The organism is Deltaproteobacteria bacterium HGW-Deltaproteobacteria-2 (assembly GCA_002840505.1).
In the GTDB taxonomy this organism is placed as follows: Bacteria; Desulfobacterota; Syntrophia; order Syntrophales; family Smithellaceae; genus Smithella.
The window spans coordinates 360,969-418,639 of record PHBC01000002.1 but is presented as its reverse complement, the minus strand read 5'-3'; the positions used below and the strand labels follow the sequence as shown (position 1 = coordinate 418,639).

The following is a 57,671-nucleotide window of genomic DNA, read 5'->3' as shown; positions in this document are numbered from 1 at the left end:
GAAATTACCTGATAATGATGAAAGTTTTATAAAAAACTTTGAAAGATATAATACTTTTGAAGAGTTTAAAAATGATGTTCGTGCTTCTTTAGAAGAAAAGAATCAGCAAATGGCTAATGTTAATTTGCATAATACTATTACGGAAAAATTGATCAAGGAGAACGATTTTGAAGTACCTCCTTCGCTTGTGGAAAGACAAATTTATTATATGATGGCCGATAATCAGAGAAGAATGATTTCAGCCGGCATAGATGAAGAACAAGCGATGGAATTTAGCCTGAAAATGCATGATAAATTTAAGGATGATGCCGAAAAAGCAGTCAAATCTTTCCTGCTTTTAAAAAAGATTGCCGAGAAGGAATCATTAATAGTCGAAGAAAACGATATAGAAAAATATCTTAATGATTTAGCTGTCCAGCATAAACGGGATTATGAATCAATAAAGAAAATGTACGATGATGAAGAAAGAAAAGATAATCTCAAAATCGAATTGATGCAAAAAAAGGCATTTGACTTTATCGAGCAGAATGCCAATATTAAGACCGTTGAGAAAAAAGATGCGGGTATGGAGGTTTAATAGTGAATTTAGTCCCTATGGTGGTTGAACAAGACGGACGGGGTGAGCGGGCATATGATATTTACTCCCGTTTATTGAAAGATCGCATTATTTTTCTGGGCACAGCGATTGATGACAATGTAGCTAATTTAATTGTCGCTCAAATGTTGTATCTGGAGGCCGACAATCCGGACAAGGAAATCTTCTTCTACTTAAATTCTCCCGGTGGATCTGTAAGTTCGGGTATGGCTATTTTTGACACAATGCAGTACATTAAATCACCGATTTCAACCGTTTGCATGGGGCAATCAGCAAGTATGGCTGCAATACTTTTAGCGGCCGGAGAAAAGAAAAAACGATTGGCTCTGCCTCATTCGAGAATTTTAATCCATCAGCCATTGGGAGGCTTTCAGGGACAAGCAACGGATATTGATATTCAGGCAAAAGAAATATTGAGGTTAAAAGACGAGTTAAACAAAATTTTGGCCGAATTAACGGGACAGCCGCTTTCCAGGATTATGAACGATACGGAAAGAGATTATTTTATGACGAGTGAACAGGCTAAAGAATACGGTTTAATCGATGAAATTATAATTCGAAAACCTGAATCTTCAGCCAACTCAAACAAAAAGGAGAATTAAGTGATAAAAAAAAGCAAAAATAATCGAACGGGACAAGGCATGCTTTTTTGTTCTTTTTGTGGGAAGATGCAAAGTGAAGTAAGGAAATTAGTTGCCGGTCCGACAGCCTATATTTGCGATGAGTGCATTGAACTTTGCCGGTATATTGTTGAGGAAGAGGAAGATAACCTTGTAGAAAAAGATTCCAAAAAAGGTTTACCGAATCCGAAAGAAATCAAGAAATTCCTTGATCAATATGTTATCGGTCAGGAGAAAACTAAAAAAATATTGTCGGTTGCCGTCTATAATCATTATAAAAGATTATTCTCCCATGTTGATCCCGACGGAATAGAAATTCAGAAAAGCAATGTGCTTTTAATCGGGCCCACCGGCTCCGGTAAAACTTTGCTGGCCAAAACTCTGGCAAAATTTCTCAATGTTCCTTTTACAATTGCCGACGCTACAACTTTAACGGAAGCCGGATATGTCGGAGAAGATGTAGAAAATATTATTTTAAGTTTGCTGCAAAATGCAGATTATGATGTTACCAGAGCATCGAAAGGCATCGTTTATATTGATGAGATAGATAAAATTGCCAAGAAGTCAGGGAATCCTTCAATCACCAGAGATGTCTCCGGCGAAGGAGTGCAGCAGGCTCTGTTGAAAATTATGGAAGGAACAATGGCCAACATTCCACCAAAAGGAGGCCGTAAACATCCTCAACAGGAATTTATTCAGGTAGATACAACTAATATTTTATTCATATGTGGCGGCGCTTTTAATGACCTGGAAAACATCATTTCCAAGCGACTGGGTGCTAATACAATGGGTTTCGGCGCTGAAATCAAAAGTAAGAAAGAAAAGAGAGTTGGTGAATTACTCGCTGAAGTAAGGTCGGAAGATTTATTAAAGTTTGGATTAATACCGGAATTCATCGGTCGTTTGCCCGTTATAGCAACTTTGGATGAATTGGAGGAAGCCACTTTAATCCGAATCTTAGTGGAACCGAAAGATGCTATTATCAAACAATACAAAAAATTATTTGCTTTGGAAAATGTAGCTTTAAAATTTACAGACGGAGCACTAAGAGCTGTTGCCAAGTTATCAATGGAAAGAAAATCCGGCGCGCGGGGCTTACGCTCCATCCTGGAAAATACAATGCTGGAAATCATGTATGATATACCGTCGCAGAGTGATATTAAAGAATGTGTCATTAGTGAAGAAGTCGTATTAAAAGAAGAAAAACCAATTTTAATTTATGAAACTAAGTCTGAATCTGCTTAAGAAATATACAGGAAAAAACATGTTTGACGAAAAGAAAATCAGTGATCAGGATAAAACAATTGTAATTCCGCTCTTGCCTCTAAGAGATGTTGTGATGTTCCCACATATGATTGTGCCGTTGTTTGTGGGGCGCGAAAAATCCATTGCCGCGCTGGAATCGGCAATGAAATATGAAAAAAGTATTTTTATGGTTGCCCAGAAAAATGCCAAGGAAGACGATCCGACACAGGAACATATTTATAATATCGGCACAATTGGCATTATCATTCAACTTTTGCGTTTGCCTGATGGTACCGTAAAGGTGCTTGTTGAGGGGAAAACCCGTGGAGTCATCAAAGAATATTTGCCTAATAATGATTTTTTCTTAGTTAAGGTAAATGAAATAGAGGAAATTGATGATCAAAATGATGTAAAAAAACAGGCTTTAATGCGAAGTGTTAAGGAATCTTTCGAGCTTTATCTGAAGCTTAGTAAAAAAATCCATGTCGAAATGATCGGAACAATAGCTGTTATTGAAGATGCCTCGAAACTTTCTGATGTTGTTATTACCCATCTCAACGTGAAGCTGGAAGATAAACAAAGAATTATCGAGATATTTGACGTTGGTGAACGTCTGGAAACAATTTATTCGCTGATGCTTTCTGAAATCGAAATCCTGCAGGTCGAAGAAAAAATCAAGCGGCGTGTCAAGAAGCAGATGGAAAAGACGCAAAAGGATTACTATCTGAATGAACAGATGCGGGCTATTCAGAAGGAAATGGGAGAAAAGGATGATTTTTCCAATGAGATAGCAGATTTGGAAAAACGCTTAAAGCAGAAGAAAATGTCGGAAGAGGCCGCGAAAAAAGTCCGGCATGAAATTAAAAAATTACAAATGATGACTCCCATGTCTGCGGAAGCTACGGTAGTCAGAAATTATATTGACTGGGTATTGGATATGCCCTGGACGGAAAAAACTGAAAACAAATACACGCTGAAAGAATCAGAAACAATTCTTGAAGAAGATCATTATGGATTAAAGAGTGTCAAGGAACGTATTATTGAATACCTTGCCGTACAATCGCTGGTAAAGAAAAATAAAGGTTCAATTCTGTGTCTGGTTGGTCCTCCCGGCGTGGGAAAAACATCTATCGCCAAGTCAGTGGCCAGAGCCACGAATAGAAAATTTGTGCGTATGTCTCTGGGTGGCGTTCATGATGAAGCGGAGATTCGTGGCCATCGTCGAACCTATATCGGAGCTATGCCGGGTAAGATTATTCAGATGCTAAAAAAAGCCGGCTCCAACAATCCTGTTTTTTGTCTGGATGAAGTAGATAAGCTTAGTTCTGATTTTAGAGGTGATCCATCTTCTGCACTGCTGGAAGTTCTTGATCCTGAGCAAAACTTTGCCTTTAATGATAATTATCTTGATCTCGATTATGATTTATCGGAGATCATGTTTATTACGACAGCAAACGTTTTACAAACAATACCCGCTCCGTTGCAGGACAGAATGGAAGTAATCAGGATTGCCGGTTACACTGAACCGGAGAAAGTGCAAATCGCGAAAAAGTTTTTGATCGCGAAGCAAATAGAAGCTAATGGTCTGACAAATGACAATGTAGAATTTACTAAAGGGGCCTACCTCAAAATTATTCGTCAATATACGCGGGAAGCCGGTGTGCGTAATTTGGATCGTGAAATTGCTTCCATTTGCCGTAAAGTTGCCAAAGAGATAGTTAATAATAATGATAATAAGAAAAAAATGATTATCACATCCAAGTCCCTTTCCAAATATTTAGGAGTTTCCAAATATCATCATGGTGAGATAGAAGGAAAAGATAAAATTGGTCTTACAACAGGGCTTGCGTGGACGGAAGTTGGCGGAGAACTTTTGGCTATTGAAGCTTCCGTTATGGAAGGAACCGGCAAGATGACGATGACCGGAAAATTAGGTGATGTCATGCAGGAATCCGTTCAGGCGGCCTTAAGCTATATTCGTGCTCGAGCCGAACAATTTGGCCTGGCAAAGAATTTTTATGAAAAAATTGATATTCATGTGCATGTACCGGAAGGAGCGATTCCCAAAGATGGTCCATCCGCGGGCATTGCGATGGCTACTTCCATTGCCTCAGCGCTAATGAAGAAAAAAGTGCGTGCCGATCTAGCTATGACCGGTGAAATTACATTAAGAGGAAGAGTTCTACCGATTGGAGGTCTCAAGGAAAAACTCCTTGCCGCTCACCGGGGTAATATAAAAATGGTGATTATTCCTAAAGATAATGAAAAAGATCTGGCGGAAGTTCCGAAAAATGTGCAAAAAGCGCTAAAGATTATTTTTGTTGAGCATATCGATGAAGTGCTGAAAATAGCCTTTCTGCAGGATGAAGAAAATATCAGCGCAACACTTACAGCAGGTGTGCCGGTGAGTTCGCAAGCTGTGAATTAAAATGTTTTTTCGTGCTTTTATAGCTTGACAAGAAATTTCATTGTTGCTAGAAGCCTCTCAGCGTTTTTGATGGTTTAGGGGCGGGTAGCTCAGCCGGGAGAGCGCCACGCTTACACCGTGGATGTCACAGGTTCGATCCCTGTCCCGCCTACCATTTAATGCAAGTTTGAAAAAATGAAGATAAAAGTTAAATGAATTTTTCGGGGTCATAGTTAAGTTGGTTATAACGCCGGCCTGTCACGCCGGAGGGCAGGGGTTCAAGTCCCCTTGGCCCCGCCAGAAAATCTAAGGGAGTCTGCTTAACAGAGGCTCCCTTTTTGTTTGACTATATAATAGACTTTGTATATGTAGAAAAAATGCTTTGTTTAAACGTTTCAATAAGATATAATATTACGTGAAAATAAAATAAAAAATATATTCAAGGTGTAATTTCCCCCCGAAAAAACTATTTATTATAAAAAGCCAAAGCAAAAGGAGAACATTATGAAAAAAATTTTCATGTTAACAGTTGTCATGGTGCTGATGGCTATCGTCACCACAGCACAGGCGGAGGTCAAGGCTGGTTCCTTTTCAGTTACCCCCTTTATCGGAGGTTATGTCTTTGAAGGCAACGAGAACCTTAAAGAATCTTATACAGTCGGTTTGCGCGCAGGTTATAATTTTACAAAATATTTTGGCGTAGAAGGATTTTTCAATTATATTCCGACTGAAATTAAAAATGTTCCCGATGAACCCTGGCAAAACGTATATGGTTACGGTGTTGAAGGCATCTTGCATTTGATGCCGGAGGGCCGTATTGTGCCGTTTCTGGCAATAGGCATCGGAGGAATTCATTACGGTTATCCTGAAGAATATAGAAGAAATAAAATTGCTGTTGATTACGGTGCAGGTCTGAAAATTTTCATAACGGACGATATTGCTCTGCGAGCCGATGTTCGTCATGTAATTCCTTTTAATGAAAGATATAACGATTTACTTGTCACTTTCGGAATTTGTTTCTCTTTCGGAGGAGAAAGTAAGCAGATGGAGTCTGCCAGAGTTGAGGAACCTGCTGTTGAGAAGGAGGCAGTTGCTACTGCCCCCGAACCTGTTGCTGCCGTACCTGAACCAGAACCCGTACCTGTTGTAGCGCCGGCACCTGAACCCGCGCCTGCGCCTGTTGCTGCTGAACCGGCACCGGCTGTTCCAGAGGCTTTAGCTAAGGTCAGCAATGAACAAAAAGAAACAAAACCTGCTTCCGAAGAAGATGTCCAAAATTTAATAAACAAATGGTTGGCGAGTTGGCAATCGGGCGATATGCAAACCTACCGCAGTTGCTATGCTTCAGATTTTTATTCAAAGGGAATGGACCTGAATGCCTGGATAACTTATAAAACCAATGTGCGCCAAAAAAGTAAAAACATAAGTATCCGCATTGAAGATTTGAAAATATCAGCAGATGAAAAAACTTCTCTTGCTACGGCAATCTTTACTCAATATTACAGCTCCTCGATACTCAAAGATACAGTTAAAAAGGCATTGAGTTTAAGAAAAATAGACGAAGGATGGAAAATATACAGGGAGACCATTGTTCCTCTGAAATAGACATCTTACGTTTATAAAAGAGATCCTCTATGGAAATCTGTCAGACGGGCTGCAATCCCGTCTGACAGATAAAATAATCGTTAATGATAATACACCGACGAGAATTTGCTGCAAAAGAGGAAACTAAGAATTGCAATATAGCGTTAATAAGTGATTGCATGAATGGAAACAGATTCTGATTCTGCTGAAATATCAAAATACTTTATCTATTTTTTATCTGTATTCATCATTGTTTTATTAATAGTTATTTATGTGCAGGGGCATGCAAATGTAAAGAAGGGCGAGTTTGCAGATACTGATTGTTACATGCGGCTAAATCGCGTTGTTCAATTATATGAAAGTGGTAAATGGTATGATTCCAACTATGCCAGAAGCAATGCCCCGTATGGAGTGAATCTACACTGGACAAGGCCTCTTGATGTTTTGCTTTTAACTGGCGCATTGATTGCAAAACCTTTTGTAGGTTTCAAGACCGGCCTTTTTTGGTGGGGGGTTATTATCAGTCCTTTCTTGCTGGCCGCCTCAGTGCTTTTTCTTCCCTGGGCTTTTCGTCCGATACTTGAGGCTTCTGCATCAAATATTGTCAGTATTTTATTGCTATTCCAGGTGGGCACATTAGGCCAATATTATGTCGGGCGACCCGACCATCACTCTCTGCTGGGTTTCTTATTCATTATATTAGTAGGTATCATTCTAAGAATCATTCAAGGCTCATTTAATAAAACTATGTGCTATCTTGCCGCTATTATCGGGGCCATATCAGTGTGGATCCATATCGAATCAATGATGTTTATCTTTCTGAGTTTCTTGGTGTTCGGTATTTTTTGGATATTCAAAGATGAAGACTTTATTAATAAGAATATACATTACAGTGCAGCCCTTGTTGTATTTACAGCAGTTGCACTTGTTTTGGAACGTCCCTGGTATGATCTGACAAGCATTGAGTATGACAAGATATCCATAGCTCATTTGTTCATAATCGGTCTTATAAGTCTATTCTGGGTTATTGTATTTTATTTTAGACATAACACTGTATTTGCCGAACGAGGACGAACTTGGCGTTTTTCAATCGCTTCGTTTGCCGCAATAATCGTCGTTCTATGTGTATGGCTTTTCTTTCCTGGTTTTTATCGGGGAGGTTATGCTGATATTGATCCCAGGATCGTTCCGATATGGCTTGATAATATAAATGAGGTTTTGTCGCCACTGCGTGGGGAATTTCTAATGCCTCTAATCTCACTATTAGGTTCCGCAATTGTTGGCACATCATATATTGTTTTCATTCTTTGGAAAAAGCCAAACGCAGAAATAAAGGGGTGGATCTTTGTGTTAGCAGGAATTCTGCTATTCGCAACAGCCGGAATATTTTCACGAAGGCTTTTGCCCTATGGAAATATAATTACACTGGCACCATTGGCCGCTCTGTTGAGCGTAGTGTTGCGATGGGAGAGTGCTTATTTTAAACATTTTTCAACTATCATAATATCCTTCGTCAGACCTTTCACAATTATGGCTTTTGGCGCCGGCTTCCTGCTCATTGGTTATGGATTTCAAAACATAATTGGTGCGGCACCTGTAACAAATAAAACAGATATGATAGCACCGCTTTCACAAATGTGTAATGAACTTAACAAACTCAGCGCAAAACAAAAACATCCGTCACGAATACTTGCATTTATTGATTATGGCCCTGAAATTCTGTATCGCACCAACTATGAAGTAATTGCAACTCCATATCATCGCAATGCGCAGGGTATCCTTGATGCTTACTGGATAATGACTGCAACATCTGATGAGAAAGCACATACCTTAGTTCATCAAAGGGGTATCGATATGATTCTGGTAAGCAATAAATCAACCGAAGAACAATACTATGCCACGGCCCCTAAACAATCCACTTTATATGAGCGGCTCAGAAAAGATAGTATTATGAATTGGGTTAAAGAAATACCATTGCCCCAGCCGCTATCTTCTTCCTATAGATTGTTTCGGGTCGTTGGATAAAAACAGTCTTGCGGTCAATATTTAATTGACATACAAAAGAGCGTTTCTTATAGTTCAGCTACAAAATAAAGTTAAAATAAAACTACATCAGCAAATAGGATGTTTATCAAATGGAAAGGCCTTTAAGCCTGAAACAAAGTGCTGTAGTTGTATCCATCCTTGCATCCCTGTGGCTGCTCAAGCATCCTTATAACGGCATCTGGCATGATGGTGTCATATACACTTTCATGGCCCTGAAGGATTTATACCCTGATGTCTTTGCGAGCGACCTTTTTATTAAGTTCGGCTCACAGGGCAGTTACACAATCTTTCCCCAAATCTATGCCATATTAATTAAGTCTTTTGGAATATATAAAAGCGCACTTGTGCTTACGGTTTTTAGTCAACTGCTGTGGATATTCGCGGCTGTGTCACTATTCAGGACATTTGTTAAAGAGAAGGAACTATGTATATCCCTTGCCATACTCTTTTTTATGAGGGCATATTACGGGGGATTTAATTGTTTTCAATACGCTGAGCCATTCGTGAGCCCGAGGATATTTTCAGAGGCTCTTTGCATCCTTGGGGTAGCCTCCATTATTAAGGGTAGGCATATTACTTCTGCTGTCTTATTCTTCATCTCTTTTTTGATTCATCCCCTGATGACTCTGGGCGCCGGTTTTATTGTCTATGTCTACCTTCTCCTGACTTATCCCCGAGTTTTATTTTCAGCGCCAATCCTTGTTGCCGCCATCTTTTTTCTAGGCATTTTTAAAACAGAACCATTTGCTGGGATATTCCGTGTCATACCGCCTGAATGGCATCAAATTATTTCAGTAAGGTCTAGCTTTATGTTTTTAACCCAATGGCCTTTAAATTCCTGGGCAGAGCTCTTTTTTAGCATTTCCATAACAGCCGCCGCCTGTCTGTTTTCCAAAGGAGTTATGCGCCGTCTCTTTTTTTGCGCTATTATAGGCGCCTGTTGCGGGATGTTAGTCAATATCATTGGGGGTGAGCTTTTAAGGCTTGAACTGATCATGCAGATACAGGCCTGGCGAAGCCTCTGGTTTCTTCAATTTATCTCGGCACTAGGCGCAACTGTGCTTATTATCAATTTTCTGAAGCTTGGGGAAAACAGATTATTGCTCTGTTCCTTTTTTGTCTTGACTTGGTACACCCTATCCTTAGGTGTGATTAGTTTTGGAATCACGCTTATATTCCTCTATCTTTGTGTGCAGGCATCACGAGATGATCTGCCTCCTGTTAAGATTCTGCGACCTGTTGCCTTTTTGATTATCGTTATAGTTATAATTATCAATATTATCCTCCCTGACGTCATAAACATGATCAGGATATTCATAAAAAACGATTTCCATATTACGTTATCATCACAATTGACGGAATACGCCCTTCTTAATCTCTTTCTTCCGCTGGTACTATTACCGGTGATCTTTTTTTTCTACTATCACTGGGGGAAGTCCCCGAGTCTTAAGATTGCATTTTTATCTTTTGCCGTGTTGATATTTTCACTCGCGGTATGGGACCATCAGTCTCCATGGTCTAAAATGCTGGAGCGCAATCAAGATAATGCGGCATTTTTCAGGGACATATTGCCCCAAAACGCTACCATCCTCTGGGATGCTTCAACTGAACTCGCTTGGTTTGGTGCAAGAAGACCGTCTTACATCTCTGCACATCAGGGCTCAGGGGTCGTATTCTATCAGAAAACAGCCATTGAATATGCAAGGAGAATTAATGTCATACTTCCGTTGATGGATGAAAATCCCTTGCAATCAAAAGAAATAGGCAGGAAACTAGGTTGGGGGCTTGATAAAGCGAAATTTAAGTCAAACTATTCTAGAGTGTGCCGGAATACGGAGGAACTGGATTATATTGTCTCTACCGTAGATATTCCTGGTAGAACAATAGCTCACTGGCGCTCTCCTTTTCCCGTTGTAAAAACTCGTATTTTAGATGATGGCACATTTGAAGAGAGCAAGGAACAGGCTTTCTATCTATACGATTGCGGAAGATATAAAAAGAAGTAAATTAAAACATGGTTGTACCAAGGCAATTAATTTAATTACTGATGAAAAGTTATGATCTGTTTTTTAATTAGTTCTTTGAAATATATAAGAGTGTTCCTATGCTGGCTGTTTTTCATTCAGACTGAGTTGTTAAACTTTTACCTTTGCTTTAATATAAAAATTCCTTATTAATAGATAATTTATTAATAGAGCAGGAACCATCCATATGATCCATTTTTCACTACGAGCAGAAAAAACAGTAACCCATGCCATTAAACTAATTAGATAGTATAGAAAAATCATAAATTCTGAATAGGGACGCAGAGGCGCGTTAATAAGCCAGACACTAGCCTGGATGATTGCTACAATGAGCAATAGATAATCGTTACTCCACACATAAAACGTAGTCATTAGTGAAACAAAGAGCAGGAGAGGTACTTGCTCGGCCCATACCCATTTCGCGTAGTTACGATGCCAATAATAGAAGAACCATACGGTTCCCACTATTGTTGGAAAAAACTGAAGAAAGAGTTTTTCTTTTCCCCATATCGATCTCAACCAATATCCTAGAGTAGGCGTTTGCCAATCATACTGGAATGAATGGGCCAATATTTCTGTGTAATATTGAAAGAAAATGTCATGGTTATAAAACAGTGGTATTGCTGTTATAAAGAAAGTTGCGCATCCCGCTCCTAATAAGATGCCCCATCTCCGCTTATAAACAATCCAAAAAAGAAGTGCTATAAAAAATAAATATGAATCCTGTGGTTTTATGCCAAGTAAGCACACAAATACTCCGGCCAGGAACCACTTCTTTCGCCTTTCGAAGTGTAAGAAGCCCACAATTCCAAGAAGAATGAGAGGGACAATCTGCCCCCTTGCAAAGGTATAATAAAGGGGTACATAAGTAAAAAGGATCAAAAGGCCCCAATTTCGATCCCTATCTGTACCTCCGTATAATTGCCATAGCCAGATCGAACAAATTAACATGCAGATAAAAAGAAATAATAACCAAAGAAACTTGCCCAATAGATAATTTTCTAAAGTAAAAGGAATAATATATGTAAAGACCCACGGTGGATTATACATCACGGTGGGGCTTTTATCAGTCGAACCCACCGATGTTTGCAGAGCAAATATTTGATCCGCTTGATACGGATTCTGTCCATCGATTAAGAGGTGAGTTGATGCCCAGTAAGCAGTAAAGTCTTTGCCCATTTTGCTAAGAGGCCACTGATTATAGAACTCTTTTAGAAATAGCGTTAAGAATAATATTATTGCAATTAAACAAAAAATTTGGATTATTTTTCTTGCGTTAGTTCTCATTTCGGATATTCAAAATACTTTCGTTATTATTTATTTTTCCGCTGCTGAAACGGTTGCCAAAGTTGCCTGAAAACATGTGGCAAATGTAGTAATCCAAGAGGCATGACAAATACATACATCAAACCCCAGTATATATTAAACGGTAGTCCTACGATCGAAAAAGCCAGAAGATATATGACTACTGTGCAGGTAATCCTTATTCCTGCTGAGTCCCGCCAACATGCAAGGCCAAAAAGAGCCAGCGGCAAAATAATCGCGATAATCCATGGTGGTGATAAGATAAGTAGAGGATGCATCTGGGCAGTGTCCAAAACGAAGGGCCAGCCGCCAAAAACAATCCAACCGCCCTGCAGAACTTTATCATTTTCTGTAATCAGTTTGCTGACAATTGACCAATGAATCAGTAATTCACCGCCAAAACAAAGAATTCCTATAAACCAGAGCAGGGCTTCCCTGCGCTGGCTTTCCATATATGCCATGATCATCATTACGAATACAAACGGAAGAGACAATTCCCTCAGGAAAAGGGCCGTAAGGCCTGCCGCCACAGAAGCATAGCGCCATCCCCGAGCATGAACTGCTAGAGATAGGGCAATGAGTGTTCCTGCCCAGAACTCGTGCGTCAGGAAAGGGCCGGGGACAAGGCTGAAAATTACAGGGCCGGACATAATCAAACCGCCGAAAAAGATCTGCCAGAAGGTATACTGGTTTTGATGGAAAACCGTCATCCAGATCAACAGGGTTGTCATTGCCAGAATAAACGCAATTATCTGGCCTGTCCTCAAAGATGGGAGCTTTCCTAAAAACCAGGCTAAGACAGGTAAACGCCAGTTAAAAACACTGGCGGTGGTGTAACCCATTTTACGCAGTTCATGTCCGGCAGCCGAATAATAGTTTTCGCCCGCGTGAATTTTTTCCACGATAGTCTGGTAGCACTTTAAATCTGCATCTGTTTTTTTTTGCCCTTCTGAGTCAGGTAGGGGATGGAAGACGACAAGACCGTACAATATTGAAGCAATAAGGATGGTTATTATAAAAGCAGAGCGTAAAGCATTAAAATTAGAAGAATTACAATAGCTTAGTTTGGAAGATTCATTCATGCTTTGTTGTTCCCATCATTAAAACCATCGGCTGTATTGACCAATACAATATTAAATTCTTATCACATCTTAAATTAAAATTCAGTAAGCCGTAATGGATAAATTTTAGAAAAATTGTACCAAGGTACAATAGCACTATAACTTAAAATGTATAATGCTACAAACCATTAAATTAATTTAATTTTTTTAAAAAAATATGTTGACAATAATCTGAAATGTAATAAAATTCAAAAAAAAAGAGTCAAAAAAGGCATAAACTTTTATATTCAACAAAAGAATTATTTGTCTAATTTAAAAACGCGTAATAGGGCGGTAGGTTTTTTTTGATAAAATAAGCTATTGTTAGGCGACCAAAATGGCCGTTGATTTTAATAAAAAAATTTTACATGAGGAGGTAGTGTGATGAAAGCAATTAAAAGATTTTTTAAGGACGAAGAAGGCGTAACGGCGATTGAATATGGACTCATTGCAGCGGGTATCGCTATTGCTATTGTGGCAATAGTATTTGCTGTTGGCACTCAGCTCAATACAAAGTTTGACTCAGTATATAAATGTCTTGGTGGCACCTAAGGTGCAATCTCTTTGCCAGCTAAAAAAACCCAAAATATTTTGAGGGCACAGGGGGGAAGCTTCTTTCGGGTAGCCGCAAAGTTCGTGGCATAGCCCGATGGCATTTTAATATTGATAGAAAAAAAGTCACTGGCATGATCGCCCTGATCATGCCAGTGAATTCATTTTTATTTGCCATGAACTTAGGCTTTATGAGATGGTGATATTCGCCTTCAACTGCAGACAAACGGAAATTAAGGAGCAAGCAATTTGGGGGCGATGATTTTCACTGTGGGGAATCTACTGTTATTGTGCGTGCTGATTATTGCCATGATAACAGACATCCGCAGTAATCGAATTCCCAATTGGCTTACGTTTCCTGCCATGATTATGGGGCTTGGTTTCAATTTTATTTCAGCCGGGGCTTATGGTCTTCTGTTTGGTATTGAAGGACTTCTTCTTGGAATAAGTCTTTTTATTATTATTTATATTTTAGGTGGCATGGGAGCGGGAGACGTTAAGTTAATGGGCGCAGTGGGAGCCACGCTCGGGCCGCAAATGGTTCTTTGGGCGGCTTTCTACACTGCCATTATCGGTGGTATCTATGCGCTTGCAGTTATTGCGTTTCATTCACGCACAAAGGCAACGAGAACAGCACTTATAGAGACAATTAAGGGAATTGTTTATTCCCGAAGTTTAAAGTATAATAAACCTAATAATGAAGAAAACCCACCAAAGCTCTGTTATGGTGTGGCAATTGCTATTGGTACGATTGCGGCGGTCATTCTGAAGACGGGATAACTTTGGTGCGATATATATTCGTCATGAAGAAGGTTTCATAATATAAAAAATGTAATTCATATCCTTCGCTAGCGGAGGTGTCCCGTAGGGACGGAGGTGGATTTCTTAAAATTAGTTGTACGGACGTGTCCACCCCCTTAATCCCCCGCCAGCGGGGGATAGAAAGGGAGAGTTCCCCCGTCGGCGGGGGGCAGAAAGAGTACTGGATTCCCGCCTTCGCGGGAATGACAAAAAGGGCACTGGATTCCCGTTTTCACGGGAATGACAAGATGAAAGCGGCACAGGATAAATTCTACGTTTAGTATTAGGAGAGGAGGAAGAATGAGGCGATGAATAAAAACTTATCTTTGATTATACTGGTTGCGGGAATAATCGTAGCCCTTCTGGCTGGTGTCGGCACTTATACCTGGCTTCATAAGCGAACAGCCGTTCAGAGTCAAACGGCTGCAACCCAGCCGGTGGTGGTTGCGGCGACCGACCTTTCGTGGGGCAAGGTGTTGGACGCGTCACAGGTAAAAACCGCTTCTTTCCTCACGTCCAGCATGCCTCAAGGATGCTTTACCAAGCCATCGGAAGTGGCGGGAAGAACACTTCTTTACCCGGTAAAGGCAGGAGAGCCGCTGTTCGAGACTCAGCTTGCGCCGACATCTGTTAAAGTTGGAGGAGTAAGCGCTCTTATCTCCCAGAATAAAAGGGCTATGGCGGTTAAAGTGGACAAGGTAATTGGAGTATCCGGCTTTATTAATCCGGGAAACCACGTTGATGTTCTGGTGACAATTGAAAATCTTACCAAAACCGTTTTGGAAAACATACTTGTTCTGACAGTAGGACAGCAGATGGAAAGGGCCGGGACTCAGGAAAAGCCGGTTCCTGTGGACGTTATCACTATGGAATTGACATCCGTCGAAGCAGAAAAATTAGCCCTGGCCGCTTCAAACGGCAAAATAATGCTCGCTCTTCGCAATCCGACAGACACAAATTCAGTGGTGACCAGGGGTGTAACGGTGCCTGTGCTTCTTTCTTCACTCGGCGCTCCTGTTGGGGTTGCGGCGAAATCGCCGGTCATTCATAAGTCAGTAACCGTTATCAATACAACCAAGCCTGTGTATGTGGTTGAGGGTATCAAAGGCGGAGTGGTAACAGAATACAAGTTTAATAAGGAGGGAGAATAATGAGACTAATGAAAAGAGGAAATAAAATAGTCCTTCTGATACTTCTTGTATTCTTTTCGATCCTTCCGATTGCCGGCATGGCCGCCGGTCCGGAACGTATAAGCATGAACAATGCAAATCCCGATAATCTTACAATAATTTCCGGAAAATCAGTAATTCTTGAAAGTCAGAATCCAATAAAGAGGTTCTCAATTGCGGAACCAAAGATCGCGGATGTTATCGTTCTTACACCGCGGCAGATATATCTTACGGGGAAAACGCCGGGAGTAACAAGCCTCAGCTTCTGGGGTGATGGTGATAAGCTTTCCGCGGTCTTTGACGTAGAGGTAACACCTGATGTGGCTTCTCTGAAAGAGAAACTTCACAAAGTCTTTCCTAATGAAAAATATATTAATGTTACGTCAACGCAGGACAGCATAATTCTTTCCGGCACTATTTCTAATGCATCAAATCTTTCTCAGGTGCTCGCTATAGCCGGTTCATATGCGCCTTCGGGAAAAGATAAACAGAAAGTTATCAATCTTATGGAAGTGGGAGGCGTTCAGCAGGTTATGCTGGAAGTGAGAGTCTCCGAAATGTCCAAATCACTTGGCCGGAAACTGGGCATCAATTTCAGCGCGATAGGCCGTGCGGGGAGAGATGGAAGCATTTCTTTTTTGAGTAATCTTATTGCACCGGCAAGAGCCTATTCAATTTTAGCAGATGGAAGTATGTCGCTTCTCAGCAATCCTATTGTCCCAGCCGCAATTCCTTCCAGTCTTCTCAGTCTCACAAAGATAAGCAGGGATGTTACGTGGACAGCGCTGGTGGATGCCCTCAAGGAAAGTGGTTATATAAAGGTGCTCGCGGAGCCGACACTCATCACCATGACCGGTAAGAAAGCTAATTTCCTTGCGGGAGGAGAATTTCCTGTCCCCGTTCCGCAGCAAAGTGCTATCAGCGGTGGTTCATCGATAATTACCATAGATTACAAAACCTTTGGTGTAGCTCTTAACTTTACACCTACCGTTCTGGGTAACGGCAGAATCAGCATGGAGGTGGCGCCGGAAGTTTCTGATCTGGATTTCACGAACTCCATTCAGCTTATGGGCTACGTTGTGCCGGGTCTCACGGTTAGAAGAGTTTCAACAACCGTGGAGCTTGCCGATGGCCAGAGCTTCGCCGTTGCCGGTCTTCTCAAGGATGATGTACGGGAAGCAATAAAGAAAGTACCCCTTCTCGGCGATATCCCCATCCTTGGTGTTCTCTTTAGAAGCTCTGAATTTCAAAAGAGTGAAACGGAACTGGTCATCATCGTGACGCCCCATCTCGTTAAACCAATTGATATGGCAAAGCAGACCTTACCAACTGATCAGTTTGTGGAACCCAACGATCTGGAATTTTACCTGCTTGGCCGGGAAGAAGGGCTCTTCGGTGGACAGACAAAAACGAGTTCAGGCTCTCAGCCTTCAGTTAGTGGCGGGGGCGGCCTAGATGGCGACTTTGGTCATATTATTCCATAAGGAGGCACACAATGAGACGAATTATATTTTTATCTTCCTGTGCAATAGCAGTCATTATTCTTATGAGTGGGTGCGCTGCCAGCAGGCTTGATGCGGATTTCGGGACGTCATACAAATTGATGAAGATCAATCAGATAATGAATCCCAATGCGGAAAAAAATCTGGCGCCCGTTTACGGCGTGAACGGAACTGTAGCTGAGATTGTGATGGACAATTATAAGGCTGGTTTTAAAGAAAAAGCGCCTGCGGCAAACTACGTATTCTCTGTCGGCGGTGTGGGAGCAGGGCAGTGATATTAAGCAGGGGTTAAGATATGAAAAAGCCCGATGAACGAGGTGTTTCAGCCGTAGAGTTTGCACTGCTACTACCGGTGTTGGTGCTTATCCTTTTTGGCATAATTGAATTCGGCCTGATTATTTATAATAAGGCGGTAATCACTAATGCGAGCAGAGAAGTAGCCCGGGCGGGAATTACGCAGGGGGCGGATATCACAAACATAAAAACAGATATTGTTAATAAGTACAGTAACAATCTCATTACTTTCAGCGCAGTCAAACTTACTGTAAGCGATATTGTCCTTAACCCAGTCGACGGCTGTGCACATTGGACCCCAGCCTTTAGCAATCCCATACAGGTTACTGTCAGCTATAACTATAATTTCTTGGTGCTTGCCCCTATTATGGGACTTTTTGATGGTAGTTGGAACTCCACTTTTCCCCTTGAGGCCATAACAACCATGAGATGCGAGTAAATTGGGAGGCAGATATGAATGATAATATTCCCAAACTTTTAAATGATAGAGGAGTGACGGCCATTGTAGTGGCGCTTTTGATGATTGTGTTCCTCGGAATTGCCGCCCTTGCAGTGGACATAGGTTACAATGTAATGGTCAAAAACCAGCTTCAAAATGCCGCCGATGCGGCAGCCCTCGCTGGTGCGCGCCAGCTTGGTGAAATCTACAAAACCAAAAATTCTGTGACTGATCCTGAAAAAAGTAATGTGATACAAATAGTTAAAGACACTGCTTCCTCTAATAAAGCGGCAGGTGTAAGTGTAACTGTAACTGATGCTGACATTATATTGGGAGATTGGAATCCCGCTGATAAAACTATTATTAATGTTGCCGCACCCCATGCTGTTCAAGTAAACGCTAAAAATGATAATATTCATACTTTTTTTGCACGCATTTTCGGAAAGGATATTGTTGGAGCAAAAGTTAAAGCTACAGCATCACTTAGCGCAGAGTGTTCCGGAACCCCAGAGGTCCCATTGGGTATTTCGACTGTATGGCAATGTAACGACAGAATAGAATTATATCCGTCAAAAAGTAGTTGTGCTGGCTTTACAGCTTTTTCAACTAAATGGAAAAAAAATGATGCAGTAGCCATTCTCCAATGCGTTTTAGATGGCGGAAGTAGTTGTGGCGGTAATATAACTCTGCCAATCAGTGCAGATTTCAATGGTGGTACAAATGAGGACTTACTCACGAATCCAAATAAGACGACTTTTGAGAAAATACTAGCTGAAAAAGGTGGTTCATGGGAAACCCAAGCAGTTGTTTATGAGGCAGGTGACACACCTGGTAATTGCACCAACCCTAACGGCTTATACCCCATTAAAGGTTTTGTCACTTTAACAATTACGAAAATAGAGCAATCAGGTGAAATAGTGGCAGACGTTGATTGCGGTTACAGTGAACCGGAAAGAGGTTGTGGATCCGCATTTGGTGGGATATATGTTTATGGCGCTATCCCCGCATTGGTCCAATGAGGATTCGATGCGACAGAGAAAGTTGATTTGCAGGAAGGAAAATAAAAAATAATGGGAACTGATGCATTGACAGTGCGGTTGGAGAATGTCAACTTCCGAACGAAAGAAGAATTTATTGAAATAATTCGTTCGGTCAAGGGACTTGAACTCGTTGATTTAACCGGCCGTTGCAATTTATTGATTCTTGAAATAGGCCGTGATTCGGAAAAAGATTTCCGTCGCATAAGTGAAATTCAGGCATCGGGAGAAGCAGACGAGATTTTTCTTACAGCTCTTCAGGTAGATTCCAATATGTTGATCAAAGCACTCCGCTCAGGAGTGAAAGAATTTATCCCACAGCCACTCAAGAAAGACGAAGTGGTGGAAACACTCCATAAATTCCTTCAAAAAAAGTTAGAGAAAAGGGACGCATCGTCAAAATCGACAAAGGGGAAAGTTTTTACCGTCTTCGGAGCAAAGGGCGGTGTCGGAACATCGACAATTGCTGTCAACCTGGCAACGGCTATGGCGCAGTTCAAAGGTAATCCTTCCGTCGCACTGGTGGATATGAATCTCCTTTCCGGCGATGTTCCGCTCTTTCTCAATATGAAATCAGTTTTTAACTGGGTCGAAGTTGCACGTAACATCTCGCGACTGGACGCCACATATCTTATGACCATTATTCAGAAGCACGCAAGCGGGTTGCATGTACTGCCGGCGCCTGTCATGATGGCGGATGATACCTGCATGTCGCCCGATTTGATAACCAAAGTGGAAAAGGTGCTCGACCTCATGCGGACCATCTTTGATTTCGTTGTTATTGACGGCGGTCTATTGCTGGGGCACGTATCGACATACCTTATCGGCATATCGGATAAGGTGTTGCTCGTTACTATACCGAGTCTTCCGGGAATAATAAACACAAAGAAACTTCTTGATGCTTTTCATGAGCTTGGATACCCGACCGGGGATACGATAGTGGTGATGAACCGCTATAATCAAAAATCGGGTATTTCCATAGATGAAGTACGCAAGATCATCAAGAGGGACATACGCTGGAGTATACCCAACGACTATAAAAGTACGATGAACGCTATAAATACAGGTGTTCATCTTTTAAAGAGTGCTCCAAACACAGATATAACAAAAAAAATTATTGAAATAGCAGCGGATCTTTCAAAAGGAGAGTTCCGCAAGGATAAAGAAAAGAAATCTTTTTTTGACCGATTCTAAGATTGGGCACTACCGGCGCTACGGGAGGAAAATTTGGATATAAAGCGACAACAGACTTTTACGCAGACTAATGAATATAACGAGATGAAGGTAAAGCTCCATGAGCGTCTGCTGGATATTATCGATCTTTCTATTATTGATTCTCTGGATAAGGTTACACTTAAACGGGAAATAAGGAAGGCAATAGAATATCTCTTCGCTCAGGGCGAGGTTACACTTCCCTTGAATGCCAGGGAAAAGGAAATTCTGTATCAGGAGATACAGGATGAACTACTGGGACTTGGTCCGATAGAGCCATTTATGCACGATCCGACTGTCACCGACGTACTGGTGAATACATACAAACAAATCTACGTGGAACGCTCTGGCAAACTTCATCTTACCGTCGCCCGTTTCAAGGATGACGCCCATCTTAAAAAGATTATTGACCGGATTGTGTCGGCGGTGGGACGCAGGATAGACGAGTCTTCTCCCATGGTGGATGCCAGACTCCCCGATGGCTCCAGAGTGAATGCCATTGTTCCTCCTTTGGCCATAGACGGCCCCATTCTATCGATCAGGCGCTTCTCAGCAGATCCTCTCGAGATGGAGGATCTTATAACCCTTGAATCGGTCAGCCACGAATTATCGGAATTGCTGCAAGGGATAGTGAAAGCGAGGCTCAACGTACTCATATCCGGCGGTACAGGAACTGGAAAGACCACGCTTCTTAATGTACTGTCACGCTTTATTCCAAGTAACGAGCGCATTGTTACTGTTGAAGATTCGGCGGAACTCCAGCTTAAACAGGAGCACGTTGTGCGTCTTGAGACAAGACCTGCCAATATCGAGGGTGCGGGTGAAATCACCCAGCGAGACCTTGTGCGAAACTGCCTGCGTATGCGGCCGGATAGAATAATTGTGGGCGAAGTGAGAGGCGATGAAGTGCTCGACATGCTTCAGGCCATGAACACCGGCCATGACGGCTCGCTTACCACTATCCACGCCAATTCCCCCCGGGACGCGCTCCTCAGGCTGGAGACTCTTGTGGCCATGTCGGGGCTTAGTATTCCAAACGAAGCGGTGAGAAAGTATGTAAGCTCGGCGTTGGACATAGTCATTCAGGTTGCGCGCCTGATGGATGGTACGAGAAAGATTATTTCTCTACAGGAAGTCATAGGTATGGAGGAAAGGACTATTACCATGCAGGAGATATTCTCCTTCGACCAGGCAGGAGTTGATTCTAAAGGTCAAATTCAGGGAGTGTTCCGTGCGAAAGGTGTGCTGCCCAAATTCTTCGAGAAATTCAGAATTCACGGCGTTCCTGTTCCCTCTGATATATTCAGAACAACCAAAGAAGATATTGTCAGGATGGGGAGGAGATAATGGTTTATTTTATAGCAGCAGTTATCTCTATTGCAGTGTTCTGCATTATAGAAGGTGTTTATCTGGTTCTGCAGGAAAGATCAAACCCTGAAATAAAGCGGATTAAAAAACAGCTAAAGGACCTCTCTAATCAGGAACAAAACCAGTCTGAAGTGTCCTTGCTGGATCATATACGTCCTTTAAGCGATATACCTCAGCTTAACAAACTTCTTTTGAGCATTCCCTTTGCCAAAAGAATGGACCTTTTTTTAATTCAGGCGGATGTTTCTTACACGCTCGGAGTTTTTTTACTGTTTTCCACGGTAATTGCTCTCCTCGGTTTTCTATTGGTTTTAATAATTACCCGGAGCTTTCTGCTTTCGCTTCCCGGGATGGTTTTCGGATTGTTACCTTATTTTGTTATCAAATTTATAAAAGCACGAAGGATGAAGAAATTCGAAGAACAACTTCCGGATGCTCTTGACATGATTGCTCGTTCTCTTAGGGCTGGTCACGCTCTGAGCGGTGGTCTCGAAATGGCGGGACAGGAATTTTCTGAACCATTGGGACCTGAGTTTGCCAGAACGGTCAGACAAATTACTTTCGGTGTCAATTTGGAGCGTGCTCTGCGAAATATGTCAGAGCGTGTGGACTGTCCTGATCTCAAGTTTCTCGTGGTTTCGGTTATGATTCAAAGGGAGAGCGGAGGTAACCTCGGAGAAATAATGGAGAACATTGCAAGAATAATCCGCGAGCGCTTCCAGCTCCGGGGGAAAATCAGAACTCTTGCGGCAGAGGGGAAATTTTCGGCAATCATCCTGATCGCCCTGCCATTTTTAATAGCGTTAGCACTTTTCTTTATTAATCCGGACTACATAAAAGAACTGATTAACGATACTAAGGGGCGGATGATTATTGCCGGGGCGATTGTGATGATGTGTGTGGGTGTTTACTTTATGAAAAGGATAATCGATATAAAGGTGTAGAGGAGTAGCGCAATGACTTTCTTAATAGCGGCGATTGCGTTTCTTGCGGTAGCGCTCATTTTTGTGGGTGCTTATATGTTTTTTCGTGAAAGGGAAGAACAGACGGCGATCACCGAAAAGGCTATTAACTTTTCGGGAATGACTGACGCCGGGGTTGTGCAAGACGAAACAATACTGCCGACGCAACCTGTTGCCCGGCTTTTTGCTCACGTCATTCGTTATTTCGGCAATCTTTTAAAACCTAAAGAAAAGGAAGAAATATCGCTTATTCAGAAAAAATTTCAGAGAGCTGGTTTGAGAAAGAGAAACGTACTTGTATCCTTTTTCGGTTCCAAAGCTATCTGTGCCGTTTGTCTTTCCATGGGATTTGTTGCTGTGATTATGTTATCGGGGATAAAAATCCCGTTTATGGTTATCATAATATTGGTAATATTGCTCAGTCTGTATGGTTTTTACCTTCCTAACTTGTGGCTTTCTATGAAAATAACCCGGCGACAGGGCGTATTTTTACAGGGTTTTCCGGATGCCCTTGACCTTCTTGCCGTTTGTGTTGAAGCCGGTATGGGGCTGGATAGCGCGATCAAGAGGGTGGGAGAAGAAATGCGGCTCAGTAATAAAATCATAAGCGAAGAATTCGGACTACTTAACCTGGAGATGCGCGCGGGCAAGGATCGGAAGGATGCCATGAAAAGCATGGCTGACAGGGTCGACCTTGAAGATGTGAGCAGTTGGGTTACCATGCTGATCCAGACCGATAGATTAGGTACCAGTATTTCTCAGGCTCTCCGGGTTCACTCGGATTCGTTGCGCGTGAAGCGTTCGCAACGGCTGGAGGAAATGGCGGCCAAGGTTCCCGTGAAACTGCTTTTCCCGACTATTTTTTGCATCTTTCCCTCACTCTTCGTGGTAATTTTAGGACCAGCATTTATTAGAATTTTAAGAGTGCTTTCAGAGCGTTAAAAAACTGGAGGAATTATGATGAACAGGAATATTTTAAAAGGAATTATCTGCTGCTGCGCTCTTGTTTTTATTATTTCCGCTTGCGCCACGGTAAAAAACTTTGCCGGCTTTTTTAGGAACACGAACGGGAAAAAGAATAATGAAAAGAAACTGACAACTTTTGCTCAGGCCATGCGACCGGCCAGAGGCAATTCGGATGCTCACTTTTTGTTGGCCCGCTATTATCAGGAAAGGGGAAATCATCATGAGGCGATAATAGAATTTGAGAAAACGCTGGCCATTAACCCGGGCAATGTAAAGGCGCTCAACGCAATGGGAGTTTCCTGCGATTTTCTTAAGCAGTTCGAACGCGCCTTAGATTGCTATCAGGCGGCGCTCAGGCTAGATGCGGATTCTGCCAATATCTACTACAATAATATCGGACAGTCGTTATACCTCCAGGGTAAATATGGGCAGGCAATTGAAGCCTTCAAAAAAGCTGCGGCCTATGACGAAGATTTTCCGAATGCCCGGGTCCATGACAATCTCGGCAAAGCTTATGCCATGTCCGGCCAATATGATCTTGCCGTTGCCGAATTTGATAAAGGCAGTGGCAGCGCTTCCGTTAAATCTTTCATGGATCGCGTGTTGCTTGCAGAGAAGCAGCAGGCGGTAGCCGCGATCGAGTCTGTAACCGCGGGGGCTGAAACAAAAGCTTTTGCTTCGAGAGTTTCAAAATTTTTGGAAGAAAAGCGCGCTTCGATTAATGTGCCGCAAAAACAGCAAGCATCGGGTGATGGAACAAACATTTGTGTTGAAGTCTCCAACGGCAACGGAAAAGATTTCATAGCGAGAGATATGCGGGACTCTCTGATCAGAGAAGGTTTCCGGGTGACCAGAGTAACCAACGGAATTAATGTTGTGCGAACATATATCTATTACGAGAAAGGTTACGCCGAGGAAGCGAAAGCTCTTGCACGCCAGATGCCGGTTGCCGCAAAACTCAAAGAAGTGCAAAGTCTTGATGACCCGGAGATAAAAGTGAAAATCCTTCTGGGTAAAGATATGATTCGGTATATTAAAAATCCTGTGAAAAATTCCTCTCCTCTTAATTCCTGGATTGGAGCCTGAGAGAGTGTCGCTTTGTGTGTCCTCCGCTGGCGGAGGTGTCCCGATGTAGCATCGGGACGGAGGTGGAATTGGAAGAAGTAATTACAGATATTGAAAAATCCACCCCCTTAATCCCCCGCCAGCGGGGGACATAAAAAGCAAAATATCCTTCGCGGGTGGCAAAAGATAAATTCTCCTCCGCTGGCACGAAGTCGGGAGAATTTCCAGGAGGTGTCATGAAGTGGCGGACACAAAAAGCACAATGTCCTCCGCTGGCGGAGGTGGCACGTAGTGACGGAGGTGGAATTGGAAAATATTCCTCTTAACAATTATGGCTATAATAAAGATCTCCAGCCACTGGCACGACGACTAAGAAGAAACTTTACAAAAGCGGAAGCTTGTTTATGGAAATATGCTTTGAAAGCAAAACAATTAAATGGTTATCAATTCAGAAGGCAAAGACCTGTTCTGCGTTATATTGCTGATTTTCTTTGTAAAGAATTAATGTTAATTGTTGAAGTTGATGGGATCACTCATGATAGTAAAACAGCACTTAATAAAGACAAACAACGTGAAAAAGAACTGATTGAGGCTGGATTTAAAATGATCAGATTTACCGATGATGAAGTGCTGAAAAATATTTCAGGCGTTACAGTAGAATTGAGAAAAGTAATTACAGAGATCGAAAAATCCACCCCCTTAATCCCCCGCCAGCGGGGGACATAAAAAGCAAAATATCCTCCGCGGGTGGCAAAAGATAAATTCTCCTCCGCTGGCGGAGGTGTCCCGATGTAGCATCGGGACGGAGGTGGATATAAGGAAAGTAAATGGAATGAACAATAAAAATAATTATTCGGTAAATCTTTTAGTGGTAATTGCGTTGATTATCTTCTGTGGCTGTGCATCAGAAAAAGGTCAACATGTTGTATCAAGTGATTATAAAAAGATGATGGCCCTGCAAAAGCAGAAGGCTTCGGCAACTAGAATGGAGGAGCCGTCTTTACCGATAGTTTATGAGGCGACAGCTGAAAGCTGTGAGAAGCTGGGGGATGCCTACATGAAGCAGGGAGATTCTGTCGCCGCTTTCACCGAATATCAAAAAAGTCTGGAAAAGGATCCTCTCCGATCATCGGCCCGTTACAAATCGGGAATGATTTTTCTCGACAGAGGATTCCCCGAAGATGCTCTTCGGGAGTTTGATCAAATTATTTCCAAAGAACGAGGCAACGCTTCTGCTTACTATGGCAGGGCAAGGGTGAACTTTTCTCAAAAAAAGATGAATCTTGCTAAAAGTGATCTTCGTGAAGCCATTAAACTGAATGATGGGCTTTGGCAGGCGCACGCACTGCTGGGTGTAGTTTTGGATGTCGAAAAAAATGACACTGATGCGGAGAAAGAATATTTGAAAGCGATTGCGATTAAGCCTGATTCTGCTGCGGTATACAACGATTTAGGAATATCCCGGTATGTAACCGGCAAATTTGATAAAGCGGCTGAAGCTTTCCTTAAGGCCTTTAACCTGGATCCTGATAACCGGCGCATTTGCAACAATCTCGGTTTGGCTCTCTACAGACTCGGGAATACAGAAGATGCTCTGGAAGCGTTTAAGCGAGGAGGCAGTGATGCATCCGCGTTCAACAATATAGGATACCTGCAAATGAAAGATAAGGATTATGATAAAGCCATTGCCTCCCTTGAAAAGGCGATAGACGCGAACCCTTCATATTATACGCGGGCGCAGAAAAACCTCGATAAGGTAAAAGCGGCGCTCAAAAAGGCCGATAATAAAGAGCTCCCGGTTAAATAGATTAATAGGTATAAAGTTTCCACTCTAGATAAAAAATTATGACACTTCTAAAGAGGCCTGATAAATAGAAACGCAATAATTAAGATTAATAAACAGGAGAAGAATTCATGAAAAAATTGTTGTTGGTATTGATGGCAATTTTACTGACAGGATTTGTTGCCGGATGCGGTGGTGGCGGAGGAGGGAGTGCTTTTGATGAACTAAATGCAGTCACACTCCAGTCAATAGAGGTGACACCCGTCGGTCCGAGCCTGGCCAAAGGACTTACCCAACAATTCACGGCAATGGGGATTTACTCAGACAGCACTAAAAGAGACCTGACCACTCAGGTGGACTGGAGTTCTTCTAATGAAGACGTTGCGACTATCAGCGCCAGTGGCGGTTTGGCAACCGGCGTAGGTGACGGCTCCTCGACCATTATGGCAACTATTACGACAGACGATGGAACTTTCTCCGGCACTTCCAACCTTACAGTGACATCGGCGGTTATCACTGAAATTAACATTGATCAGCAGGAAATCAGCATTTGCACAGGAATTTCTCAACAGTTCACAGTAACCGGAATTTTTAGTGACAATACTACCCAGGATTTGACCACGCAGGTTATCTGGGGTTCTTTGGATACGGGTACTGCGACAATCACCGGTGGTGGTTTGGCTTACGGTGTGAAGGCCGGTTCTGCGATCATTACAGCGACTATTACTACAGCTGATGGTACTTTTTCCGACACTTCCACTCTGACAGTGACATCGGCAACTCTACAAACCATTGAAGTGACCGCTGACTATCTGAATATTGCCATAGGAGTTAAGGATCAATTATACGCTACAGGGTATGACTCGGATGGTTACTCCTATGATTTGACCGCTCAGGTTGCCTGGACCTCATCGAATACCGGAGTAGCAACCATCAGCATAGACGGCTATGGTGATGAATGGGCGTATGGTGTTAGTGCCGGTAATTCGCTCATTACGGCGACACTCGGCAGTGTTTCCGGAAGTATGACTCTTTATGTGACGACGGCAACGCTCTCATACATAGATGTGACACCTGCTGCTGCAAGCATTGCCAAAGGAACTACACAACAGTTTACAGCTACAGGGTATGACTCAGACGCTAATTCTTATGATTTGACTGCTCAGGTTACCTGGAGCTCATCGAATACCGGAGTCGCGACTATCAGCAATACGGCTCCCAACAATGGCCTTGCCACATCCCTTACTGCCGGTTCCTCAACGATTACAGCAACGCTTGGCAGTCTTTCGGATACTGCCGCTCTTACCGTAAAAAATATAACTCTCAATTCCATTACGGTTACTCCCGCCGGCCCCTCAAGTGCTGTGGGATGGCCTTTGCAATTCACAGCAACAGGGAATTTTTCGGACAGCACAACTCAGGATCTCACAAAGCAGGTGACATGGCTATCTTCAGTAAGTAGCGTAGCGCACATCAGTAATAATTATGCCACTAAAGGTTTGGCCACGCCAACTCACACCGGGACAACAACTATTTATGCCACATTTGTTTTTGGCGGTGTGAGTGTTATAGGGCAAACAACGCTCACCGTGTCAACAGCTTCTTTGTCAAGTATCAGTGTATCATGCTCCCCGAATCCTGTTGATGTCGGAGGGACTTCAAAATGCACGGCAACAGGGAATTTTAGTGGTGGCTTCACTCAAGATATAACAAATTATGTAAACACGACGTGGACATCGAGCAATAATGGGGTTGCGACCGTTGTCAATGTTCCCAAAAAGAACAAGGGACGGGCGAAAGGGATTAGTTCAGGTTCCGTAACTATAACCGCGAATGACAGAAAGGGAAAGATTTCCGGCACAACAACTCTTGCTGTAAACTAAAAGCAATGGAATTCTGCTGCGGTCAGACCGGTTTTGACTGCGGCAGGAATAGCCATTGCTGAGGCAATTATTAAATCATTTGAACAGCGGCATTTATATAACCCCCAAAAGGATTTTAAATGCCGCTGTCTTTATATATAGGTTATTATTCCTTTTTCCATCCAGTTGTTATAAGCCTTTCTTTAAAATGTTTCCCTTATAGCTTGCTTTTTTCATGTGCTCTGATATAAAATTTCACAAATTACGCCTTCTTCGGCTAACTTTGTTGGCACAGCTTGCCCCGCGCATGCGGGGGGAGCCTCCTTGCCGCCGCGTTATCCTTTGAATGCAAAATGGTATTATAAATTGTTAAAGGAAAAACAAAATAAGTTATGGATTATGAAGGATTAATAATAAGACCGCCAAGCGAAGCCTACAGTTTGCTTCTACAGGTAACTGTCGGTTGTTCACACAACAAATGTACTTTTTGCGGAGCCTATCGGCAAAAGAAATTTAAAATTAAATCTTTGGATCAAATTAAAAAAGATCTGCATGAAGCCAGTTCCTATGAGAATGTGGATAGAGTGTTTTTATGCGATGGCGATGCCCTGATCATTCCGCAGCCGCGTCTTGAAGAAATACTTAAGTTAATTAACGCTAACCTACCGAATGTAAACAGAATTGGATCTTATGCCAATGCCAAAAGCATATTAAGAAAAAGTGTTGATGAATTAAAGAAGTTAAGAGATTTAGGCTTAAATATAATTTACCTGGGTGTGGAAACGGGCAATGCTGAATTACTGCAAAAAATCCATAAAGGCGTGACTTACGAACAAATGGTAGAAGCAGGGCGGCGCGTTAAGAAAGCCGGTATAATACTTTCTGTAACTGTGTTGTTGGGATTAGGTGGAATCGAAAAAAGTATTGAGCATGCAATTGATACGGCAAAAATTTTAACCGATATGGATCCGGACTATGTCGGAGCGCTTACCCTGATGTTAATACCGGAAACAGAGATGTATGAGGATTATGTCGCCGGCCGTTTTGTTTTGCCTGATCAATTCGGCTTTATCCGCGAGCTTTATTTGATGATTGCCAACTCCAATTTTACAAATTGTTTCTTCACTTCCAATCATGCTTCGAACTATTTACCTGTAAAAGCATATTTGCCGCGGGAGAAAGAAAAAAAATTAAAAATGATTAGTTCAGTCATCGAAGCAAAAGACCCGGGCCAGATCAGACCGGAACATTTACGCGGCTTATAATTCATGGAGAAGTATTTTTGAATATAACAGAAATTATTCTCAAACTATTTTTCTGGCGCGACAATAAATACATTAAAAGCAAAATTGACGCTGCATTATCCAGTGCGCAAAAGAGCGGTCTGTTAGATCCTTCTTCGCGGGAAATGATAGAAGGCATTCTGGAGTTTACCCATATTTTAGTTCGTGAGTTAATGATTCCACGCACGGAGATTGTTGCTGTGAGCACGGAGGCGACAATTGACGAAATTATTAATGAAGTAATTGAATCAAGGCATACGCGTATTCCCGTTTATCGTGGAACAATTGATAACATTGTCGGCGTCCTGAATGTTAAAGACATGCTTAAATTCTGGTCCAGGCAAATCACCAAGGATGATTTACTGGCTTGTTTGAGTACGCCTTATTACATACCCGAAACAAAAAATACCCATTTGTTGTTTTATGAATTAAAAGAAAACAAGAAACACATGGCTATTGTTATTGACGAGTATGGCGGAACAGCCGGCTTGATTACATTGGAAGATTTGCTCGAAGAAATTGTCGGCGAACTTCGTGATGAACATGAAACAACAAATGTGGCTGATGGAATTTTGCAATTGCCTGATGGTTCAATTATATTCGATGGACGAATAGAAATTGAAAATGTTGAAGAACATTTAAATGTCAGCTTGAAAAAAGGCAAATATGAGACGTTAAGCGGCCTGATATTAAATTCCACCAGAAGAATTCCATTGTCCGGAGAAAAATTTCAAATCGAAGGATTGGAAATTACCATCGAAAATGCTGACGAACGCAGCATTAAAAAAGTAAGAATAAAAAACTCAAAACCAACAGCCTAAATGAAAAATAAAACCAGAACAAAAAATGATTTTCAATTAAAAGCCGGAACGGGATTAACAGGAGATGCTATTTTTTTAGCCGCGTTAAGCGGCTTGTTAATATTTTTATCTTTTCCCAAGTATGGATTCGGCTTTATTGCCTGGATTGCTCTCATTCCTCTGTTTTTTGCTCTCAAGAAGGCAAACACTGTTGCCCAGGGTTTGCTTCTGGGTTTTATCACCGGCGTAGTCGGCTATATCGGAATAATTTATTGGATAACGTTTGTAATTGTCAATTACGGTTATCTGCCTTTATATGCAGGCATTGTTTTGATGCTTCTTCTGGCTTGTTATTTAAGCGCTTATGTATCTTTATTTGCCGGATGCATTATATATTTTCAGGGGAAAATTCCTCTTTATTTGACTGCGCCGGTTTTGTGGATTTGTTTAGAGTATGTTAAATCGATTTTGCTTACGGGGTTTCCATGGGAAAATCTTGGTTATTCTCAGTATCTGAACACTTATTTTATTCAGATTGCCGATGTGACGGGTGTTCTCGGTTTGTCTTTTTTGATAGTTTTAACTAATGCAACAATATTTGAAGTTATCAGTAAAAGAACCGCGAGGGAATATGTTTTGGCAGGCATACTTAGCCTTGTCTTAGCCGGAGTTTATGGGTACGGTATTTATCGTTTAGATCAAGTTAACAAAACAGTGCGCCAATCTCAGGGAATGGAAGTGTCATTAATACAGGGTAATATTGATCAGTCCATAAAATGGAGTGAAAATTACCAGAGAGAAACATTAAATATATACGAACAGCTTTCTTTAAAAAATTCACCGGGAAAGGAGAGTTTGATTGTCTGGCCGGAAACAGCTGTTCCGTTTAAGTTTCAGGATATAAATAGTTTACACGATCAGATTATAAATTTATCTCTTAAATCGAAAAGCTGGTTATTGTTCGGCTCCGTAAGTCAGAACAATGATTATTTCAATAGCGCATACTTATTATCACCTGCCGGTGAAGTTGCAGGCAAGTATGATAAAGTACATCTTGTCCCTTATGGCGAATACGTGCCGTTCAGAAACATTGTGCCTTTTGTTAAAGGGTTTACTGAGGGTATCGGCGATTTCGGCACAGGTGTCGGATATTATCCTTTGTCTATGGGTGATAAGAAAATCGGGGTCTTAATCTGTTACGAAGGGATATTGCCATTTGCCGCGAGAATGTATAAAAACAGATCTGCAGAGTTATTGGTTAATATTACCAATGATGCCTGGTTCGGAGCGACGTCGGCGCCTTTTCAGCATTTTTCCATGTCGGTTTTCAGAGCGGTGGAAACAAGACTCTATCTGGTGAGGGCGGCCAATACGGGTATTTCCGGTATTATTGATCCCGGCGGCAGGATAATCGCGAAAACAGATATTTTCCGGGAAGACGCGTTGAAAGGTTATGTTAAATTCGTCAGTATGCCGACTTTTTACGCTCGATATGGTGATCTTGTTGCGGTAGCTTGTTTTTTGTTAATGATTTTTTATTTTCTGATTAGTATTAAGAGGGAGGGTAAGAAATGCCAGTAGAAAGTATAAATATACAGGATACAGTAATTGATTTGAAAAAGAGAATAAAATATATAGGGGAATGTCTTTGACGTTCCTGAATTGAAATTAAAAATAAAAGATTTGGAAGAGGTATCTTTAAAAAAAGACTTTTGGAATGATCAGGATAATGCCCGTGAAGTTCTGCAGAAAAAAACAAAGCTGACGGAAAAAGTAGAGAAATGGGAAAAGTTCAATAACGAAATAAATGATATCGAAAATCTGGGAAGTATTGCTTTGCAGGAAAAAGATGAGCAAGTACTTCAAGACCTGGCTGGCGAATTGGAAAAATTAAGTTCTGCCGTTTCTCAGGAAGAACTTAAAATGATGCTGAATAGTGAGCAGGATTCCATGAACGCCATTGTTTCCATACATGCCGGGGCCGGTGGAACAGAAGCTCAGGACTGGTCGGAAATGTTATTGCGAATGTATCTACGCTGGGCTGAAAAAAGGAAATTTGTTACAAAAGTAATAGATTATCTTCCCGGAGATGAAGCCGGCGTTAAAAGTGTGTCGTTTACTTTAGAGGGAGAATATGCTTACGGATATGCCAAAGCGGAAAACGGTATTCACAGACTGGTTCGCATTTCTCCATTTGATGCCAGCGCGCGCCGTCATACATCGTTTGCATCAGTTTTCGTTTATCCGGAAGTAGATGATGAAATAAAAATCGAAATTAACGAAGACGATTTGCGCATTGATACTTTTCGTGCCGGCGGCAAGGGTGGTCAGCATGTAAATAAAACTGATTCGGCTGTTAGAATTACTCATTTGCCGACTGGTATTGTCGTTCAATGTCAGAACGAGCGTTCCCAGCATCAAAATAAAGCTATGGCCATGAAGTTTTTGAAGTCAAGGCTTTATGAGAAGGAATTGCAGTTAAAGAATGAAAAAATTGATGAAGAAAATAAATTAAAAAAAGATATCGCCTGGGGAAGCCAGATAAGATCTTACATCTTACACCCGTATAAAATGGTTAAAGACCACAGGACAAACCTGGAAAATAACAATGCCAATAAAGTCCTGGACGGTGATATTGATGAATTTATTCAGGCGTACCTCATGAATGTGACAAATGGCTCTTAACTTACTATTTTCACGGGCAGTTAATGGGTAAGTTAATTATAACATGATTGTCTTAAAAGACTCGAGTAGTGTCTCAATGAAACCTTGTCATATCGACCAGCGGGAGATATCTTGTATCTCCTCACGATCATTAAGATTTCTCGCTTCGCTTCGAAATGACATATTGTATAGATATTTATGAGACACTACACTAGTAATCAGCAATTAATTTTGGGAAAAAACAAAAACTATGCTATACAAAACATCTATAGACATTTATGCGGTCATGAGAAAATATTTTTCTGCCGCATGTTTTGACAAAACGAAGGAGTTGTTTAAATGACGAAAATTAAAAGCGAATGTGTTGCTTATACTATTGTGTTTAGTTTAATTTTTACTCTTTTGCTTGGTTGTGCTCAAGATGTCGCTGTTCGACGGCATGTTAATGTTGCCAAAACTCAAAATGCAGCTGCTCAAAAACCTGTTACTATTACCAGAGATCAAAATGTAAATGTCCAAAAACCTTTGATTATTACCAATTATGAGATTACGAAACAAACAATAAAAAAAGAAGATCCCCCTGTAAAAGAAGAAACTGAATCAGTTGGTCAAGAAGAAGATAATAATTTTTTGAGTTTCAATTCAAACGATAGTTCGACACAACAAAAGTCAAGCAACGAAGATAAACAGGATATGATGGAAAATGCCCTGGAATTACTGGAAGAGGCCGATAAGCTATGGGAGAAGGGAGATATAGAAGAAACATTAGATACTCTTGATGAAGCTTATTCTTTAATACTTGATGCCAATGGTGATGCGTCAATTGCTCAGGAAAAAGATGATTTGCGTCTTTTAATTTCTCAGCGCATCTTAGTTATTTATTCCTCCAGGAAGACTGTTCTTAATGGTAAGAATAGTGAAATACCATTAATAATGAATTCTGATGTGCAAAAGGAAATCAATTCTTTTCAAGGCATAGAACGCGATAACTTTATTGCCGCTTATCAGCGTTCCGGTATGTATCGCTCTACAATATTGCAAGAGCTTAAAAAAGCTGGAATTCCTGAAGAGTTTTTATGGCTTCCACTTGTCGAAAGTTTGTTTAAAATCAAGGCATATTCGAGTGCGCGCGCTCTTGGTTTGTGGCAATTTATTCCTTCAACAGGTTATAAATTCGGCCTCAGTCGCGATGAGTGGATTGACGAACGCATGGACGTGCAAAAATCCACCAAGGCTGCTATCGCTTATTTAAAAGAATTACACAATATGTTTGGTGATTGGCTTACAGCTCTTGCTGCTTATAATTGTGGTGAAGGAAGAGTTCTCAGGGTTATATCCAGACAGCACATAAATTACCTGGACAGTTTCTGGGATTTGTATAGACAATTGCCCAATGAAACGGCTCGTTATGTTCCGAGATTTCTCGCGACGCTTCATATAGTAAAAAATCCACAAAAATACGGATTCGATTTAAGCAATGTGGGTAAACCGATTGCCTTTGAGACTTGCAAAGTAAACAAAATCATGAATTTTAAAGATATTGCAGAAAAAATTGAAGTATCGGAGGAAGTATTAAATTTGCTTAATCCGGAGTTGAGGCATAAGATGACGCCGGACCGGGAATATAATTTAAGACTTCCTGAAGAATCTTTAAATAAATTTAATTTAGTTTACAATGATATTCCACAGGCAGAAAAGTCGCGTTTTGTTTTTGCTGAGACTCAGACTCGCCACGGTAGCAAGCAGTTTATAAAACATCGTGTGAGAAGAGGTGAAACTGTATATTCAATTGCCAAAAAATATCATGTTTCCGTCGCCAGTATTCGATCACATAATAGATTAAGTTCTAAGAAGAAGCTGGTTCAGGGAAGAAGACTTACAATTCCAGTGAAAACAGGGAACAGCTATGCGGAAAAATTCAATTCCAAAAAGAAAGATAAAGGGGAAAAAGTTGCCTCTTCAGGGCGATATAAGGTAAAAAAAGGGGAAACCCTGTCGATGATTTCTCGCCGTTTTTCGGTTTCATCGGCTCAAATAAAAGAATTAAACAACTTAGGAACGGATAAAATAAACGCGGGACAAACATTAAAACTTCCCTCAAATAAATCCGATGCGGATATAGAAGAAAACGATCAAGATGTTAAAAAATCGGTAAAGAAAACCAAAGGTAATAAAACGGAATTATCATCAAATGATTCCGAAAAATCAGAAACGAATAAATATGTTGTTGAAAAAAATGATAGTTTGCACAGCATTGCGAAAAGAAATAATGTCAATGTGGCCAAACTAATGAAGTTAAATAAAATATCCCTTGATGAAAAATTAGTTCCGGGACAAATATTGATAGTTAAATAATGTTAAAGAAAACAATAGTATGCGGCTTATAATATACGGCCGATAATTTAATTTACTTGACAAAAAAATAAAGTTTTGTTAGTTATTTACATTCGCTTGGATCCGCAAGGACTGAGACGAAAGGAAGATAAAAAATTACTAGCCTTTCGTTTTGCGACGAAAGGCTTTTTTGTTGTGAAAAAATGAAAGTTATCGAATCGGCAAAAAAAATGCAATCTTATTCCGAAGGTCTTAGAAACCAGGGAAAGAAGATTGCCTTTGTTCCTACCATGGGATATTTTCACGAAGGTCATCTTTGTTTAATGAAGGAAGCAAAAAAGATGGCCGATTGTGTAGTTGTTAGCATTTATGTAAATCCTACACAATTCGGTCCCAAAGAAGACTTATCCAAATATCCCCGTGATTTTGATCGTGATTTAAGAATGGCTGAAAGTGTGAATGTCGATGTCATTTTTTATCCCTCTAATAAAGAAATGTATCCTGCAGGTTACCAGAGTTATGTTGATGTAGAAAAGGTAACTCAAAATTTATGCGGAATATCGCGTCCCGGTCATTTTCGCGGAGTAACCACGGTTTGCAATAAGTTGTTCAATATTGTCAAACCACATATTGCAGTTTTCGGTAAAAAAGACTTTCAACAATTTATATCCATAAAAAGAATGGTTGATGATCTCAACATGGATCTTCAAATAATTGGATTGCCTACGGTGCGTGAGGCAGATGGGCTGGCGATGAGTTCCCGTAATAAATACCTCCAGAAAAATGAAAGACCGTCAGCTCTAACTTTGTTCAAATCTCTGAAATTAGCTCAGAAACTTTATTCCGGTGGAGAAAAAAAATCAGCAGTAATTATTAGCAAAGTAGAAAAATTGATTAAAAGGGCGCCATATACAAAAATTGATTATATTAAGATATGCAGTACAAAAACGCTAAAAGATGTCAATGAAGTTAATGGTCAGTCGGTTATAGCGCTGGCTGTAAAGGTAGGCACGACCAGACTTATTGATAATCATGTCTTTGGCGATAAGCTAAATGTATAATCTTTATCCCTAAGGAGAAATGAATACTATGCAAAGATTCATGTTGAAATCGAAAATCCATCGCGCAACGGTAACAGACGCCGACTTGCATTATGAAGGAAGTATTTCCATTGATGAAAAGCTCATGGAAGAAGCGTCCATAGTGCCTTATGAAAAAGTTGAGATATACGATGTTGACAACGGCGAGAGGTTTTCGACTTATGCCATCAAAGGTAAGCGTAATTCCGGAACAATTTGCCTCAATGGCGCCGCCGCCCGCAAAGTGGCTAAAGGGGATTTGATTATCATTGCCTGTTATGTGATTGCCGACGATAAAGAAGCGCAAAAATGGGAGCCCAAATGTGTATTCGTCGATAGTAAAAATAGAATAAAAAAGCACCCTAAGTAATTAACAATATTGAAAATAATTTGATAATCCTAAGGGATGTTATTAATAAGAGAAATACTGGAATATTTACCGATTATCTTCATTTTGAAATCAATCTTACAGCGGAAATCTCGGGTATGAATCCCAAAGCAAGCTGCGGAGTATTGTATCCTCCGCGTTGTACCGATGCCTTGGGATTCAACTTACCAATTTCAGCTATGCCTATAGTGACCTTAGGTTATTCGTTTTCAGAATTGGAGTTTCAGAATAAAAATGTTAGACTCATACAGTCAGATGTGTTAACTACGCTGCGATCTAAATGCAAAATTAATCAGGAGGAAAAATGGCTTTTCTGGAAATCAACCCGGCTTTAAAATATAAAGTAGCAGATATTTCACTGGCTTCGTGGGGACGCAAAGAAATACAGTTGGCGGAAAACGAAATGCCCGGTCTTATGGCTGTTCGCAAAAAATACGGACAAAAGAAGCCTTTAAAGGGACTGAAGATTATGGGCAGTCTGCACATGACCATCCAGACGGCAATGCTTATTGAAACACTCCAGGTGTTAGGCGCTGATATTCGCTGGGCGTCCTGCAACATATTTTCCACTCAGGACCATGCGGCGGCGGCAATCGCCAGGAACGGTTCGGCGGCGGTTTTCGCGTGGAAGGGCGAATCACTGGAAGAATACTGGTGGTGCACGGAACAGGCTCTGATCTGGCCGGACGGTTCCGGTCCCGATTTAATTGTTGATGACGGAGGCGACGCGACACTGTTTATTCATCAGGGAGTCAAGATAGAAAAGAATCCCCAACTGCTGAAGAAAAAAATAGACAATAAAGAATTTAAAATAATTATTGACCGTCTGGCAAGATCGGTAAAACGTGATTCCGGCAGATGGCAAAAAATAGCATCGAAAATCAAAGGCGTTTCCGAAGAAACAACCACGGGTGTACATCGCTTATACCAGATGCAGGCGGCGGGAGAGCTTTTGTTTCCAGCAATTAACGTCAACGATTCGGTTACCAAATCAAAATTTGATAATCTTTACGGATGCCGCGAGTCTCTGGCCGATGGAATTAAGAGAGCGACCGATATCATGATGTCCGGGAAAATAGTTGTTGTTTGCGGCTATGGAGATGTTGGTAAAGGTTGCGCCCAATCCATGAGAGGTTTCGGAGCGCGCGTGATTATTACTGAAATTGATCCCATCTGCGCCCTGCAGGCCGCGATGGAAGGTTATGAAGTGAGAACCATGGAAGAAGTGGTTCACACCGGCGATATATTTGTTACGGCAACCGGTTGCTGTGATGTAATTACGGGCAAGCATATGGAGAAAATGAAAAATGAAGCCATAGTTTGCAATATCGGTCATTTCGACAGTGAAATAGATATGCACTATCTGGAAACAAGTAAATTCTGCAAAAAAGAAAACATCAAGCCACAGGTTGATAAATGGAAACTCAAATCAGGACGTTCGATAATAGTTCTGGCTGAGGGCCGTCTGGTTAATCTGGGTTGCGCCACCGGCCATCCCAGCTTTGTAATGAGTAATAGCTTTACCAATCAATGTCTGGCTCAAATAGAATTGGCCACTAAAAAACATAGGATAGGTGTTTTCACGCTTCCCAAAATACTTGATGAAGAGGTTGCGCGCCTGCATTTGGAAAGACTCGATGCTAAATTAACCAGATTGACGAAAAAACAAGCAAGTTATCTGGGTATATCAGAGGAAGGGCCATTTAAGCAGAACCACTACAGATACTAATATCAATCCTACATCAAAGCGCTATCTTTGTTGGCGTCATCGTCGGCTTCCTCGACGTATGTATAATACGCCTGCGGAGCCTCCTCCTAGCCGCCTCGATATCATCTTTGATTTAGAATTGATAAATCGTATAAGTTTTAAGTGTGGACTTTATAAAAAAGAACGGCAGCAGCGGCGCCAAATAATATATTTGCTCCCCAGGCGGCAAGAAATACCGGTAGAACTTCCGAACGCCCTAAAGACATGCTGAACGCATGGACTATCCAGTAGGAAAATCCTATAAAAATGCCTATTCCGGCGCTTTGCAGTACTCCACCGCTTCTTTCCGAACGCACAGAAAAAGGAACAGCGATAAAAATCATAATCAATGTCACCAGAGGAAAAGCAATCTTTCCCTGCAGTTCAACAAGATATCTAGTTACGTCGAATCCTTCAGATTGTATCTTTTTAACGTATTTTCTTAATTCAAAGTAGCCCATTTTTTCCGCGTCTTTTTGCATTACTTTAAAATCGTTTGGTTGTTCGGGGATAGCAATTACTTTTTCTTTAGATCGTTCCAGAATAGGATTATTCGCAGCATCAAAACGCGTAATAAGTATATTATAGAAGAACCATTTGTCATTTTTCCATTCAGCTCTTTTGGCATCAATGCGACTCATCAAAGTAAAATCGGGATTTAAATAATTGATGGTTACGCCCCGTAGAATATTTTTGTCTACGTCGAACATTTTAAAATTATAAATCGCGTTTTCACCGTGATACCAGATTTCATTTTGTTTGAAAAATCCCAGTGTTTTTTGTTTTTGCACATCAACTTTGATTACACGTTCGGTTTTTTGAATTGATGCCGGAGTTATCATTTCGTTGAAATAGAACAAAAATACAGCAGCAATAGCCGCGAAAATTATAACGGGAAGAGAAATCCGGTAAATATTTATTCCGTTGGCTTTCATTGCCGTAATTTCGTGGAATTTTGAAAGAGAGCCGAAAGTCATTAATGTTGTCAGAAGAATCGCCGGCGGCAGAACATAGGATATGATCATCGGAATCGAAAAAATGAAATACGATATAATCTGATAGACAGAAGCACTGTTGCTCAGAAACATCCTTATTTTTTCAAAAAAATCGACAACTAAGAAGAGCGCAATGAAAGAAAGGAGCGTGATGATGAAAAATCTTGAAAATTCTTTTAATATGTATTTGTCTAAAATTTTCAATTTGTAAACCTCAACTGTTCTTAAGTCCGCTTTTTCTAAAAATAGTCGCGATAGGGATAAAAGAAATTTCTCTATTGGCTGCATAAAGAAGGCAAATTCCGACTAGAGCGAATAAAAAATTCGGAGCCCAGACACCGATTACGGGAGAAAGATAGCCGGTTTCCACCAGCGCTTCTCCGCCGATACGCAGTAAATAATAGGAAGCGACAACAATAAGCCCTACGGCAAATCCTCTTGATTTTACGGAGCGGTGACTTCTTATGCCCAGAGGAAGAGCCAGCAGCCCGAAAAAGAGGCAGGAAAGAGGTATGGAAAATTTCTTGTGAACTTCAATAGCCAATTCCCGTATGGCTGCCGGATCCAGGCCTGGTTTATTCATTTTTTCCAGAAGCTCACTCACGGTCATTTCCGTGCTGGTTTTGGAAGATTCGTCAAGATTAGCCAATGCGGTGGATAAATCAAGATTAATATCGTAACTTTTAAAATCAATTTTACGGTAATTTTTTAAATCGGAGCTCACGGTATGAATGGAGCCGTCTTCCAGCTTAAGCTTAACAGTCATTGATTCAGCGTCGGAAACGAGAATAGCTCTTTTAGCCAGAATTGTATTTTGTTCGCCGATCATACGGTTATCGGATATAATAACGCCCTCCATATAATTTTGGTTTACAGGAATTTTTTCTGCGTAAATGAGAAAATCCTTAAAGTCAGAGTTAAACACTTTTTCTTTTATTCCGATACTGGCATTTTGTTGTGCAATATTGAAAAGCAGGCGCTTCGTGGCGAAATTGCTTTGCGGTACGAGGAAGTAACTTATAAAGACGGCCAATACAAAAGTGATCAAGGACGCAATGGCTACAGGATAGAATATTTGCATCAGACTGATACCCGAAGTTTTAATGGCCGTTATTTCATTGTCAGCGGAAAGTCTGCCCATCGCAATCAAAATGGCAATCAAAAGGGCGATCGGAATAGTGAATAGCATGAAAGAGGGTAATAGAAAAACGATGATCTTGGCTATGGAAAAAGCACTGACGCCTTTATTGATGACCAGATCCATAATTTGCATAATTTTCCCCATCAACAGGACGAAAGTAAGAACTAATAAAATAATTATAAAGGGGAAGGCAATTTCTTTGAATATATACCTGTTAATAATTTTGCGCATTTGATCATCAACTTTAATGAGACCCAAACTTCAGAAACGAAGTGCACGGAAGTCTGCAGGTCGTAATGTGGCTCAAATTTCAAAAGCAAAGCGCATTGAAATTTAATAGCCGAATTATCCAATCCCGATATATCGAGATTGGGAATTGTCCCGCTTATGCGGGGTTTTATACTTACTTGAAAATAGCACGTATTGGTAAGTTTTCTCAAGCAAAACATAAATTGGACGTATAGAAAAATTATTTTGGATTTGTGCAATTTAAAATAAGGCATTTTAATTTTAGAAAAAAATAATTTCAGAAAATGTTTTTTAACAATAAAAGCATTCATTTATTGACAGTTGCGAGCATTTTTCCTATATTAATCCATTATTTTTATTCTTCCTTCTTTTGAAAAAGGATAAGTCTATGAAAGTCGATACAATGCGCCATATTGATTACTATGTCGGCGTTCCTCTTTGTTTTTTAGGTTCCTTGTGTCAAAAAATTATAACATTATTTATCAAACATGATAAAAAAGTGCCGAAGAATGTTTTGTTTATCGAATTATCGGAAATGGGTAGCGCCATTTTAGTGGATCCGGCGATGAGAAAATTGCAAAAAGAAGCTGGCGCAAATCTTCATTTTGCTATTTTTAAAAAAAACAAACCAAGTCTCGATTTGCTGGGTACAGTTCCACAGGAAAATATTTATACAATTCGTGAAGATAACTTTCTCTCATTGGCGCTGGATGGAATAAAATTCTTTTATTGGACGAGAAAAAGAAAAATCGATGCGGTAATTGATCTGGAGCTTTTTTCCAGGGTTACAGCACTGCTTACCGGTTTTAGCGGCGCTCCTTATAAAGTGGGGTTTCACGCCTATTACAATGAAGGACTTTACCGCGGAGATTTTTTGTCGCATAAAGTCGCTTATAATCCCCACATTCATATCGCAAAAAATTTCATTGCTCTGGTCAACGCGCTCATGTCACCGCAGGAAGAAATTCCTTACTCCAAGACTAAGATTGAAGACGATGAAATAAGTCTTGCTAAAGTTAGATACTCCGCTGATGAAAAGAAGACAGTTATTGATATTGTTTGTGGATGTTTTGAAAAATTCGATTCCGTAAATCATAAAATCGTTTTGATTAATCCCAATGCCAGTGAACTGCTTATCCAGCGGCGCTGGCCCCAGGAAAATTACGCGCAATTAATAAAAATGATTCTGGAGAATTGTCCGCGGGCGATTGTCTTAATTACCGGAGATCCACGCGAAAGGGAAGAGGCCCAGCGGCTCAAGGAGCAGGTGCAGGATGACAGATGTATCAATTTCGCTGGAAAGGTAAAATTTGCCGAACTTCCTTTGCTCTACAGTGTTTCAGAATTGATGGTTACCAATGACTCCGGACCGCCGCATTTTGCCGCGATAACAGATATGCCGACTTTTGTGATTTTTGGTCCGGAAACGCCGGCTCTTTACGGATCATTGGGCAAGACTACGCCGATTTATGCCGGGCTGGCTTGTTCGCCCTGTGTCAGCGCTTCAAACCATCGCAAAACAGCGTGCATTGATAATGTCTGTCTTAAAGTTATAAAACCTGCGCAGGTGTTTAAAACTATTCAGCCGGAATTAGAGAAAATTAATGCCCAAAGCTAACAAACAGATTTTTTTACTGATTGGTTTCTTCACAATAATCCGTCTGGTTGTCGCGCCGTTTTTCGGATTAGGTGTTGATGAAGCCCATTATGTTTTATACGCTAAGTACCTTGACTTAAGTTACCTTGACCATCCGCCTCTGGTAGGCTGGGCGCATGTGCCTTTTTTTTATCTTTTAGGTACGAATGAATTTCTGGCCCGGCTGCCGGCGATTTTGATCTTTGCTGCCGTATCCTACTGTGCCTATTTATTTACATTAAGAATTACTCAGTCCACACGGTTATCGCTGCTGGCCGTTCTGGCTTTGAATGGTTCATTTATGCTCAATGTATTGGGACTGATGCTTTTGCCTGATTCTCTTTTGCTGTTATTTGTTTTCCTTTTCATTTTCACTGCCGAAAGAATAAATCGCGAAAAAAAGCCGCTGGATTTTATTTTGCTGGGAGTTTTGCTCGGTTTAATGGGACTGGCCAAATACACATCGATTTTACTTGTACCTCCACTGGTCATATTTTTTCTGATGAAAAAAAGATACGATATTCTTTTTTCACCTTATATGTTTCTGGCAGCGTTCATTGCATTTGTCATTATTACACCGGTAATCTACTGGAACTTTACGCATGACTTTAGCAGCTTTCGTTATCAGGGCGGACATGTTTTTGGTACTTTATCCTCCAGCTTTAAGAATTTTATTGAATCGCTGGCTGCGCAGTTTGGCGCATACAGTCCTTTTTTATTTATAATTGCCTTTTATGGATTTTTTAAAGCGCTGCGTTCACCCAATGTTTATCTGCGGTTGGCCGTTTTATTTGGTGGAACGATTATGGTATTTTTTCTGCTCACATCATTTTATGAGCGCACTCTTCCACACTGGCCCAGTATTTTTTACCTGCTCTTTATTCCTGTGGGTACTTACATTCTTTTGCAGTCTCAGGAGAAATGGAAAAGAAACTTTCTTTATTTTTCAATAGGACTAAGTTTAACATTAATGATAATCGCCTATTGCGCAGTTCCATTTCCTGAAAAATGTACAAAGTTTTTAGGAATATTCTACAAAATTACTGATTACAAATCTCCCTTTCGAGATATTTACGGATTTCCCTCAATTCTTAAACAGGCCGATGCAATTGTAAAGCAAAGTAATTCAAAAGTGCCAAAAGCAATTGCGGTAAGCAATTGGACAATGGGCAGTAGGACAATGTATTATAATCTGCCGTATAAAAATGAAGTATTTGTCATTGACGAAAGACAAGATCAGTTTGACGTCTGGCAGAAAAAGTCACCGGTTGGATATGATCTTCTTTTTCTTAATACTCATTTCAATAATATTGATGTTGGAGACCAAGTCAGTTGCGAACGAACCGATGTTGCCGGAAAGACCGATATATTGCTCAATGGTGCGAAGGTAGATACGGTGGAATTTGTGTGGTGTCACAATTATCAGGGGATAAAATAGTGAAAGAAAGACGGATCGCAACATACATAGCTGTCGTTTGTTTCATCATGACAGTTGTTTCCTATTTGTTTTGGGATATTCCCTTAACGAAGTACTGCCGGGAACTGAATCCTGCTGTAAAAAATATAGCGGATCTAATAACGCGTTTAGGCGTTTCCACATGGTATATAATAGCCAGTGTTGTTTTGTACTTGTTTTTTCGTTACACTTACAAAAATTATCTCAACGCTTCGCGATCTCTTTTTGTTTTTCTTTCTTTGAGCATTACCGGAATATTCATCAATATATTGAAGTGGATAGCCGGACGCCATCGTCCTGTTGAATTATTTAATCATGGCTATTCCGGATTCTGTTACTTTGGCACCGGTTATGAGTTAACATCTTTCCCTTCCGGCCATGCTCAAACCGCATTTACACTAGCCACGGCTCTGACGATACTTTTCCCGCGTTGGGGTATACCGTTATTCGTCGTTGCGGGTGCGGTAGGTATCAGTAGAATAATTTTAACTTCGCATTATTTGAGCGATGTTATTGCCGGAGCCGGTATCGGCATATTGTTCACCATGGCTATAAAATATTTTTTTGACCGGAAGCAAATTAATTTAACCGTGCCCCGATAAACGGGATAAGTGCGTTAACGGAATTATTTTCAGTTACTCTTTTCAGTACCCCCTTGCGGGATTGAAAAGAACAGAAAATAATTTCTAACTTACTAAAAATAAAAATGAGAAGCATCATGCAAAAAAAGTATATATTATTTTTAATACCCTTTATTCTTTATATTTGTTTGCTTTCCGTTATGCCGCAAATGGAACCGGATGAGGCCCGCTACAGCCTGATTGCCAGTGCCATGAATCAGTCCGGAAATTATGTCACGCCGCATATAAAAAATACAATTTACCTGGAAAAGCCTCCGTTGGTTTCCTGGGCGACGGCAATATTATTTAAGATATTTGGTGAAAACGATTTTGCAGCCCGTCTTTTTGCAGCTTTATGCGCCTGGGGCTGTATTTTGCTTGCTTATTTCATGGGCAGGCATTTCCGCGATGAAAAGACAGGACTGTATGCGGCGATGCTGTTGACGATTTCTCTTTTTCCCTTTATTCTCGGCCATATCAATGTTCTGGATATGCCTCTTACTTTTTTCACGTATCTTTCCATCTGGCTGGGCTATCTCTCTGTGCAGGAACAAAAAAAATATCTGTTTTATTTATTTTATTTTGCCTGCGCTCTGGCCTTCTTGATAAAAGGCGTGATCGGCGTTGTCTTTCCGTTTGGAATTCTGATTATCTGGCTTCTCTGGGCAGGCCGCTGGCGGCAAATATGGCAGTTGTTCTCGCCAGTCGGGATAATAATATTTTTGATAGTCGTTTGTCCCTGGCTGATTCTGGCTCAGAAAGAGAATCCTGATTTTCTGTGGTTCTTCTTTGTACGAGAGCATCTCCTGCGTTTCACCACGAAAATGCATGGCAAAACGGAGCCTTTTTATTTCTATCTGCCGATAATCGTTGGCGGTGCAATACCGTGGGCTTTTTATTTAATCAAAGCCTGGAAAAATAAATATATTAAGGAATCATTATTCAATACAGATGAAAATAAATTACTGGTTGTCTGGTTCTTATTGATTTTGATTTTTTATACGATATCTTCCTCTAAACTGGTAACATATATTGCCCCGCTTTTTTTACCGATGGCTCTTTTTGCGGGATGTATTTTTAAAAAATATGAGGAAGAAATGCCGGTAGAACAAACGAATGGACGAAAGATAATCTATCGTCTGGCAATTATTTTCCAGTCTTTAATATTATTTATTGCCCTGATTCTGCCGCCTATTCTGAAAAAATATTCCGATGCGGAAAAGGGATTGGTGGTTATGGTTTCCGATAAATGGTGGCTCTACATCTTCGTGCCGGTAATTGCCGCGGTTCTTTTGACTTTTCTGCCGGATTTAATTTATAAAAAATTCAAGAAGGGCTGGTTTTTCAGTATATATGTGCTTTGCGCGATCTTATTAGGCAATTTTCTTTTTCCGCTTAATGATTTCTTGGCGCCGTACCGTAGCGCCAAGGTGGCCAGGGAGGCAATTGCCAGGTATGTGCCGCAGGATAGAGATTTATATCAATATCGGGTAAATTTTTACGGCATTGATTTTTATAATAAAATAAGAACACCGATTGTTGAAGATTTTGGCGAATTAGCGGAGGGTATTGCCAAGATGCCCGGGGAAGAAAAGAAACATTACTTCCTCTCCGTGAATGAATTTTTTAGGTTGTGCGAAGAAAAAAAGGATATATACTGCATCACTCAGCACAACGAAAAATTAAAGCAGATTGCGCAGAGGTTTCCGGCGACGGAAATTCTTTGGTATAATAACGCGTTTTATTTGCTTCATATTACAAATTAAAGAGAAGGATGAGTGGGACTGGTGAAAATAAGAAAAAAGTTTCTTCCGTTTAGCAGACCGTCCATCGGCAAGAGCGAAATAAATAAAATGACTACCTGTTTAAAATCAGGGTGGATTACAACGGGCGCGCTTTGTAAGGAATTTGAAGATAAATTCTGTCAGCTGACCGGCTCTCAACGGGCTATATCTCTTAATTCCGCTACTGCCGGAATGCATATTGCGCTTACCGCTCTGAACATTAGTGAGGGAGATGAAATAATTACGCCATCGATGACGTTTGCCTCAACCGTAAATATGATTGCACTGCGCGGAGCAACACCTGTATTTGTTGATATTGATTATGGTACGCTGAATATTAATCCGGATTTGATAGAAGAAAAAATCACGAAGAAAACGAAGGCCATTATTCCGGTGCATTTCGCCGGAGCTCCCGCTGACATGGATAAGATAAATAATCTGGCGCGCAAATATAATTTAACTGTTATCGAAGATGCCGCTCATGCCGTTGGGACTTACTATAAAGGAATTCACGCCGGCGGTTTCGGTCACACGGCTATCTTTTCTTTTCATCCGATAAAAAATATCACCACCGGTGAAGGCGGAATGATAACTTTAAACGATGCCGATCTGGAAAAGAAATTGCGGCTGCTGAGATTTCATGGAATCGAAAGAGACGCCTGGAAAAGGTACGGTAAGGGCGGTAATCCGGCGTACGATATAGCCGGACCGGGATATAAATATAATATGCCGGATATTCTGGCGGCGCTGGGATTGGCGCAAATGGAGCGATGGCAGGAGTTTAATCAAAAGCGTACCAGGCTGGCCCAACTTTATCTGGAAGGCCTCGAGAATATTTCCGGTATTGATTTACCTCAAATTCCCGAATATGATCATGTTCATGCCTGGCATCTTTTTGTGATTAAAGTATCTGCTGTAAATCGTGATGAATTTATGAACAGGTTGTCAGATTATAATATAGGTTACGGTTTACATTTTCCACCAACTCATGCCTTGAGTTATGTGAAAGAAAGATACGCGCCAGGCATTGAACTGCTGGCGGAAACAGAAAAAGCGGCGCAGAGGATTATTTCTTTGCCTTTATTTCCGGATATGCCGGAAAAAGACGTGGTGTATGTTTGTAAAGCAATAAAGGAGATTATAAAAAATGGGTAAAGCTCAGGTAGCAGTAGTAATTCCCGTTTATAATGAGGAAGAGAATCTTCCTGAATTGATGCGGCGCCTCATGCCTGTAATGCAGGGCATGGGTAAAAGCTTCGAAATAATACTCATCGATGACGGAAGCAGTGATAATTCTCTGCAAATTCTCAAAAGCTTCACAAAAAATGCTCAGGTAAAAGTTGTCGAGCTTACTCGCAATTACGGACAGCACGCGGCTATTCTGGCCGGTTTTTCCGTTGTTAACGCCGATGTTATTATTACGATGGATGCCGACTTGCAGAATCCTCCCGAAGAAATACCGAAACTCGTCAAGTTTATGGAAGAGGGCAACTATGATGTTGTCGGTTCGATAAGAAAAGGTCGTAAAGATTCTTTTCTAAGAATCCTTCCTTCAAAAATAATTAATATCGTTGCCCGAAAGATTACGGGAGTCAGCATGCGTGACTGGGGATGCATGCTGCGCGCCTATCGAAGTACGGTAGTGGAGAGAATGATTCAATGCCATGAACACGCCACATTTATTCCGGCGCTGGCGACGGTTTTCGCTAAACGTATTGCAGAAATCGAAGTGGAACATGAAGAAAGATATGGAGGCAAATCCAGTTATCCTTTGAGTAAACTGATAAATCTTCAGTTCGACCTCGTCGCGTCGTTCTCGGACTTCCCGATGAAACTGATAATGTATGGCGGGATACTGATGTCTTTACTGGGAATTTGTTTCGGTATCTTTCTGGCCATCGCCAGACTGGTTTACGGCGCCCAGTGGGCAGCCGAAGGAATATTTACACTGTTTGCCATTTTGTTCGTGTTCGTCGGCCTTCAATTTTTCGCCCTGGGAGTTATCGGTGAATATATCGGCCGTATTTATCTGGAAGCCCGCAAACGGCCTGAATATGTAATTGAAAAAGTGCACACCGAATTATCATAAATTATTTTCAAGGCATTAAGGAGAAATTATAGAATTGAAAACGGTTGTGTTTGCTTATCACAACATGGGCCTTACCGGTTTGGACGCTCTGTTGAGGCATGGTTATGATATAGCGGCTGTGTTCACTCATGAAGATGATCCCGGTGAAAATTGCTGGTTCGGTTCGGTTAAGAACTGGGCTTTGCAAAAAAATATCGCGGTATATACAACCGAAGAAGTCAATTCTCCTGATTGGATAGCGAAAATAGCGGCAATTAACCCTGAAGTTATTTTCTCTTTTTATTACCGCAGGATGATTTGCCGCGAAATTCTTGCTTTGCCCGAGGTGGGAGCGTTTAATCTGCATGGATCATATTTGCCTTATTATCGGGGGCGATGTCCGGTTAACTGGGTGATCATCAACGGTGAGGCAAAAACCGGCGTAACACTGCATTATATGATCGAAAAACCTGATGCCGGAGACATTGTTGGCCAGAAGCCGGTCGTGATAGACGTCTCAGATACTGCTAAAACCTTGTACGATAAGCTCTGCGGTGCCGCAAAAGAACTTCTGGAGGAAGTACTGCCTTTGATAAAGAAAGGTCAAATTCCACGGCGGAAACAGGATTTGAGTCAGGGCAGCTATTATGGAGGAAGACGTCCGGAAGATGGACACATAGACTGGAAAAAATCTGCCGACGAAATTTACAATTTAATTCGCGGAGTCACCCAACCATATCCCGGAGCATTCGCATTTCTGGATAAAGACGAAAAAATTATTATCTGGTGGGGAGAGCCGGTAGTTTCTAATGAAGCATTCATGCCGGGAAAATTAATTATTACTGACAAAGAAATTCTTGTGCAAACGGGTAAAAATGCTATAAAGTTAATTGATATTGAAGTAAAAGGAAAACGCCTTAGAGGCGAACAAATAAATAACTATTTTGAAAACGAAAAGGTAAAAGAACTAAAATGAAAATATTAATTCTTGGTGTGAACGGATTTATCGGACACCATCTGGTCAACAGAATACTGGAGAAAAAGAAAGACTGGGTAGTTTACGGGATGGATTTAGGAACAGATCGGCTGGGAAAATCTCTGAATAATCCTAATTTTCATTTCATGGAAGGTGATATTGCCATCAACCGGGAATGGATTGAACTGCAAATCAAGAAATGCGATGTCGTCATGCCGCTTGTGGCCATTGCTACACCGAAGCTTTATGTGGAAGACCCCATTGCCGTTTATAATCTTGATTTTGAGATGAACGTGGATATCATCAAGAAATGTGTCAAGTACCACAAGAGAGTAGTTTTCCCGTCTACTTCGGAAGTATACGGCGCCTGCAATGATCCGGAATTCAAGGAAGATGAAAGTTACCTGGTAGTAGGCCCGATCAATAAGGAGCGCTGGATATACTCCTGCTGCAAACAGCTTCTGGACCGTGTGATTTACGGCTACGGCACAAGAGGTCATCTGGAGTTTACCTTATTCCGGCCGTTTAACTGGGTAGGCCCGCGGCTTGATTCGCTCTATACGGCCAAGGAAGGCAGTTCGCGCGTTGTCACCCAATTCATCGCGGAACTTTTCTTGAAGAGACCGATAAATCTTGTCGACGGCGGAACGCAGAAACGTTGTTTTACTTATGTCGACGATGGAATCAGTGCGCTCATGAAAATTTTGGAAAATAAAAATGACGTCTGCAAAAACCAGATTATCAACATCGGTAATCCCCAAAACGAATGTTCGGTGAAAGAGCTGGCCCAGATTTTGAAAAAGTTGTTTAAACAGCATCCTGATCATCGAAACGATAAAACCTATTCGAAAATAATTGATACTTCCGCGGATACATTTTACGGCAAGGGTTATCAGGATATTTACACCCGCAAGCCCAGCATTGAAAAGGCGAGAAAGCTCTTAAACTGGGAACCGAAAATCGGGTTGGAAGAATCCATGCGACTAACGCTTAATTCGTTTCTGAAAGAAAACAAAAACGCCAAGATATAACCTCTGTCATTCCGGCGAAAGCCGGAATCCAGTTTTTAATATGATGGAAACCGGTTTCCCGATCAGGTTGAGGAACGGTTAAGTTCCCTCTCCCTTGAGGGGAGAGGGGTAGGGAGAGGGTGATAATTTGGAAATATTCACCCTCCTTTTAATTTCCTCCCCTCAAGGGAGGAAAATATGGGGAGAAATCCTTTTGCCGATACTCGGATTAAAAATAGATGTCGATACCTACTGGGGCATGAAAAACGGCGTTCCCTCTCTTTTGCAAACCTTAAAACAATTCAATTTAAAAGGAACATTTTTCTTAAGCATCGGGCCGGATAATTCCGGAAGGGCGGTTTTACAATTAATCAAAAATCCGCTATTTTTAAAGAAGATGATGCGGACAAATGCGCCCGCCCTCTATGGCTGGAAAACAGCGTTATACGGCACACTACTTCCCGCGCCCATGATTGCGCTTTCCTTTCCACAAATTGTGAAAGAGATAATTGCCGCCGGACATGAAATCCAGTTTCACGCCTGGGATCACCGCAGGTGGCAAGATGATCTGTCGCGTAAATCAGAAAAATGGATTCGGGAGTGGTTTGCCAAAGGAATGAGTGGCTTCGAAAAATTGACTGGAAAGAAACCAACGGCTTTCGGTGCACCTTCATGGACAATTAATGACCGCGTATTGGCAATAATCAAGGAATATAAATTTGAATATCTGAGTTGCACGCGGGCCAAAACTCCTTTTATCCATGCAATAGCTAATCTTCCCGAGATACCATCCGACCTGCCTTGCTTTGAAGAAATTGATGCGCAAAAAGGTATCTCGATTATTGCCGGTCTTCTTAAAGACGGTGGAACACATGTTTTGCCGGTTCATGCCGAAGTAGAAGGAGGCATCTTTGAAAATCACTTCAGAGAACTTTTGGAAAAAGCGCTAAGCCAGAACATAGAAATAGTACCGCTGAAGACAATCAAAGACAAAATTGATATTAAAAACCTGCCTGTAAGAAAATACAAAATGGAATTACTCCCCGGCCGCCATTCACCCTGTGCCGTTTAATCATTATATGGTGTCATTCCCGCGCAGAGGCTGTGTCGAAATTGCATGTATTGATTGCCCGTAATGAGTAATGTCCCCCGCTGGCGGGGGCAGGGGGTGGAATTATTTAAAATATACTTGATATTATTAGTAATTTACAATTTATGTTAATTTAATCCACCTCCGTCCCGATGATTCATCGGGACACCTCCGCCAGCGGAGGACATTAAATGGTTATATTTATTATGCGGGAATCCAGTAATAGCGAGAAATTAAAAATAAGATGATATAAAATTGCCAGACATTATTTCTTAAATAGCGATTCCAGTTTGTCTTTAGTTTCTGAACCAGCCGAACTGGAGGATTTTCCTGTTTGTTTGAATTTGAAATAATCACAAAAATTGGAACGGATTTTATCCAGCACTCTTTCGGCTTGAGGTTCGCGGCAGTCGTTATAAGCGCCTATCTCGTAAAAAGAACAATTAAGGCAGCAATGCAGATCAACCCCGCAGGAAGGGCATTGCGCCTGACGTCCGACAAAAAAATCACCCGCGATTTCTTTTTTACATTTGTGGCAAATTTTCATATTTGTTATTTATAGCGGACGATCCTGTTTAGAATTCTTGTCCATTTTTAATCCAATTCCTGCCGCCCGGCATTCGTGCGACGATCATGCTGGAGACGTTATCGCCGACGGCGTTGAGCATTGTCGCCGGTGCGTCAACCAGTGTGCCGATCATGGTAATGATCGGAATGATTTCCACAAATATTTGGTAAAATCGTTCCCATTATTCACTATTATCCATCCTGTAAATCCTTGAAGAAATATTTTCCCATAGTCATACAGGTTTTTCTTCGTTGACATCTGGTTCAAACTCCGGTCCAAAGGGCTTGAACAAAACCATGAGCGTAGGCGTCAGCAAAAGTTCGATGATCCAGGCCACAATGATACTGAAGCAAAGCAGAGCGCCGAAGCTTGCCAGTATCGCCATACTGGACAACAGATAACTGCTAAAAGCGACTACCAATGCAGCGCTGGTTACGGTGAGCGGTATGCCTACCTCATGCATAGTTTCCCGTAACGATTCACGATAGTTACCTTTTTCACTGAATACGACTCGCAGACGGGCCAGGAAATGAATCGTATCGTCTACGGAAATTCCCATGGTCACCGAGGCGAGCGTCATTCTCATATAATCGAGGTTCCAGCCCATGTAGCCCATGAAGCCTAGGACGAAAATAAAAGGGAGTACGTTGGGGATCATTGCCCATAAACCGAGACGAAGCGATCCGAAAGCGATAGCGATAAACAGCAAAATCATAATAAATGATGCCGATGCGTTGCTGATCTGAGAATCAGTCACGTAGTCGAATATCTTGAGCCAGAGTAGGCCGACACCTGATAGTTCAACTTTAGCTCCGGGGATTGGATTAGCCGCTATATGGTTGTTTAGCTTATTGACTATATCGCGAATATCCGATGCGCCCACCAGTCTGATTCTTAACTCCAGAACTGTTTTTGATCGATCAATGTTGCGTATATCATCCATATCTTTTCCACCGGACAATTCATATACCAGCAGCAATTGTGCCAGAGCCTTACTATCCCTGGGGATAATTCGATAGGCGGGATCTCCGCCATGAAAGGCCTTATTCATGTCTTTTAAATAATCAACAATGGATGTAGTATCGGCCACAAGAGGCTGAGATTCGGCAAATTGCTGCAGCGATTCAATGCCCCTAATCAGGTCCGGATTCTGAATGCCGTCTGGTTTGCCCGTATCGAAAACGTAAACAACACTCAATATACCGCCCATGATTTTGTCAATTTTCTCGGTGTCAATACGCCATTGAACACTTGGTTTGAATTCTTCCAGCAGGTTATAATCCACGCGTAACTGGTAGATGCCGGCACAGGCAATGATAGTGGCTGCGATGGCTGCGGCAAGAATACGTTTGGGATTTCTTAATGCAGTTTCCAAAAAGGCAAAGATAGTGTGCTCAAGCCAGATAGGATGCGCAGCGCCGGACTCAGCGGGATGTTTTTTTGCTCTTGATGCCAGTGTGGTTACCACCATCATTGTGACTATAAATGTGAGGATTACACCAATTGCCGAATAGATGCCAAACTCACGCATCGCTTTAAGATTCGAAAAACCCATTCCGATGAGACCTGCAGCCGTGGTCAAAGCGCATAGTAGAGAAGGGGTGGCTATCTTTTCCAGTGCGACACGCGCCGCGTCGCGTGGAGACCCTGATAGTTTATATTCGGCCTGCCAGTTCATCAGCAGGTGCACTGACTGGGCTACACCGATAGCACAGATCAAAGTCGGCAGCATAAGAAATAACAAATTAATCTGATATTTTGCTGCGCCCATCACGGCTGTCGTCATCAGTATGCCGAGAAGTACAATCCCCAGCGGCGCGAATAGTCCCAACAACCGTGCACGAAAAAGTATCATACATAATATTGCAACGAGAATAAGGGTGGCCAGAGTAATTAATACTACATCACTATCTATAATCTGATTATAAGTAGCATTCCACGGTACATCGCCGGTAAGTATGATCTCCATACCAGCGAAATCTGGACGTGCCAGGATTTCCTTCAATTTGTTATTAGATGCCTGAGGATAGAGATTGGGCAAACCGTCACCACCCTTTGGATCAACGCGTAACTTTTCTATAGGTGCTGTGCTGGTTTGTGTCATCTTGACCAGAATTGCTCCATAGCGAGCATCTTTACTGACCAATGTGCCGGTATACAACGTATTATTCATTGTGATTTCCCGCAGATTTTGTAACTCAGCTGAACCGAAGTTACCCTTATCTCTCAAGCGGCTGATGAGAATGTCGTCTCCCTTAGCTTCGATCAATTCGACATTAGCAAGGCTGATGGCCTTGCGTACAAAAGGTACTTCCTGCTCTATGGCGTGCGTAAGCTTGTCAATCTTCTGCATGGTAGAGAGGTCGAAAACACCGTCCTTGTTATTGGTGCCTTTGTAAACGAGGTAAATAACTTCATCGGAATTGAATTCACGCTGATAGTCTTTGTAATGAACGAAAACAGGGTCAGCTGCATTGAAATAGGAATCATAGCTGTTATCCTGCGTTACAGTAGAAGTTAAATACAGTGCTGCCGCAGTCAGGAAAATAAATGCCAAAAGCACCCAGCCAGAATGCTCAACACACCGGCGGGCAAGAGGGATAAACATGCGATCCAAAAATGCCTGTAATCCTCCATAGCGGCCCTTGCCCATGATCTTTTTCCATCTATCGAGTCTATTGCCCATAATCTCTTTTCCTTCTAGAAGTTAAAGGTGTATTCAATTTGCAAGTATGTGTCTCGAGCATATGCTAAGAGCGGATCATTTGTGGAGATGTCATTAAAAATGAACAACTTGAGTGCGATACGTCCCAATTTTTCCAGACGTCTGCTGGCACTGAGGCTGATGTATCTGCTGTCTTTTTGCATGTCCTGCATTATACCGGTGAGTATTTCACTGCCGGCTACATCGTTAAAGGCTATGCGGAGGCCTAGGAACAAATCGTTCTGATATATGGATGGAGAATTAAGGTCACGACTCTCCCAAGCGTATTCCGCAAGCAATCCTATTTCCGGGAATTCGCTATTGCTTAATGGGATGGTGTATTCAAATCCACCAACCACGGCTTCGAAATTCTTAATCCGGTTGCTCTGGTGCAGCGCTTCGAGTTTCCATATCCAACTGCCGCTTACAAAATTAAAATCAATGCTGGTCTGGTTGATGAGATCATAGACGGGCACGAGCATGATTTCAGGAACGCCCTGATTAAAAACGAAACGGGGTTCACGTGCTGTTCCCCAAAAATGAGATACGCCGATATCGAGACCACCGCCGGAATACTGCCAGCGTAAAGCAGCATCAATGTGATTTTTGCCCTGACTTGATTCATATATTGCGTTGTCGGTATCGTAAGGAATCTGCGCTCGCAACCTTCCTTTGACGCCGGTTAAGGTACGCTCACGGGAATAAGGCAATAAGAATCCCGATACCACGCCAACGGGTCCTGTCCAGGCCACGCTCAGCATGGGTTGGCCGAGTTTATCTTCGCCTTCGATACTTTCAACCGCGTCGGTCTGATTGATTATGTCTACGAGATGTACCGATTCCGTTGTTCCCCAGAACACTTTACCTATTCCAATGCGCCAGTCGAAATCTCCGCTGCGATGGCGCAGTTCGAATTCACGCAAATCCGCATGAGACCGGTTGCTGTCTGCTGAATCCAGCCGCACAAAAGGTGAGGCAGCAAATTTTGTAAGTCCGTTATTCCATTCGAAGTCTGCGCGGCCCAGTGCCGAAAAGGACAGGGAATTATCCAATTGTCTGGAATCGGCAGGTGATTCCGGGAAAAATCTCAGCTCAGGTGTGAGGTCAAGCTTGAACTTGGCTGAATCAAAGTCGGCATAAGCCGCTGATGAAATCAGCATAAGTACTAGCAAAAGGAGATAGCGAAATACGGTTTGCGCCATAGAGCCTGATTCCTAGCGAGCACTTTGGATGCTGGTTTGGTCAAAATCGCGCGAAGTGTAGCCGTTTCTTAATTTATAGTTTTGAAAAAGCAATTTAGTGGAGCGTCCTGATTTGTGGTTGACCATTTCATAACGTCCGGGAAACCAGAAACGATCGAGATAGCGTTTATAGTCAAATGCCCGCATCGTCTTGAGAAGTTCATTGCGATGATTGTAGTAATCGATCTTCAGTACTCGATATTCTGCCTTGTCGCGCCATACTCTCTGACGCGAATATCCAGAATTAGCATAGGTCGGAACCTGATCGACCACGGTGCAGAGTTGCCCATCAAATTGCGATTCCTCAATGAATTGATAGGTGAACTTCTCCACTTCCGGAGAGCCAATGTCTTCAAAGGCAAACTCACTGCCCATGAATGCTCCGGACTTGTTGTTGCCGGAAATACGCTTGACGCGAGATAGAGAGGGCAAATAAAGCCAAACATCATCGTCTTTGGTCTTGTGAGACCAGGTTAAAAGCGCCGTACCTTCTACATCCTTCGGCGCATCGAACACCAGAAGTGTTTTATCGCCGTCATTATTAACCTCCAAATCGAGCAGGCGCATTTTGCGCAACGCCTCCTTGCCGTCGGCAGAGCGCAAAGTCATGACCATGATAGCTGAATAATCTCCATAGCCGCTGTCACGGCGATCCCCCTCTCGAGCGATTAGCAATCCTTTATCATCGGCCACTGCGTCAATGCAAAAAATTGAAATAAGCGACAATGTTGCTGCCAAGAGCAGCAGAGAAGCTACTGAAATTCTTTTTAGCAGATTACTATAAATCATGAATTCCTCCCCTAATGTTATATAAGTTCGTCTTTATGTAAGATGGCAAGTGTGCACATCGGTTATTTATGACTATTAGGTTAATCCTTATTCATCATTCAGCCAACCTTTTCCTCCCAGCATTCGTGCGACGATCATGCTGGAGACGTTATCGCCGACGGCGTTGAGCATTGTCGCCGGTGCGTCAACCAGTGTTCCGATCATCGTAATAATCGGAAAGGCCTCCATCGGTAAACCATAAAAGGAAATTATTAGCAGTTCGCCAATCGTTCCGCCGCCGGGGATGCCGCTGACTACAACGCCGGTTAAAAGTGCAATACCCAGAGCGGTCAGAATTGTTTGTGCTCCGGAAAAAGGCATATTAAATATGCCAAAAATAAAAGCGATCTTCAAAACAGCGGCCAGACAGGAGCCTTCCATGTGTATTGTTGCGCCGATGGGAATGACGACTTCGCTGATATCTCTCGGCACGCCGGTTTTATCGGCAGCTTCTAGATTAGCCGGAATTGTTGCCATCGAGCTTCCTGTCGCCAAAGCAATAAGAGATGGCGGAATAATATTGCGCCAAAACCGGCGCACGCCTTCGTTTCTGGCGGCAATAAAAGCATAGATAGTGAAAGCGATAAAGAAATACAGAATAGCTGTTGGGTAATAAAGAACCATCGCCCTGGCGTAAGAACCAAGCAGCTCCGGTCCGAAGACACCGACCAGATAGGCAAAGTATGCGCAAAGGCCGATGGGAGCGTAGTACATGATGAAAGAAATAAGTTTCATCATCACATCGCTTCCCGAAGTCAGGAAGTTGGCGAAAGATTTCCCGCGTTCACCTACCGCCGAAGTTGCCAGTCCTGTTAGAATAGCAAAGATAATCAATGCCAGCATGTTCCTTTTGGATAACAGATCGGCAAAATCGGAAACAGTAAAAGCCTTCACAATTTGTTCGGAAGCTTTTAAGTGTTCGACATTTACCCCATTGCCTAAATTTACATGAGCGCCTATTGCCGGCGGATAAAGAATAACGCCTATTATCATGACCATCGAAGCGATGAGGCCGGTGATTACAAAAACAAAAATCATAGCCCCCATTATTTTTCCCAGCCGCCGGATGTTA

General features: G+C 41.7%; 49 protein-coding genes, 2 tRNA genes and 2 pseudogenes (2 of these 53 cut by a window edge). 42 read left to right on the top strand and 11 right to left on the bottom strand.

Translation table 11 applies throughout. From position 1 onward, the window contains the following. The 9 genes from tig to CVU62_06205 all read left to right on the top strand — a co-directional run. Positions 1-577, top strand: partial view of a trigger factor gene (tig, locus tag CVU62_06245; protein PKN38438.1) — the 3' portion only. 746 nt of this gene lie to the left of the window's left edge; 577 of the gene's 1,323 nt are visible here — the last part of the coding sequence; its start codon lies beyond the left edge, outside the window; its stop codon occupies positions 575-577. A gap of 17 nt (positions 578-594) precedes the next feature. Further along, positions 595-1,197, top strand: coding sequence for an ATP-dependent Clp endopeptidase, proteolytic subunit ClpP (gene clpP / locus CVU62_06240; GenBank protein ID PKN38588.1), 603 nt, complete (start codon positions 595-597; stop codon positions 1,195-1,197). Between the two features lie 39 nt (positions 1,198-1,236). Next, positions 1,237-2,460 (top strand): ATP-dependent Clp protease ATP-binding subunit ClpX, encoded by a 1,224-nt coding sequence (locus tag CVU62_06235; GenBank protein ID PKN38587.1) that lies wholly within the window; start codon positions 1,237-1,239, stop codon positions 2,458-2,460. Positions 2,461-2,479: 19 nt separating this feature from the next. Beyond that, on the top strand, positions 2,480-4,888 hold the full coding sequence (locus CVU62_06230) for an endopeptidase La (GenBank protein ID PKN38586.1): 2,409 nt from the start codon (positions 2,480-2,482) through the stop codon (positions 4,886-4,888). 78 nt (positions 4,889-4,966) lie between these two features. Then, a tRNA-Val gene (locus CVU62_06225) sits at positions 4,967-5,042 on the top strand. A gap of 48 nt (positions 5,043-5,090) precedes the next feature. Continuing rightward, positions 5,091-5,167, top strand: a tRNA-Asp gene (locus CVU62_06220). Positions 5,168-5,371: 204 nt separating this feature from the next. Further along, on the top strand, positions 5,372-6,472 hold the full coding sequence (locus tag CVU62_06215) for a hypothetical protein (GenBank protein PKN38437.1): 1,101 nt from the start codon (positions 5,372-5,374) through the stop codon (positions 6,470-6,472). A gap of 162 nt (positions 6,473-6,634) precedes the next feature. Continuing rightward, positions 6,635-8,476, top strand: coding sequence for a hypothetical protein (locus tag CVU62_06210; protein ID PKN38436.1), 1,842 nt, complete (start codon positions 6,635-6,637; stop codon positions 8,474-8,476). 110 nt (positions 8,477-8,586) lie between these two features. After that, positions 8,587-10,503 (top strand): hypothetical protein, encoded by a 1,917-nt coding sequence (locus CVU62_06205; GenBank protein ID PKN38435.1) that lies wholly within the window; start codon positions 8,587-8,589, stop codon positions 10,501-10,503. Between the two features lie 129 nt (positions 10,504-10,632). Here the strand turns inward: CVU62_06205 and CVU62_06200 are convergent, their stop codons facing one another. After that, positions 10,633-11,808 carry a hypothetical protein gene (locus CVU62_06200; GenBank protein ID PKN38434.1) on the bottom strand — a complete coding sequence of 392 codons (1,176 nt, stop codon included), beginning with the start codon at positions 11,806-11,808 and terminating at the stop codon, positions 10,633-10,635. A 26-nt stretch (positions 11,809-11,834) separates the two neighbouring features. After that, on the bottom strand, positions 11,835-12,908 hold the full coding sequence (locus CVU62_06195; protein PKN38433.1) for a hypothetical protein: 1,074 nt from the start codon (positions 12,906-12,908) through the stop codon (positions 11,835-11,837). A 402-nt stretch (positions 12,909-13,310) separates the two neighbouring features. Here CVU62_06195 and CVU62_06190 point away from each other — a divergent pair, with 402 nt between their 5' ends. From CVU62_06190 to CVU62_06075, 24 genes and pseudogenes are all read left to right on the top strand, one after another. Beyond that, positions 13,311-13,478, top strand: coding sequence for a Flp family type IVb pilin (locus CVU62_06190; GenBank protein ID PKN38432.1), 168 nt, complete (start codon positions 13,311-13,313; stop codon positions 13,476-13,478). Between the two features lie 258 nt (positions 13,479-13,736). Next, positions 13,737-14,258, top strand: coding sequence for a prepilin peptidase (locus tag CVU62_06185; GenBank protein ID PKN38431.1), 522 nt, complete (start codon positions 13,737-13,739; stop codon positions 14,256-14,258). A 329-nt stretch (positions 14,259-14,587) separates the two neighbouring features. Next, on the top strand, positions 14,588-15,430 hold the full coding sequence (gene cpaB, locus CVU62_06180) for a Flp pilus assembly protein CpaB (protein ID PKN38430.1): 843 nt from the start codon (positions 14,588-14,590) through the stop codon (positions 15,428-15,430). An 8-nt stretch (positions 15,431-15,438) separates the two neighbouring features. Beyond that, positions 15,439-16,932 carry a pilus assembly protein CpaC gene (locus CVU62_06175; GenBank protein PKN38585.1) on the top strand — a complete coding sequence of 498 codons (1,494 nt, stop codon included), beginning with the start codon at positions 15,439-15,441 and terminating at the stop codon, positions 16,930-16,932. 11 nt (positions 16,933-16,943) lie between these two features. Continuing rightward, positions 16,944-17,225: a hypothetical protein gene (locus tag CVU62_06170; protein PKN38429.1), complete on the top strand. Its 282-nt coding sequence runs from the start codon at positions 16,944-16,946 to the stop codon at positions 17,223-17,225. A gap of 20 nt (positions 17,226-17,245) precedes the next feature. Next, a complete protein-coding gene (locus tag CVU62_06165; protein ID PKN38428.1) occupies positions 17,246-17,683 on the top strand; it encodes a pilus assembly protein in 438 nt (145 codons plus the stop codon). A gap of 14 nt (positions 17,684-17,697) precedes the next feature. Continuing rightward, positions 17,698-18,702, top strand: coding sequence for a hypothetical protein (locus tag CVU62_06160; protein ID PKN38427.1), 1,005 nt, complete (start codon positions 17,698-17,700; stop codon positions 18,700-18,702). A 51-nt stretch (positions 18,703-18,753) separates the two neighbouring features. Beyond that, positions 18,754-19,914: a hypothetical protein gene (locus CVU62_06155; GenBank protein ID PKN38426.1), complete on the top strand. Its 1,161-nt coding sequence runs from the start codon at positions 18,754-18,756 to the stop codon at positions 19,912-19,914. Between the two features lie 84 nt (positions 19,915-19,998). Beyond that, positions 19,999-21,279: a pilus assembly protein CpaF gene (locus CVU62_06150; protein ID PKN38584.1), complete on the top strand. Its 1,281-nt coding sequence runs from the start codon at positions 19,999-20,001 to the stop codon at positions 21,277-21,279. A gap of 11 nt (positions 21,280-21,290) precedes the next feature. Beyond that, complete coding sequence (locus CVU62_06145) at positions 21,291-22,244, top strand: pilus assembly protein (protein ID PKN38583.1); 954 nt, start codon at positions 21,291-21,293, stop codon at positions 22,242-22,244. 12 nt (positions 22,245-22,256) lie between these two features. Further along, on the top strand, positions 22,257-23,204 hold the full coding sequence (locus CVU62_06140) for a pilus assembly protein (protein ID PKN38425.1): 948 nt from the start codon (positions 22,257-22,259) through the stop codon (positions 23,202-23,204). Positions 23,205-23,219: 15 nt separating this feature from the next. Then, positions 23,220-24,314 (top strand): hypothetical protein, encoded by a 1,095-nt coding sequence (locus CVU62_06135; protein PKN38424.1) that lies wholly within the window; start codon positions 23,220-23,222, stop codon positions 24,312-24,314. A gap of 294 nt (positions 24,315-24,608) precedes the next feature. Then, on the top strand, positions 24,609-25,019 hold the full coding sequence (locus CVU62_06130) for a hypothetical protein (protein ID PKN38582.1): 411 nt from the start codon (positions 24,609-24,611) through the stop codon (positions 25,017-25,019). Positions 25,020-25,125: 106 nt separating this feature from the next. Next, positions 25,126-26,100 carry a hypothetical protein gene (locus tag CVU62_06125; GenBank protein ID PKN38423.1) on the top strand — a complete coding sequence of 325 codons (975 nt, stop codon included), beginning with the start codon at positions 25,126-25,128 and terminating at the stop codon, positions 26,098-26,100. Positions 26,101-26,207: 107 nt separating this feature from the next. After that, positions 26,208-27,959, top strand: coding sequence for a hypothetical protein (locus tag CVU62_06120; GenBank protein PKN38422.1), 1,752 nt, complete (start codon positions 26,208-26,210; stop codon positions 27,957-27,959). Positions 27,960-28,330: 371 nt separating this feature from the next. Next, positions 28,331-29,203 (top strand): radical SAM protein, encoded by an 873-nt coding sequence (locus CVU62_06115; GenBank protein ID PKN38421.1) that lies wholly within the window; start codon positions 28,331-28,333, stop codon positions 29,201-29,203. 17 nt (positions 29,204-29,220) lie between these two features. Further along, a complete protein-coding gene (locus CVU62_06110; GenBank protein ID PKN38420.1) occupies positions 29,221-30,042 on the top strand; it encodes an HlyC/CorC family transporter in 822 nt (273 codons plus the stop codon). Further along, positions 30,043-31,602: an apolipoprotein N-acyltransferase gene (lnt, locus tag CVU62_06105; protein ID PKN38419.1), complete on the top strand. Its 1,560-nt coding sequence runs from the start codon at positions 30,043-30,045 to the stop codon at positions 31,600-31,602. Positions 31,603-31,611: 9 nt separating this feature from the next. Further along, positions 31,612-32,706, top strand: a pseudogene (locus CVU62_06100) (peptide chain release factor 2). Between the two features lie 318 nt (positions 32,707-33,024). After that, positions 33,025-35,040 (top strand): lytic transglycosylase, encoded by a 2,016-nt coding sequence (locus tag CVU62_06095; GenBank protein ID PKN38418.1) that lies wholly within the window; start codon positions 33,025-33,027, stop codon positions 35,038-35,040. Positions 35,041-35,222: 182 nt separating this feature from the next. Continuing rightward, positions 35,223-36,080: a pantoate--beta-alanine ligase gene (locus tag CVU62_06090; GenBank protein PKN38417.1), complete on the top strand. Its 858-nt coding sequence runs from the start codon at positions 35,223-35,225 to the stop codon at positions 36,078-36,080. A gap of 28 nt (positions 36,081-36,108) precedes the next feature. Beyond that, on the top strand, positions 36,109-36,468 hold the full coding sequence (locus tag CVU62_06085; GenBank protein PKN38416.1) for an aspartate 1-decarboxylase: 360 nt from the start codon (positions 36,109-36,111) through the stop codon (positions 36,466-36,468). A 20-nt stretch (positions 36,469-36,488) separates the two neighbouring features. Continuing rightward, a complete protein-coding gene (locus CVU62_06080) occupies positions 36,489-36,821 on the top strand; it encodes a hypothetical protein (protein PKN38415.1) in 333 nt (110 codons plus the stop codon). Then, on the top strand, positions 36,791-38,215 hold the full coding sequence (locus tag CVU62_06075) for an adenosylhomocysteinase (protein ID PKN38414.1): 1,425 nt from the start codon (positions 36,791-36,793) through the stop codon (positions 38,213-38,215). The genes CVU62_06080 and CVU62_06075 overlap by 31 nt, the downstream gene beginning before the upstream one ends. 137 nt (positions 38,216-38,352) lie before the next feature. Here CVU62_06075 and lptG read toward each other — a convergent pair whose 3' ends face one another. The 3 genes from lptG to CVU62_06060 are packed head-to-tail and all read right to left on the bottom strand — an operon-like array spanning position 38,353 to position 40,929. After that, positions 38,353-39,516, bottom strand: a complete 1,164-nt coding sequence (gene lptG, locus CVU62_06070; GenBank protein ID PKN38413.1) for an LPS export ABC transporter permease LptG — start codon at positions 39,514-39,516, stop codon at positions 38,353-38,355. Continuing rightward, positions 39,443-40,600 carry an LPS export ABC transporter permease LptF gene (gene lptF / locus CVU62_06065; GenBank protein ID PKN38412.1) on the bottom strand — a complete coding sequence of 386 codons (1,158 nt, stop codon included), beginning with the start codon at positions 40,598-40,600 and terminating at the stop codon, positions 39,443-39,445. The genes lptG and lptF overlap by 74 nt, the downstream gene beginning before the upstream one ends. Further along, positions 40,546-40,929 carry a hypothetical protein gene (locus CVU62_06060; protein PKN38411.1) on the bottom strand — a complete coding sequence of 128 codons (384 nt, stop codon included), beginning with the start codon at positions 40,927-40,929 and terminating at the stop codon, positions 40,546-40,548. The genes lptF and CVU62_06060 overlap by 55 nt, the downstream gene beginning before the upstream one ends. Before the next feature lie 77 nt (positions 40,930-41,006). Between CVU62_06060 and CVU62_06055 the strand changes: the two genes are divergently transcribed. The 9 genes from CVU62_06055 to CVU62_06015 all read left to right on the top strand — a co-directional run bounded on the left by CVU62_06055 (position 41,007) and on the right by CVU62_06015 (position 51,240). Continuing rightward, the gene (locus CVU62_06055) at positions 41,007-42,236 is read left to right on the top strand and encodes a glycosyltransferase family 9 protein (GenBank protein PKN38410.1); all 1,230 of its coding nucleotides are present in this window, start codon (positions 41,007-41,009) and stop codon (positions 42,234-42,236) included. Then, on the top strand, positions 42,223-43,692 hold the full coding sequence (locus CVU62_06050) for a dolichyl-phosphate-mannose--protein mannosyltransferase (GenBank protein PKN38409.1): 1,470 nt from the start codon (positions 42,223-42,225) through the stop codon (positions 43,690-43,692). Before CVU62_06055 ends, CVU62_06050 begins: the two co-directional genes overlap by 14 nt. Beyond that, positions 43,692-44,312, top strand: a complete 621-nt coding sequence (locus tag CVU62_06045; GenBank protein PKN38408.1) for a hypothetical protein — start codon at positions 43,692-43,694, stop codon at positions 44,310-44,312. The genes CVU62_06050 and CVU62_06045 overlap by 1 nt, the downstream gene beginning before the upstream one ends. Positions 44,313-44,416: 104 nt before the next feature. After that, positions 44,417-46,096: a hypothetical protein gene (locus CVU62_06040; GenBank protein ID PKN38407.1), complete on the top strand. Its 1,680-nt coding sequence runs from the start codon at positions 44,417-44,419 to the stop codon at positions 46,094-46,096. Positions 46,097-46,123: 27 nt separating this feature from the next. After that, positions 46,124-47,269 carry a hypothetical protein gene (locus CVU62_06035; GenBank protein PKN38581.1) on the top strand — a complete coding sequence of 382 codons (1,146 nt, stop codon included), beginning with the start codon at positions 46,124-46,126 and terminating at the stop codon, positions 47,267-47,269. Next, positions 47,262-48,203, top strand: a complete 942-nt coding sequence (locus CVU62_06030) for a hypothetical protein (protein PKN38406.1) — start codon at positions 47,262-47,264, stop codon at positions 48,201-48,203. The genes CVU62_06035 and CVU62_06030 overlap by 8 nt, the downstream gene beginning before the upstream one ends. A gap of 34 nt (positions 48,204-48,237) precedes the next feature. Continuing rightward, positions 48,238-49,158 (top strand): formyltransferase, encoded by a 921-nt coding sequence (locus CVU62_06025; protein ID PKN38405.1) that lies wholly within the window; start codon positions 48,238-48,240, stop codon positions 49,156-49,158. Further along, a complete protein-coding gene (locus CVU62_06020) occupies positions 49,155-50,189 on the top strand; it encodes a bifunctional UDP-4-keto-pentose/UDP-xylose synthase (GenBank protein ID PKN38404.1) in 1,035 nt (344 codons plus the stop codon). Before CVU62_06025 ends, CVU62_06020 begins: the two co-directional genes overlap by 4 nt. A 127-nt stretch (positions 50,190-50,316) precedes the next feature. Next, on the top strand, positions 50,317-51,240 hold the full coding sequence (locus tag CVU62_06015) for a 4-deoxy-4-formamido-L-arabinose-phosphoundecaprenol deformylase (GenBank protein PKN38403.1): 924 nt from the start codon (positions 50,317-50,319) through the stop codon (positions 51,238-51,240). A gap of 283 nt (positions 51,241-51,523) precedes the next feature. On the opposite strand, the gene CVU62_06010 is transcribed toward CVU62_06015, so the two are convergent. The 6 genes and pseudogenes from CVU62_06010 to CVU62_05985 all read right to left on the bottom strand — a co-directional run. Further along, the gene (locus CVU62_06010; GenBank protein ID PKN38402.1) at positions 51,524-51,805 is read right to left on the bottom strand and encodes a hypothetical protein; all 282 of its coding nucleotides are present in this window, start codon (positions 51,803-51,805) and stop codon (positions 51,524-51,526) included. A 28-nt stretch (positions 51,806-51,833) separates the two neighbouring features. Further along, positions 51,834-51,968 (bottom strand): annotated as a pseudogene (locus CVU62_06005) (sodium:proton antiporter). A gap of 90 nt (positions 51,969-52,058) precedes the next feature. After that, on the bottom strand, positions 52,059-54,512 hold the full coding sequence (locus tag CVU62_06000) for a hypothetical protein (protein ID PKN38401.1): 2,454 nt from the start codon (positions 54,510-54,512) through the stop codon (positions 52,059-52,061). A 14-nt stretch (positions 54,513-54,526) separates the two neighbouring features. After that, positions 54,527-55,732: a hypothetical protein gene (locus CVU62_05995; GenBank protein PKN38400.1), complete on the bottom strand. Its 1,206-nt coding sequence runs from the start codon at positions 55,730-55,732 to the stop codon at positions 54,527-54,529. Between the two features lie 12 nt (positions 55,733-55,744). Further along, positions 55,745-56,560, bottom strand: coding sequence for an outer membrane lipoprotein-sorting protein (locus CVU62_05990; GenBank protein PKN38399.1), 816 nt, complete (start codon positions 56,558-56,560; stop codon positions 55,745-55,747). Between the two features lie 87 nt (positions 56,561-56,647). Then, positions 56,648-57,671, bottom strand: the 3' portion of a protein-coding gene (locus CVU62_05985; GenBank protein ID PKN38398.1) for a sodium:proton antiporter. The gene runs 209 nt beyond the window's last position; 1,024 of the gene's 1,233 nt are visible here — the last part of the coding sequence; its start codon lies beyond the right edge, outside the window; the stop codon is at positions 56,648-56,650.

What these genes read in the sequence shown, in the direction of transcription:
- lptG (PKN38413.1), bottom strand. Translation starts at nt 39,516, where the DNA reads ATGCAGCCAATAGAGAAATTTCTTTTATCCCTATCGCGACTATTTTTA.
- lptF (PKN38412.1), bottom strand. Translation starts at nt 40,600, where the DNA reads ATGCGCAAAATTATTAACAGGTATATATTCAAAGAAATTGCCTTCCCC.
- clpP (PKN38588.1), top strand. Translation starts at nt 595, where the DNA reads ATGGTGGTTGAACAAGACGGACGGGGTGAGCGGGCATATGATATTTAC.
- CVU62_06030 (PKN38406.1), top strand. Translation starts at nt 47,262, where the DNA reads ATGGGTAAAGCTCAGGTAGCAGTAGTAATTCCCGTTTATAATGAGGAA.
- CVU62_06060 (PKN38411.1), bottom strand. Translation starts at nt 40,929, where the DNA reads ATGAATGCTTTTATTGTTAAAAAACATTTTCTGAAATTATTTTTTTCT.
- CVU62_06090 (PKN38417.1), top strand. Translation starts at nt 35,223, where the DNA reads ATGAAAGTTATCGAATCGGCAAAAAAAATGCAATCTTATTCCGAAGGT.
- CVU62_06140 (PKN38425.1), top strand. Translation starts at nt 22,257, where the DNA reads ATGACTTTCTTAATAGCGGCGATTGCGTTTCTTGCGGTAGCGCTCATT.
- CVU62_06155 (PKN38426.1), top strand. Translation starts at nt 18,754, where the DNA reads ATGGGAACTGATGCATTGACAGTGCGGTTGGAGAATGTCAACTTCCGA.
- CVU62_05995 (PKN38400.1), bottom strand. Translation starts at nt 55,732, where the DNA reads ATGGCGCAAACCGTATTTCGCTATCTCCTTTTGCTAGTACTTATGCTG.
- CVU62_06190 (PKN38432.1), top strand. Translation starts at nt 13,311, where the DNA reads ATGAAAGCAATTAAAAGATTTTTTAAGGACGAAGAAGGCGTAACGGCG.
- CVU62_06205 (PKN38435.1), top strand. Translation starts at nt 8,587, where the DNA reads ATGGAAAGGCCTTTAAGCCTGAAACAAAGTGCTGTAGTTGTATCCATC.
- CVU62_06095 (PKN38418.1), top strand. Translation starts at nt 33,025, where the DNA reads ATGACGAAAATTAAAAGCGAATGTGTTGCTTATACTATTGTGTTTAGT.
- CVU62_06000 (PKN38401.1), bottom strand. Translation starts at nt 54,512, where the DNA reads ATGGGCAATAGACTCGATAGATGGAAAAAGATCATGGGCAAGGGCCGC.
- CVU62_06215 (PKN38437.1), top strand. Translation starts at nt 5,372, where the DNA reads ATGAAAAAAATTTTCATGTTAACAGTTGTCATGGTGCTGATGGCTATC.
- CVU62_06235 (PKN38587.1), top strand. Translation starts at nt 1,237, where the DNA reads ATGCTTTTTTGTTCTTTTTGTGGGAAGATGCAAAGTGAAGTAAGGAAA.
- CVU62_06120 (PKN38422.1), top strand. Translation starts at nt 26,208, where the DNA reads ATGAAAAAATTGTTGTTGGTATTGATGGCAATTTTACTGACAGGATTT.
- CVU62_06230 (PKN38586.1), top strand. Translation starts at nt 2,480, where the DNA reads ATGTTTGACGAAAAGAAAATCAGTGATCAGGATAAAACAATTGTAATT.
- CVU62_06115 (PKN38421.1), top strand. Translation starts at nt 28,331, where the DNA reads ATGGATTATGAAGGATTAATAATAAGACCGCCAAGCGAAGCCTACAGT.
- CVU62_06160 (PKN38427.1), top strand. Translation starts at nt 17,698, where the DNA reads ATGAATGATAATATTCCCAAACTTTTAAATGATAGAGGAGTGACGGCC.
- CVU62_06195 (PKN38433.1), bottom strand. Translation starts at nt 12,908, where the DNA reads ATGAATGAATCTTCCAAACTAAGCTATTGTAATTCTTCTAATTTTAAT.
- cpaB (PKN38430.1), top strand. Translation starts at nt 14,588, where the DNA reads ATGAATAAAAACTTATCTTTGATTATACTGGTTGCGGGAATAATCGTA.
- CVU62_06055 (PKN38410.1), top strand. Translation starts at nt 41,007, where the DNA reads ATGAAAGTCGATACAATGCGCCATATTGATTACTATGTCGGCGTTCCT.
- CVU62_06175 (PKN38585.1), top strand. Translation starts at nt 15,439, where the DNA reads ATGAAAAGAGGAAATAAAATAGTCCTTCTGATACTTCTTGTATTCTTT.
- CVU62_06165 (PKN38428.1), top strand. Translation starts at nt 17,246, where the DNA reads ATGAAAAAGCCCGATGAACGAGGTGTTTCAGCCGTAGAGTTTGCACTG.
- CVU62_06085 (PKN38416.1), top strand. Translation starts at nt 36,109, where the DNA reads ATGCAAAGATTCATGTTGAAATCGAAAATCCATCGCGCAACGGTAACA.
- CVU62_06050 (PKN38409.1), top strand. Translation starts at nt 42,223, where the DNA reads ATGCCCAAAGCTAACAAACAGATTTTTTTACTGATTGGTTTCTTCACA.
- CVU62_06185 (PKN38431.1), top strand. Translation starts at nt 13,737, where the DNA reads ATGATTTTCACTGTGGGGAATCTACTGTTATTGTGCGTGCTGATTATT.
- CVU62_06075 (PKN38414.1), top strand. Translation starts at nt 36,791, where the DNA reads ATGGCTTTTCTGGAAATCAACCCGGCTTTAAAATATAAAGTAGCAGAT.
- CVU62_06210 (PKN38436.1), top strand. Translation starts at nt 6,635, where the DNA reads ATGGAAACAGATTCTGATTCTGCTGAAATATCAAAATACTTTATCTAT.
- CVU62_05990 (PKN38399.1), bottom strand. Translation starts at nt 56,560, where the DNA reads ATGATTTATAGTAATCTGCTAAAAAGAATTTCAGTAGCTTCTCTGCTG.
- lnt (PKN38419.1), top strand. Translation starts at nt 30,043, where the DNA reads ATGAAAAATAAAACCAGAACAAAAAATGATTTTCAATTAAAAGCCGGA.
- CVU62_06135 (PKN38424.1), top strand. Translation starts at nt 23,220, where the DNA reads ATGATGAACAGGAATATTTTAAAAGGAATTATCTGCTGCTGCGCTCTT.
- CVU62_06040 (PKN38407.1), top strand. Translation starts at nt 44,417, where the DNA reads ATGAGAAGCATCATGCAAAAAAAGTATATATTATTTTTAATACCCTTT.
- CVU62_06170 (PKN38429.1), top strand. Translation starts at nt 16,944, where the DNA reads ATGAGACGAATTATATTTTTATCTTCCTGTGCAATAGCAGTCATTATT.
- CVU62_06020 (PKN38404.1), top strand. Translation starts at nt 49,155, where the DNA reads ATGAAAATATTAATTCTTGGTGTGAACGGATTTATCGGACACCATCTG.
- CVU62_06150 (PKN38584.1), top strand. Translation starts at nt 19,999, where the DNA reads ATGAAGGTAAAGCTCCATGAGCGTCTGCTGGATATTATCGATCTTTCT.
- CVU62_06200 (PKN38434.1), bottom strand. Translation starts at nt 11,808, where the DNA reads ATGAGAACTAACGCAAGAAAAATAATCCAAATTTTTTGTTTAATTGCA.
- CVU62_06010 (PKN38402.1), bottom strand. Translation starts at nt 51,805, where the DNA reads ATGAAAATTTGCCACAAATGTAAAAAAGAAATCGCGGGTGATTTTTTT.
- CVU62_06125 (PKN38423.1), top strand. Translation starts at nt 25,126, where the DNA reads ATGAACAATAAAAATAATTATTCGGTAAATCTTTTAGTGGTAATTGCG.